The following is a 57,671-nucleotide window of genomic DNA, read 5'->3' on the forward strand; positions in this document are numbered from 1 at the left end:
TTAGCTTGAACGAAGAGAAAGCCGCGTCATTTAGGCGCAGTCGGTAACATGCCCTTATAGGGCTAGAGCAAACCACCCGCTATGCGGGTGGTTCTGATTTTAAATGATTTTTCCAAAAGTTAGATTATCTATAAAACCATATTGTTTTCCTCTATTCCCAATAAAGTTATGAGCATATTGGCGTAGAGTCTGATAACGTCGATCTAATTTATTAATGATACGTAGTTCATAGTCTGTGTCATTTATTCTTGTTAAACACGCAAGATCTTCAGGTGATGCTATTTTGGTATAACGTAGCAATCCTGTCCCTAACCGGAAATCAAGGTTATTTTCTGCTTCAAATGTGACTCTTTCTTCTCTTGAACGTCCAAGATCAATATAGTTTAGGTTAATTAAAGTAGATAAGGTTCCTTTCCATCCTCTTTCATTTTTGATAGTTAGTGGTGGGAAAAAATCAAAACAATCTTTACTTAACCAAAAGTATTGACTTCCTAAACCTGCTCTGTCTCCACTTGATGCTTGTATCCTATTAGTATCAGTTGGCTGAAGAGTAATGATCATTGTTTCAAGTTCTGAATCATCAGGTACGATGGAGCGAGCGCTTTCATCATATAGAAGATTCCAACAAGGATTTAAATGATCAAGATTGCATTTAAAATACTGCCAATCTTGCGATAATAGTTGATTTACACATGAAATCCAGTCAAAATTAGAGTTAGCTGTTAATCTTTCATCCAAAAGGACAGAAGCTTCTATATTTTGAGACATTCCCGGTCCCGTAAAATTACCGGAGCTAACAATTAAACTTTGTGCATCATTATTTTTTATATATCCATAACATTTAGCGTGTAATATTCTTTTTCTATTAATTAAAAAGACTTGTGCACCACATTCAAGCAGAGCCTCAACTACCTGTTTACTGGAAAGTTTCTTACTTGAACTACCGCCGAGAATTGCAAATATTTTTCCTCCATTTTCAGTATGCTCTTTTAATCTTTTATAGAAACGAGCACCACCATTATAATTGGAAAAACCAGAAATTATAAAAATGGTTCCATCTCCGGGGGAAAGATTCCGGATCCATGTTTCTTCTAATAATTTACGTAGACCGTTTATATGACTTGATGAATATACGTAGGGATGTATAGCAAAGTTGAACACAATCATTCCTTATGCCGTGTGAAAACCCTCATAACTATACACGTTATTCACTTTTGTATAAATAATACTAACGATTTTATTGTAACTAATTGTTTTTTTATAAAAATTATGTATTTCAATGTTAAGGTGTATTTTGAGGTTTTGCAAGGCTCTAAAAATAGAGTTTCGGTAACTCTATTTTATTGTATATAGAAAATCCCCAAGCTAGGTCTGTCTTTCATACACAAATCCCCTGAGAAAAAATCGTGGGATTTTTTTGAATCTTTTTCCACTTTGCTGATCTGAGTAATAACGATTTCATTGAGGTACGGTAAAATGTTTCAAACTCATGCAGAACAATGGGCTTATGAGACTTTTTCTCACGCAAATTTGGGCGACAGCCGGCGAACAAAAGTCTTATCAAATTCACTGACTCTTTAGCCAATCATATCGGGCAATCACTCAAAATACCCGCGGCTATTGAAGCCGTTTATCGATTTACGCGTAATCAGGCCATTGATGCAGCGGCTATTGCTGGGGTGGGATTTGTGGCAACGGCTGAACACGCTAGGTCCTATGATTGTTTGCTTGCATTGGAAGATACAACCTCACTGGAGTTTACTTATCGGACAGTCAGGGAGGAAATGGGATATACCACATCACGAAAAAGTTCCACAAGCCTGCATGCCCATTCCGTTTTGCTTTTTGCTCCCAGAGAAGAACAGGTCATTGGCCTGATTGAACAAACGCGCTGGACAAGAGAGCTGAATCATTATGGCAAGAAAGCGCAACGGGCTTGCCGTCCGTACAAAGACAAGGAAAGTTATAAGTGGGAACGCGCCTCCTAGGTAACAGAAACCCATCTTGGCAGTGAGATGAATAAAGTCATTTCGGTTTGTGATCGCGAGGCAGACATCATTGACTATCTGACCTATAAAATCACGCATCAACAGCGTCTTATTGTTCGTTCAATGCAAAACCATTGTATTGAACAAAGCCCAGATAAACTTTATCAGTTCAGTGAATCTTTGTAGCCGGCAGATAAAAGAAAAGTTCAGGTTAAACAGCGAGGCGGACGTAAGGCGTGTGAAGCTGTCTGTGAGATCCGTTATGTGCCTGTTACGCTCAAAATGGTTCATGTTACAAGCCCTCCTTGAAGGTTATTTACTGTCTAAGTCTCTTGACCTATGAAATATGATCAAGAGACAGGCCCATCTTGGGGAAATTATTGCTGAAACACTAGAAGAAATGAGTGTAAGTTTACGGCAGTTTGCTAAAGCAATGGAAATCGCACCTTCTACCGCTAGCAGGCTTCTTTCTGGACAGACTTCCGTCACTCCAGAGATGGCATTGAAGTTATCTGTGGTGATCGGTAGTACACCGGAAACGAATTCAGCCTTAAAAGTGGTTTCAAAACGGTCAGTTTTTTATAAAGTGGAAAAGCTGGCTCAAATCTTCCAATGTCTTGAGATTTTCAGCCAGCTCAGCGTCAAAAACTCACTTCCCAATTCCCACCGGATAAGATTCAAACAAATACCCATCGAAATTAGGATCATCCACATCGGATAATTCCAGCAAGCTCTGTTTCACATTTTCTAAATGTTGCCACATCGTTTGTTTCGCTGCTGCGGGATCTTTTTTGATCATCGCTGCCAAAATTGCCTGATGATCGTTCAACCAGGCTTTACGATAGTCGGTATTGGTAATTCGGCTATGTAACTTGATCCACATAGGGTTATTCTCACGCCACGCCCAGGACTGTTTAAGCAATTCAACTAACATACTGTTATGCGTTGCCTGCGCGATAGCTAAATGAAACTCCTTATCACCGGATTCACTTTCTCCCGAAATCAGATCTTTTTTCTCTTTTTCCAACGCGTTGCGCATATTGGCAATATCGACCGGCGTCACCTGGAGTGCGGCAAACTCAGCGATATTACTTTCCAACAATTGGCGCGCTTGCAATAACTCAAAAGGCCCTGCGGCATTAATGGAGGTATCGCTTGCATAAGCGCATGGCAGTTGGATGAGATAAATACCTGAGCTTTTGCGTACTTCGATGAGGTTTTCCAATTCCAGTACAATTAACGCTTCACGAATAAGAGTGCGTGAGACGCTGAATTTTTCCGCAATTTCTCGTTCTGTCGGGAGACGATCACCAGGAGAATAATCCATCTCTATAATCATCTGACGTAATGATTGGGCTACTTCGTGATAGGGACGCCTGGAGTCTGCAAAGTTCATCATTTAATGCCGCCGTAAGGTCATATACTTAAATGGATCGACTAAAAATGATGTTATTCTAAGACATCAATGCCAGAAATATAACCACCTATTCTTGTTACAATAGGTGGTTTTGAGAGAAAATTATTCTATTTTACGTACTCGATTTACCATTTCGAATAATTCCGGTTGAGTTTTAGCAATATCGTCATACATGGGTTTAACCGCGTCTTGAAAGAGGGTTTTATCCACGGCAATAAATTCAACCCCTTGTTTTTCTGCTTTAGCACGCTCTTCCTTTTCTGATTTTTCCCACAGTTGAATCATGTATTTTGAGGAGGTTAATGCCGCTTTTTTCACAATCTCTTGCTGTTCAATGGTTAATTTATTCAACGAATTGTTCGATATTAACAGCACATCAGGGATCATCGTATGTTCATCCAGCGAAAAGAATTTCGCCACTTCATTATGGCGGCTTAACGTAAAAGAAGTAATGTTGTTTTCCGCTGCATCCACAACCCCTTGTTGCAATGCGGTATAGAGTTCACCATAAGCGAGTGGTGTTGGATTTCCTCCTAACCCTTTTACCATCGCAATGGCTGTTGGACTGGGTTGTACACGAATTTTCAAACCTTTTAGGTCTTCAGGCGTTCTGATCGGTTTTTTCGCATAAAAACTGCGTGCACCCGCATCATAGTAAGTGAGACCAATAAATCCCATGTTTTGGCTTGAATCGAGGATTTCTTTACCAATATCGCTATTAATGACTTGTTGATAGTGCGCTTTATCACGGAATAAATAGGGCAGGTTAAAAATGGAATAAGCCGGAGAGAAGGCTTCTAATTCTGCCGCATTGGATTTAGCAATATCCAGAGCGCCGTTTTGCATCAATTCGATAGATTCACGTTGGTTGCCCAATTGAGAATCAGAATAGATGCGGATACGAACCTCTCCATTGGTTTTTTCTTTCACTTCGTTAGCAAACTCGGTCATGGCTTTATGGACAGCATGATCTCGGTTCTGGTTATGGCTGAGTTTCAGTGTTGTCACAGCGAAAGCCTGGGATGTCCCCAGCATAAACATTACGCCAGCCGCTATGCTTGCTATACCTAAAACTTGTCGTTTGTTGTTCTGCATGTTTGGTTCTCCAGAGGTGAGCGTAGGTTTTTGTTATTTTCTGTGGACAAACCATAATCAGATCTCACTGATTGGGCAAAGGGTAAAATCCGATTGGTCGATCTGAATCGCAAAAACCGGCAAAATTGGTTGACCTTTTGTGTTTGTGATCTATCTCACCCTTTTTCAGGGAGTTATTTCAACGTTTTTAGTACGATCAGTATAGATTCTCATTCCTGTGTGGACTTTAATTGGTAAACCAAAATGACAGGAATCGGATAAATGAAAAACCTTGTAGCGATAACCAATAAAAGTTTGGCATTTTTTACCATCTGCCTGCTGGCCTTTCTGGTTTTATGTGTGTCGTGGCAGGTCATTTCACGTTATGTCTTAGATGCACCGAGTACCGAGACCGATGAGTTAGCTCGTTATCTGTTTATGTGGGTTGCAATGATTGGCGCTGCATATACCACCGGACAGCATCGTCATCTTGCTATCGATCTACTGATGATGAAATTAACAGGCGTCAAGAAAAGTATTGTCGGCTTGATTATTCAGGCAGCCATTATTTTATTTTCTTCCATTGTGCTGCTTTATGGTGGCAGCCTGCTTGTGTCTTCGACACTGGAAAATGGTCAAATCACACCTGTATTAGGCTGGAAGATGGGATACATCTATTTATGTTTGCCTATTAGCGGATTATTGATGATTTTCTATGCGCTCGTTGATGTGATCTCGATTGTTCAGCATTTTTCTGGTCAACCACCCGTTGTGTCTGAGAATCATTAATTTGTGGAGATTAGAGTATGGATTGGTATGTCATTGCCGCACTCTTTGGTACATTTGCAATATTACTGGCATTGAGTGTTCCCGTTTCTTTTGCAATCGGCTTATCTTCGTTAGTCGCTATTACGATGACATTGCCGCTAGAATCTGCGATCACGGTTGTTGCACAACGTATGGCTGCGGGTGTAGATAATTTCTCTTTATTAGCGATCCCGTTCTTTATCCTGGCCGGAAATATTATGAACCAGGGCGGGATAGCAGCGCGTTTGATCAATCTGGCTAAAATGATTGGCGGTCGTTTGCCGGGATCATTAATGCACGTCAATATCATGGCGAACATGCTGTTTGGGGCTATTTCCGGCTCGGCAGTGGCATCTGCCGCCGCGGTCGGAGGGACAATGGCGCCGATGCAGAGAAAAGAAGGATATGACCCTGAGTTGTCTGCTGCCGTGAACATCGCTTCTTGTCCTTCTGGTTTGCTGATCCCACCCAGCAATACCTTAATTGTGTACTCTTTGGTTTCAGGGGGAACATCGATTGCTGCCTTGTTCTTAGCGGGTTATATCCCTGGTATTATTATGGGAACTTCACTCATGATTGTGTCTGCCATTATTGCCAAGAAGAAGCGTTATCCTGTTGCACCTCGGCCAACATGGCGCGAGTTTTTTGCTACAGCGTGGAAAGCCATTCCGTCATTAATGCTGATTGTAGTCATTATGGGCGGGATTATTGCGGGGATCTTTACAGCGACAGAAGCATCAGCGATTGCCGTGCTCTACAGTTTTATCCTCGCAGTGGTTATTTATCGTGAAGTGAGTTTCAAACAACTGCCCAAAATTATTCTTGATTCTGCGGTGACCACATCGATTGTTTTACTGCTGATTGGTGTATCAATGGGGATGTCCTGGGCGATGGCCAATGCTGATCTGCCGTATCTGATTGCGGATGCATTGATGACGGTTTCTGATAATCCGCTGACCATTCTGTTAGTCATTAATATCATCCTATTAATTGTGGGGATCTTTATGGATATGACACCGGCCATTTTGATCTTCACGCCAATTTTCTTACCCGTTGCAATGAGCATGGGGATTGATCCGGTTCATTTTGGCATCATCATGACGTTTAATTTAGCCATTGGGATTTGTACCCCTCCCGTCGGCAGTGCTTTATTTGTGGGGTGCTCGGTGGGGGAAGTGAGTATTGATAAGGTACTGAAACCCTTGCTCCCGATGTATGTTGCGTTGATTTTGGCGCTCGCTCTCGTGACATATCTGCCGCAATTGAGTTTGTGGTTACCTGAATTAGTTTTGAATTAGTTATAGGGGGAATTATGAAACAAACTTGGCGTTGGTATGGGCCTGGAGATCCGGTTTCATTAGCGGATATCCGTCAGGCTGGAGCAACAGGGGTTGTGACGGCGTTGCACCATATTCCCAATGGCGGAATCTGGACTCTCGAAGAGATAGCACAACGTAAGGCACTGATTGAAGCTAACCAACTTGAATGGACAGTCGTAGAGAGTGTTCCCATTCATGAAGATATCAAAACGCATACTGGGGAGTACGATCGATGGATCGCAAACTATCAACAAACCTTGCGCAACCTCGCTGCCTGCGGGATTAAAACAATATGCTACAACTTTATGCCTGTTCTGGATTGGACTCGTACTGATCTCGAATATGAATTACCTGATGGCTCAAAAGCGCTGCGTTTTGATCAAATCGAATTTGCCGTTTTTGATATCCACATTTTACAACGTCGTGGTGCAGAAAAAGCGTATTCCGATGATGAAATTGCGCAAGCACAATCACGTTTTGTTTCAATGACAGAAGAAGAAAAGCAAAAACTAATAAACACGATCATCGCTGGTCTTCCCGGTGCAGAGGAAGGCTATACTTTAGAACAATTTCGCCAACACCTAAAACGTTATACCGATATTGATAAGGCCAAATTGCGTGAGCACTTTGCTTATTTCCTGAAAAAGATCATTCCGGTTGCAGAAGAACTCGGCATCAAAATGGCCGTTCATCCTGATGATCCCCCGCGTGAGATCTTAGGCCTGCCACGCATTGTTTCTACCATAGAGGATATGCGTTGGATAGCCGAAACGGTAGACAGTAATGCCAATGGTTATACGATGTGCACCGGATCTTACGGTGTGCGGGCGGATAATGATTTGGTGAAGATGATCAAATCATTTGGTTCCCGTATCTATTTCCTCCATTTGCGCTCAACCCTACGGGAAGAAAACCCATCCACGTTCCACGAAGCGGCGCATCTTGCCGGTGATGTGGATATGTATGAAGTGATCAAAGCGGTTGCAGAAGAAGAACATCGTCGGTTGGCAGCAGGTGAAAATCACCTGATTCCAATGCGGCCTGATCATGGCCATCAAATACTTGATGATTTGAAAAAGAAAACGAATCCCGGCTATTCGGCAATCGGCCGCCTGAAAGGACTGGCTGAAATTCGTGGCCTTGAGTTGGGCATTCATCGTGCATTTTTCCGAAAATAATTTCTGACCTTGAACCCTACAGGGTAGTGAATGAATGTCACTCATTGCCGCTTATTTGTGAGTCGATTATGAAAAAAAATCTTGTCAGTGCGATAACGTCTGTCCCATACCCTCGCTGGACAACCGAACGCCTTACTGCCCGTATGGTGCATTTAGGCTGCGGTGCGTTTCATCGGGCGCATCAGGCGCTTTATACACATCATGTATTAGAACAAACAGACAGTGATTGGGGATTTTGTGAAGTTAACCTGATGCTAAATGATGCTTCACTGATTGAAAATCTGAAAAAACAGTCCATGCGCTATACCGTCGCAGAGAAAGAGCAGGAGGAAATCAGATTAAAAATTATTGGTTCGATGAAAGAGGGGATGCACCCATTAATTGATGGTGTTCAGGCGATTATCGAAAAAATGGCGCACCCTGATGTTGCAATCATCTCTTTGACAATCACTGAAAAAGGCTATTGTACAGATGCCGCGACCGGGCGTTTAGATCCAAATAATGAATTGATTATTAAAGATATTGCCAATCCCGCAGTGCCAAGATCAGCCATCGGCTATATCACTGCGGCATTAAAATTGCGTTTTGAACGAAGCCTACCTGCGGTGACAATTTTGTCGTGCGATAACATGCGGGAAAATGGACATGTTGCCCGTGAGGCCGTATTGGGTCTGGCGCGTTTACAGGACGAAAAATTGGCACAATGGATAGAAAATCAGGTGACGTTTCCCTGCACGATGGTGGATCGTATTGTGCCGGCAGCCACACCAGAAACCTTAACTGAAATTGCCCAACGACTGGGCGTTGAAGATCCTTGTGCTATTGCCTGCGAACCTTTCCGTCAATGGGTGATTGAAGATAACTTTGTCAATGGGCGTCCAGATTGGGATCTGGCGGGTGCACAATTTGTGGACGATGTGGCGCCATTTGAAATGATGAAGTTGCGCATGTTAAATGGCGCTCATTCCTTTCTGGCTTACCTGGGTTATTTGGGCGGCTATGCCCATATCTCCGATACGATGACAAATGCCGATTATCGTCGGGCAGTGTACGCACTGATGCTGAATGAACAAGCTCCAACCCTGTCGATGCCAGAAGATATCGATTTAGTGGCCTATGCGGATAAATTGATCGAACGGTTCACTAACCCAGCGTTAAAACACCAGACATGGCAAATTGCGATGGATGGCAGCCAGAAATTGCCCCAGCGCATGCTTGATTCCATTGAATGGCATCTTCTTATGCAGGGAAATGATTATCGCCATTTAGCGCTCGGTGTGGCGGGTTGGATGCGCTATATCAGTGGCGTAGATGAACAAGGCCAACCTATTGATGTGCGTGATCCATTAAAAGAGACCTTTGCGGCGATTTTTGCCAAATATGGTCATTCTGTTGCTGTGGTAGAAGCGTTACTGGCCATTGAACCGATCTTCGGCAAGGAATTAGTCAAAAACCGTGACCTTGTCGATAACGTCACCAGAGCCTACCAGAACTTACTGAATGTTGGCGCACGCCAGGCGGTTGCAGCTCTTTGATCATAGAGGAAAAAATAATGAAAACCTTTATGTGTGCAGATTTCCTGTTAAATAATGATGTCGCCCGCCGTCTTTATCATGATTACGCGGCGTTGATGCCTATCTATGACTATCACTGTCATCTCAATCCAAAAGAGATTGCGCAAAATCGCCGTTTCCACAATCTTGGTCAAATTTGGTTGGAAGGCGATCATTATAAATGGCGGGCGATGCGTGCGGCAGGGATTGAAGAGGAACTGATTACTGGTACTGAAAGCAGTGACTACGAAAAATATCTTGCATGGGCGAAAACGGTTCCTCTGACGATTGGTAATCCACTTTATCACTGGACACATCTGGAATTGCGGCGCCCATTTGGCATTAGCGGAAAATTATTTGGGCCTGACACCGCAGAGGCTATCTGGTATGAGACGAATGAAAAGCTCTCTCAAAGTGAATTTTCTGCCCGTGGCATTATGCAGCAAATGCAGGTACGAATGGCAGGAACAACGGATGATCCCATTGATTCTCTCGAATATCATCAACAGATCACCAATGATAAAGATTTCACCATCAAAGTCTTACCAAGCTGGCGTCCAGACAAAGTTTTCAAAATTGAATTACCGGGTTTTTGTGACTATCTCGAACGATTAGGAGAAGTCGCTGATGTCGCTATCGGGCGTTTTGCTGATTTATTACAGGCATTAGAGCGTCGCCTTGAACACTTTCAGGATCACGGTTGTGTGGCATCGGATCATGGTATTGAACAATTGCGTTATGCGCCGATACCTGATGAAAAAGTGTTAGATATCATTTTGCAAAAGCGCAGACAAGGGCAATCACTCAGTGAATTAGAAATCGCACAATTCACAACAGCGGTGCTGGTTTGGTTAGGTAAGCAGTATGCAAAACACGGCTGGGTAATGCAGATGCATATTGGTGCCTTACGCAATAACAACACGCGTATGTTTAATCTGTTAGGGCCAGACAGCGGTTTTGATTCCATTGGAGATAATCCTATCGCTTACCCATTATCTCGCTTGCTGGATGAGATGGATAAAACAGACGAATTACCGAAGACCATTCTCTATTGTTTAAACCCCCGCGATAATGAAGTGATCGCAACTATGACTGGCAACTTTCAGGATGGGAAAAGTATTAGGGGTAAGATCCAATTTGGATCGGGCTGGTGGTTTAACGATCAAAAAGACGGTATGCAGCGTCAATTAGAGCAACTCTCGCAATTAGGGTTGTTAAGCCAATTTGTCGGTATGCTGACAGATTCACGCAGTTTCTTATCCTACACCCGTCATGAATATTTTCGGCGCATTCTCTGCAATATGCTGGGGAAATGGGTCGAAAATGGTGAAATTCCCCATGATGAAAAAATGCTGGGGCAGATAGTCCAGGATATCTGCTTCAATAATGCTGAACGTTATTTTCAGGCTATGAAGGATTAAAGAATGCAGATGCGGAAAATTGCCCTGATTGGCGAATGTATGATCGAGCTAAATGGCATCCCATTTGGTGCTATGACACAAAGCTATGGCGGTGATGTGCTAAATAGTGCAGTTTATCTGACTCGCGCTGGCGGCGATATGCTTGATGTCCATTTTGTCACGGCGGTGGGAACGGACGCCTTGAGCGAAGGTATGATCTCACGCTGGCAGCAAGAGGGCATTAATACTGCGTTAGTGTTGCGTGATAACGTGCATCAGCCTGGTTTATACCTGATCCAACTTGATGAAAAAGGTGAGCGCACGTTTCTTTACTGGCGCAATAACTCAGCGGCGCGTTATCTCTTGCGCCATTCTGATTACCCCATAGTGCGCCAGCAATTGCAGAACATGGATGCGCTCTATCTTAGCGGGATCAGCCTGGCGGTTTTGCCCGAAGATGATCGCCAATTGCTGCTAATGGATTTGAAACAGTTATCTTCTGAAGGGAAAGTGATTTTCTTTGACAGTAATTATCGTCCGGCCTTATGGGAAAAAGATGCCCAAGCCCGTGAGTGTTATCAGCAAATGTATGCCATCACTGATATTGCGTTAGTCACTGACGATGATGAAGCGAGCCTCTGGGGAGATATGTCAATTGAGGAAAGTTTTCATCGTCTGAAAAGAATGGGGGTTAAACAAGCCATTATCAAAGCGGGTGAACGGGGTTGTTTTTATCGTGACTTAAGCGGCTGCGATGCCACACAACAGATTGAAATTCAACCTGTTAAACCTGTCGTTGATACCACTTCGGCGGGCGATGCGTTTAATGCGGGTTTTATCGCGGGGTTGTTAAATGGGAAATCTGTTCATGATTCAGCATTAATGGGGCATCAGCTCGCAGGGGTTGTGATCCAGCATAAAGGTGCGATTGTTCCGCAAGCTGCGACACAAGGGGTTATCGCCCGTTTTTTTAATTCGAACGAAATTGGAGAGGATGAAAATGCAAGAGATGATGGCACGTCTGCGTCAGATTAAAATTGTGCCTGTGATAGCCATTGAAGAAGCCAGAGATATCATTCCTCTTGGTCACGCATTAGCCGACAACGGCCTTCCCGTCGCTGAAATCACATTTCGTACCGAGAGTGCTGCCGAAGCGATTAGCCTGCTGAAGGCTGAACGGCCAGATATGCTGATCGGGGCAGGCACCGTGCTTCATCGTGAACATGTTCGTCAGGCAAAAGCGGCAGGTGCAGAGTTTGTTGTCTCACCAGGGCTTAACCCAAATACCGTACAGGCGTGCCAGCAAATTGGTATCCCTATCATTCCCGGCGTGAACAATGCCAGCACAATTGAACAGGCGCTGGAATTAGGCATCGATTTTGTCAAATTTTTCCCTGCCGAACCATCGGGTGGAATTGCGATGATTAAAGCGCTACTTGCCCCGTACCCACAGTTAAAGGTCATGCCAACAGGTGGGATCAGTGTTGAGAACATTCGCAATTATCTTGTTATCCCACAAATTGTGGCATGTGGTGGATCATGGATGGTTAGCCCACAGTTGATCAGAGATAAGGAGTGGAAAAAGGTGAGTAAATTGGCACGAGAGGCGGTGGAGTTGGTAACTATTTGCTGAAATGATCATTTTTTTATGATTTTTACTTGGGATTATGTATCCCTGATACGTTGAGTGTATCAACGTATATTGAATGTCTTGGAATCGATTTTTATGAGATAGAGCAAATTTTTAGATCATTACAGTTCAGTATTTTTAATTTAATTAGCGTATTAAAGATAATGATTTATTCTTTGAATAACAATCAAATAACATTTGAATAGAATGAATATTACTATAATACATCGATATTGGGGAAAAGCGCGGAAACTAAAAACTTCAGAGGGAGATGAATATCATCTGTTATCTTTCCACTTTCTGGATGTGGTCAGTGTCGCTGCGTATTGGTGGGATCATAGTCCGGGATTAAGGCATCTGTTTTGCATCCATCAAAATAGGAATGAACGTGAGGTGAGGGCATGGGTGCTATTTTTTGTCGCCTTACATGATCTGGGTAAATTTGATATCCGTTTTCAATATAAATCCCCACAAACATGGTTATCTTTAAACCCAGAAGATAGACAATCCAGATTACCTTCAATCGAAGAATGTCAAAGTTACGATCATGGTGCCGTAGGGCTTTACTGGTTTATTGGTGACTATCAGCCAGAATCATCTGAAGACGATGATGACTTTGGATCTACTGATACGGTACACCATTATCAGGATTGGTTCTCCTGGATAGAAGCAGTATGTGGCCACCATGGCGTTATCAGGCAGAAAAAGGATGTGATCCATTTTGCTAATTATCCTCTGCCATTTTCATTACGCCACCATGCAGCTCGTGATAAACAAGCCCGGCTCGTCTGGCTGGATATTGCCGCGGAGTTGTTTTTATCGCCAGTGGGTCTTTCGTTGCAGGATGCTCCGCCTGACTGTCCCATTTTGATGGCTGGGTTTTGTTCGATAGCGGACTGGCTAGGCTCTTGGTCAACCGGAGATACTTTTAACTACCGCGCGACTGCTGTCTCTGATGTAGCAGAGTTGCGGGCCTATTTCGAACAGCGTTATCAAGAAGACGCCATGCGTGTGGTGACGCGTAGTGGCTTAATAGGTCAGGTGAAACAAGATGCTTCAGTGCAGACGTTACTTGATACCGGCTACCAACCTCGGCAAGTACAGACTCTAGTTGATAAACTTCCTGTAGTTTCAGGATTGACACTGATCGAAGCGCCGACAGGTTCTGGTAAAACGGAAGCTGCACTGGCTTATGCCTGGAGATTATTGGAGCACAATCTGGCCGATAGCATTATCTTTGCATTGCCGACTCAGGCTACGGCTAACGCGATGCTGGATCGTATGGACAAGTTAGCAGAAAAACTCTTCACGGCTCCGAATCTGATTCTTGCTCATGGTAATGCGCGTTTTAATACCACTTTTCAGGCGATCAAACAGCGCGGGATTAATCTTCAAGAGGAAGAGGCTTGGAGCCAGTGTTGCGAATGGCTATCGCAGGGGCGGAAACGGGTTTTTTTAGGGCAAATCGGGGTTTGTACTATCGATCAGGTGCTGGTTTCTGTATTACCGATCCGTCATCGTTTTGTCCGTGGCTTTGGTGTTGGCCGTAGTGTGCTGATAATCGACGAAATACACGCTTATGATCAATATATGTACGGTTTGTTGGATGCAGTTTTACATAATCAATTGCGTGCCGGAAGCTCTGCAATCTTACTGTCGGCCACCTTACCGCAAAAACAGAAACAACAGTTATTAAACAGTTATGTTCCCTTGCCTGATAACGCTAACAGTGAACAAGCTGTGGCAGTGGAAGATACGCCTTATCCTCTGGTTAGCTGGGTTGGAAATGGTGAGACGCAGTTTTTTGACTTGCAGGATCAACCTGAGCAATATCCAGCCCCATTCTCTCTCCATCTTGAGCCTTATTACACAGAAGATGCGGTGCCTGATAATTCCTTATTGGAACGTATGGTTGATGCTGCGCGTAAAGGGGCTCAAGTATGTCTGATCTGTAATTTAGTCGATGTGGCTCAACAGGCTTGGCGGCAACTAAAAGAGCTAGCGGCGGGCAGGGTTGACGTTATGTTGTTTCATGCCCGTTTTAGCCTGGTAGATCGTCAGGTAAAAGAGAGTGCTGTACTAAGTTGCTTTGGTAAAGGCGGAAATCGTTGTGATGGGCGTATTCTGGTCGCCACCCAAGTAGTTGAACAATCCCTTGATGTCGATTTTGACTGGATTATCACCCAACATTGTCCGGTAGATCTTTTGTTCCAGCGGCTGGGCAGATTACATCGTCACTGGTGCGCGATACGTCCTGAAGATTTTGCACACCCTAAGGCTGTCGTTCTTCTCCCCATCACCGCAGGATATGGACGATTTAGCAAAATCTATAGTCATACCCGAGTTATGTGGCGTACTCAAAAATGGATTGAAACTTTGCAAGGCAAACCACTTTCTTTTCCTGATGCCTACCGCAAGTGGCTTGAGCCTATTTATCGGGAAGATATTTCAGAACCTGAGCCGCAATGGGTAACTGAAGGTATGAAAGCCTTTGAAGAGAATAATTTCACTCAGTGTATGAAAGCACAGCGAATGGTGGATTGGGCTGAAATGGTTGGATTGCGGGACGTTGAAGGTAATGAGAGAGCTGTCACTCGTGATGGTGCCATGAGTATTCCTTTGGTGCTTTTTGTTGTGACAGAAGCAGGAAGGCAGTTGTTAGATGGCAGTATTTATGAACAACTAGGGGAATTTCGGCGGCAGGAGGCATTAACCCGTAATCAGGTTAATGTTCCTTTGGGATGGAAGCAAAAATTGGGTTTAGTTCAGGATAAATGGAACAGAGTTTGGCTGGAAGGGAACAACGATATTACCGATTGGGATTGGAGTAGTAAGGATGGCAGATTGCGTTACAGCCATGAACAGGGGATGGTATTGGTATTATAACCATCCCCCTCTGATAAATCCCAAAAGGGTTTGGGAACTTGATGACAAGCATCACTCATGTACAGAATGACGGTTTATCCTCCGCATGTGCGGGGAACACAGCGAAACAGTATACGTTATGGTTTGTAATAGGCAATGAATTCGATTTTATAAGAATAGGGTAGTTGAGCACTCTTATACATAATAACTTCGCTGTACATAATGACTTGGTTTTTTATTGCTGTCCATATCACTCTTCAGTATTCTGAACATTAAGTATTCAGAATGAGATTTGGGTATGCAGAAATTTGTCAAAAATATCAGGTTATTAATCAACGCCATCAATTCCGTCACTCCGATGGGAGTTGCGATTGTATCCCTTTCGGTGGCTGTGTTGGCGTTGTTGTTGGAGATAGCAAAAGTTTTTAGTTAAAGGAGGAAAAGTTGATGGATTTATTGGTTCATAATTGGATCCCCGTTCGCCCGATGGCAGGGGGAACACCCACTACAATTTCTTTGCAAACATTATTGTGTTCGGACGAGCAATGGATTTTATGTTTACCCAGAGATGATATGGAGCTATCTGCCCTCCAGTTGCTGGTTTGCCTCACTCAGGTGATTTGGACACCGCAAGATGATCAGACTTTGCACCTGCGTATAAAACAGCCGCTGACATCTGACGACTTCGTTCAGGGAATTTCTGCCTGGAGTGATACTTTTCAGCTTGATCACCCCGATATGCCATTTATGCAGTTCAAAGGTGTGTCAGCCAATGACGTGACCAGTATGGATAAGTTGTTAGCTGGATTGACTGGTGCCACCAACTGCACCTTCATTAATGAACCGGGGCAAGGGGATGCATTGTGTGGTGGCTGTACCGCTATTGCCTTGTTTAACAAGGCTAATAATGCGCCTAGTTTTGGTGGGGGATTTAAAAGTGGTTTACGTGGAGGCGCCCCCGTTACCACTCTATTACAGGCAATAAATAGCCGTTATGCTGATCTACGCACGACGATCTGGTTGAATGTACTAACACAACCTTATCTGCAACAATTGCTTAGCGAAGACTTGCAGGCTAAACAATTGCCAGTATGGCAAGAACCGATTCAGGCAGGTGCAACCATTCCTGCGACACATATCGGTTTACTAAGAGGGTTGTTCTGGCAACCCAACCATATTGAATTATGCCCCCCAGTGGGAGTTGGTCAGTGCAGCGGTTGCGGACAACAAGCCACACAACGCTATACGGGTTTCCTGAAAGAAAAGTTTAATTTCTCGGTGGAGGGCGTGTGGCCACATCCCCACTCTCCGCGTGTATTACAGGTAAAACAAGGAGTGGTGGAAGAGAAATTCCTGGCCTTCACAACCTCTGCGCCTTCATGGACTCAAATCAGCCGTTTACTGGTCAGTCGTGAAGCGGATACAAAAGAAGGGCATCGCCCTGCTGCTGTGGTGGATCAAAGCAGAAGCGTGTTTTCCAAGGCTCGGATGCAATTGATTGTCGGTGGTTATCGTAATAATCAGGCGTCAATTTTGGAGCGACGGCATGATGTGATGGTTGTTAATCAGGGCTGGCAAACCCATCCTGAAGTGATTAACGAAGTTGTCGGAATTGGCCTGGGATATAAGACAGCTTTGCGTAAGGCACTTTACATCTTTGCGGAAGGTATCAAAGAGAATGATATCAAAGGGGCTGGAATAGCGGTGCATGAAAAGGGAGAGCGAGAATATTACCGACAGAGTGACTTGCTTATCCCTAATTTGTTGGCATCTATCGATTTTACACAGGCAGATGAGTGCTTAGAGCAATTGAAGAAAAGTCTAAATAATTTATGTATTAATCTTTTTGAACAAGTGACCGCACCTTATTGCCATCACTCCAAGCTGGTCAAAGCACTGGCTGTTGCCCGCCGTAGCCTACATAAACAACTCGCCGCTTTGCGTCAGCCTCAAGGAGAATAAAATATGTCGTTTGATTCTGATTTTGATCCACTTGCTCTCTACAAAGCTTGGAATGAACTGGATAATGGTGCCTGTGCCCAACTTAGGCGCGTGACCGAGCCTGAAAAATTAAGGGATATTCCCGCTTTTTACCGGCTGGTCAAACCTTTCGACTGGAAGGATGAAGAAAAGCAATGGCCATTGCTCCGTATGGTGTTTTGTCTGAGTGCAGGGAAAGAGGTTATCAAGCATATCGAACTGGATGAAAAAAATCCCAAAGGTATTAGTCTGGGTAAGGCGTTGGCAGATAGTGAACGTATCAGTGAACGCCGGCTGTACCAAGTGTTGCGTGCAGATTGGCCTAACGATATGGTGCAGTTGCGTCGTTTGCTTATCCATGCTGAACCTAAGCTTTACTGGCCAGCGCTGGCCAAGCAATTAATACGGTGGAATCAACATGCTCGCCGTCAGATCTTAGAAGATTTCATACTTGCTCTTCCTCCTCAAAAGAAAACCGCATAAGGACGTAACATAATGAACAATTTTATTAATTTCCATGTATTAATCTCCCATAGCCCGGCTTGCCTGAACCGTGATGATATGAACATGCAAAAAGACGCTATCTTTGGTGGCAAGCGTCGGGTGCGTATTTCCAGTCAAAGTCTTAAACGAGCAATGCGTAAAAGCGATTACTACATGCGATATCTAGGGGAGTCGAGTATTCGAACTATTCAATTGGCTGAATTTAGAAATGTTTTACATGAACGTTTAGGAACACGCTTTGAAACAGCATTGATCGATCGTTCACTGACACTACTGGCTGGAGAAAAAATTGATGATTCGGAGGAAATTCTTGGGGGTGCCATATCTCCCTGGGTCGTAGGCGAAGTCGCCTGGTTCTGTGAACAGGTTGTTCAGGCAGATGCTGAAGGAGTGGATGACAAGAAACTGACAAAACAACTGAAACCAAACATTGCGGCTATGCGCGCTAATTTACAAAATGGCGTTGATCTGGCATTAAGTGGCCGTATGGCGACTAGCGGTATGATGAAGGAATTGGGTAAAGTGGATGGGGCGATGTCTATTGCACACGCCATCACTACCCATACTGTGGCATCGGATATTGACTGGTTTTCTGCTGTTGATGATTTAAAAGATTTGGGATCTGCTCATTTGGGGACGCAGGAATTCTCTGCGGGGGTATTCTACCGTTATGCCAGCCTGAATTTTGCGCAATTACAGGAAAATCTCGGCGGTATTGAACGCAGCAAGGCGTTAGATATTGCTGCACATCTGGCGCATATGTTGGCGACGGAAACCCCGAATGCGAAACAACGTACATTCGCGGCATTTAATCCAGCAGATTTGGTCATCGTCAACTTTTCTGATGTACCCGTGTCTATGGCCAACGCTTTTGAAGCACCTGTCAAAGCAAAGCAGGATGGCTATCTCAAACCCTCTATTGACGCTTTCACAGATTATTGGAACCGTGTTGCCCAAGTTTATGGACTCACTGGACCAGCCGCACAATTTTCTTTGCTGGATACAGAGCTTCCGAAAGGTGTTGTATCCAAATCAGGGTTAGAAGAGCTGAAAAACTGGATCCGTAATAACGGTGAGGGTTAAATATGGCTTCTTATCTCATATTACGCCTTTCCGGCCCCATGCAGTTTTGGGGGCAACCCACATTTGAAGGTATACGTCCCACCGCTAATTTTCCCACTCGTAGTGGTTTACTAGGGTTGCTTGGAGCATGTCTTGGGATACGCCGAAATGATAAAGAATCACTTCAGGCCTTGTCTGACAGTGTACGTTTTGCAGTGCGCTGTGATGATCATAAATTGGACGAGGAGTTTGTGAGGTTGAGCAAAATTACGGATTATCACACCATTAAGGATGCCAGAGTTGATTACGTTAGTCTGAAAAGGCATGACATCATTCAAACTTGGCGTGAATATCTCTGTGATGCGCACTTTACCGTCGCAGTTTGGTGTTTACCTGATAGTCATTACCAGTTAGAAAGCTTAGTTGCTGCCGTTCAAAAGCCTTGGTTTACTCCTTATTTAGGGAGACGTAGTTGCCCGTTGAGTCATCCACTCTATTTGGGACAATGTGAGGCAGATAATCCCCGATTAGCATTAAATCAATTTGGTGATGGGGGAACGATTTATAGTGAAGAGGCAATCGATTCAAAAGGATATCCTTTACGCGCACGGGATGAGCCTATTGTTGCCTTGCCACGTCAGTTTTCGACGCATGATTGGTTTGTTATTCAGGGAGATTCGCCATGTTCTTAAGCAAAGTTTGGATTGACTGGCGATGGGCAAAAGATCCCTATCAACTGCATCGGGCTTTGTGGCAACTTTTTCCTCATCGTCCTAATGATGCACGTGATTTTCTTTTTCGGATTGAGGCTCAGAGCTTTGGCCGAGGTGCGGAAGCTTTATTGCAATCAGTACAGGCACCTTCGTCAGCGCAAGCGGCTCAGGTTATCGTGAGTAAACCTATTCAGTGGTCTATTCCGGATGGTGCTAAGCTACGTTTTAAGTTACGGGCTAATCCGATTAAGACTATTAAAGACGGAGAACAGCGCCGTGATCGCAACGGTAAGATCAAAAGTTGCCGAGTACCTCTCATTCATGAGGAGGAACAGTTGCAATGGTTATCACGCAAATTAGCAGGAGCGGCGCTGTTATCGACGGCTTGGGTAACACCGGAATCCTCCATCTATTTTTACAAAGATGATATTAGGGGGAAAATTCAGCCAGTATGCTTTGAAGGGCAAATCATCGTACAGGAAAATGAAGATTTTATTGCTCTTTTAAATCAAGGAATTGGACCGGCTAAAGCTATGGGTTGTGGTTTACTCTCTTTGTCTTTGAGTTAGAAATGAGCCTCGTAGCATAAATTTTTCGTATAGGGAATTTCGGTAGATCGGAATGGTTTAAGTTTTATCTTTTTTAACGTTTTGAAAAATAAATATTTTTATATTTGATAAAATGCGATTTTTAAGTAAAAAACGTGGTAGAATTTTTTCTTTCAAAGAAATTTTTTAAAAACAAATAGATATGATTAGTCTGTTCCCCGTGAGTACGGGGATAAACCGTGAATGGGCTAATTATTCTCAGTAGTTCAGAGCTGTTCCCCGTGAGTACGGGGATAAACCGTCCATTTTCCTTATCTAATCACAAATACATTACTGTTCCCCGTGAGTACGGGGATAAACCGGAGATTGCATGTACACTCCATGGAACCCCAATCCTGTTCCCCGTGAGTACGGGGATAAACCGATAGAGCTGACATTGTTTCAGGTTTTCCTGTACTGTTCCCCGTGAGTACGGGGATAAACCGATTTTTGCATCACGTAAGTATGCATTCTTCTGCTGTTCCCCGTGAGTACGGGGATAAACCGGTAGGATTGATTGTTGACGAGTTCTTTGGTGCCTGTTCCCCGTGAGTACGGGGATAAACCGTTCAATAAAAATGTGTATTTTGTCCATCTTCACTGTTCCCCGTGAGTACGGGGATAAACCGTGTCGAACTGCTGAACGGTGTCTTCACTGGCCCTGTTCCCCGTGAGTACGGGGATAAACCGCCAGTTTTTTTGCTATAGATTTTGGTATTTCACTGTTCCCCGTGAGTACGGGGATAAACCGCCAGATAAGCAGCCGCGTTTATCCCATACTCTCTGTTCCCCGTGAGTACGGGGATAAACCGAACATTTCGGAATGGGAGACCAAGTTTAACGGCTGTTCCCCGTGAGTACGGGGATAAACCGCTCTGGCAATCACGCATTGAGAACAACAAAGACTGTTCCCCGTGAGTACGGGGATAAACCGTTGAATAGCATGGGAGATGCAACCAATGACCACTGTTCCCCGTGAGTACGGGGATAAACCGCAGCGTATTGAGAAGCACAGTCACGAAATTGGCCTGTTCCCCGTGAGTACGGGGATAAACCGAAACTTGCAATCGACATAAAAACTATAAACAGCTGTTCCCCGTGAGTACGGGGATAAACCGTATTTGAAGATACTCTATTTTTTAATCCTTTGCTGTTCCCCGTGAGTACGGGGATAAACCGCCCATAGGTTGGGACAAGATCTTACATCTGGGCTGTTCCCCGTGAGTACGGGGATAAACCGCAAAAAAATTAATACGGAACAAGAGCGTTTAACTGTTCCCCGTGAGTACGGGGATAAACCTCTGTCTGTACCATAAGTACAATAATAATCCACCTGTTCCCCGTGAGTACGGGGATAAACCTCTGTCTGTACCATAAGTACAATAATAATCCACCTGTTCCCCGTGAGTACGGGGATAAACCGTAGTTTTCTAGTGCGCTATAGGCTTCTTTGTGCCTGTTCCCCGTGAGTACGGGGATAAACCGCCTATCATCAAGATTATGGTGATCCAGGCGGGCTGTTCCCCGTGAGTACGGGGATAAACCGGTCTCATGTGGCTACAACGCCGAATATCGTCACTGTTCCCCGTGAGTACGGGGATAAACCGCCTCAGCAGACGGCAAAGAGGCGGCGATCCTGCTGTTCCCCGTGAGTACGGGGATAAACCGCCCATGAATGGAAGTTTTAATGTTAGAATTGGCTGTTCCCCGTGAGTACGGGGATAAACCGTTAGTTGGGGTTTCGCACGGTGCTATTTCGCACTGTTCCCCGTGAGTACGGGGATAAACCGATCACCGCCTCCGATGCCTGAGCTGCCCAAAACTGTTCCCCGTGAGTACGGGGATAAATCGTCAGGTTCGAATCCACCGAGATCAACCCCATTCTGCTCCCCATGCATACGGAAATAAATAATAGTGTTCATCTCTATTTAATCTTTGCAACTTATTGATAATCTGTATCGCTATAAAAATATCGTTGAGTCGTTGAGGTATAAGGGAATAGCGAGTTTCCAGCATGATGGAAGGGATATGTTAGATCCTATTGAAAATAAGACAGATTAAAAATGGTTGAAAGCGTCCTATAGTAAACTATTTCCATTCGGTAAAATTCGGAGCAAAATAGGGTACATTGTTATCATTCATAAAATAGTAATAAAAAATGACATATTGTCATTGTTTCAGCTTTCAATTTGGGCTTACTGCGTTTATGATGCGCGCTTCGTATTTTCAACCGGCGCCACTGGCTTTGAGCTTTAGCGGAGAAATGATGCCTCCTGCTAGCTAACACAGTCTTTTCCCGTGGCGGTTCTATCTGCATTATTCAAAGGGATAGATGATAGCATAAATGACTGAGAACACCTCTCTGACACCACTCGTTGAATTGAAAGCCTTGAGTAAGGGCTTCGACGGTAAACAAGTTATTTCACAGCTCGATCTGACAATCAATGATGGCGAGTTCCTGACCATTCTTGGGCCATCCGGTTGTGGCAAAACCACAGTACTTCGTCTGATTGCAGGGCTAGAAGATGCAGACAGCGGCAAAATTTTATTGGAAGGGCAGGATATTACCGATATCCCCGCCGAACACCGTCATGTTAATACGGTTTTCCAAAGTTATGCCCTATTCCCTCACATGACTGTATTTGAAAATGTTGCTTTTGGGCTTCGGATGCAGAAAACACCGGAAAAAGAGATTGCTCCGCGTGTTGAGGAAGCATTGCGTATGGTTCAGCTTGAAGAGTTTGCCCAGCGTAAACCTACCCAGCTTTCCGGCGGCCAACAGCAACGTGTGGCGATTGCCCGTGCGGTTGTCAATAAACCGAAAGTTTTGTTGCTGGATGAATCTCTGTCTGCACTCGACTACAAGTTGCGTAAGCAGATGCAAAATGAGCTAAAGGCGCTCCAGCGTAAGCTCGGCATCACCTTTATCTTCGTGACCCACGATCAGGAAGAAGCTCTGGTCATGTCAGACCGCATCGTGGTTATGCGTGACGGGCGCATTGAACAGGATGGCTCTCCGCGTGAGATTTACGAAGAGCCGAAAAACCTGTTTGTTGCCCGCTTTATCGGCGAAATCAATATCTTTGATGCTGAAGTGCTCTATCGTATTGATGAGCAGCGGATACGCGCCAATGTCGAAGGCCACGAATGTGATATTTTCACGTCGTTGCCAGTGATGGTAGGGCAAACGTTGAAAGTATTGCTGCGCCCGGAAGACCTGCGCGTGGAAGAGATCAACAACGGTGAACAGGTATCGGGTCTGATTGGTTATGTTCGTGAGCGTAACTACAAGGGGATGACATTGGATTCCGTGGTCGAAATGGAAAATGGCAAGATGGTCATGGTGAGCGAATTCTTCAACGAAGACGATCCTGATGTTGACCATTCCCTGAACCAGAAGATTGCCGTTACTTGGGTAGAAAGCTGGGAGGTTGTGCTGGTCGATGAAGAAGACGCGTAAACTATTCCAGAATATCGTCATTACGGGCATCGTATCTTGGCTGATGCTGTTCGTCTTTTTGCCGAACCTGATGATCATCGGAACCAGCTTCCTGACCCGTGATGATGCCAATTTAGTGCAGATGATATTCTCGCTGGATAACTATAGCCGATTGTTCGATCCGCTATATGCCGAGGTGCTGCTGCATTCACTGAATATGGCGATTGTAGCGACGCTCTGTTGTCTGGTGATTGGCTATCCATTCGCTTTTTTCTTGGCTCGTATGTCGAAGAAACTGCGTCCTCTGATGCTATTCCTGTTAATCGTACCGTTTTGGACGAACTCGTTAATCCGTATTTATGGTTTAAAGATGTTCCTCAGTACCCGCGGATATTTGAATGATTTTTTGATGTGGGTGGGGATTATCGATAAACCGTTGCGCATCATGTATACCCCTGAGGCGGTTATACTGGGTTTGGTTTACATCTTGCTGCCGTTTATGGTGATGCCGCTCTATTCCAGTATTGAGAAGCTGGATAAATCTTGTCTGGAAGCGGCGCGCGATTTGGGGGCGGGGAAATTGCAAACCTTTATCCGCATCATTGTGCCACTGACCATGCCGGGCATTATCGCTGGTTGTTTACTGGTATTGCTGCCAGCGATGGGGCTGTTCTACGTGGCTGACTTGATGGGTGGGGCAAAGAACCTGCTGATCGGTAACGTGATTAAGAGCCAATTTCTCAACATCCGTGACTGGCCGTTTGGCGCGGCGACCAGCATCTGCTTAACGTTGGTAATGGGGCTGATGTTATTGGTTTATTATCGTGCGGCTAAGCTACTGAACAAAAAGGTGGAGCTGGAATGATCGGACGCCTGTTGCGCGGTGGCTTCATGACCATCGTTTATGCTTACCTGTATATCCCGATTATTATCCTGTTGGTAAGCTCGTTTAACCAATCACGCTTTGGCATTCGCTGGCAGGGTTTTACCACCGAATGGTATAGCCTGCTATTCACCAATGATAGCCTGCTCCAAGCGGCAGGCCATTCCCTGACGATGGCGGTAACTTCCGCCACGTTTGCCACCTTAATTGGCTCCCTGACGGCGGTCGCCTTGTATCGTTACTCATTCCGTGGCAAAAAGTTTGTTGGCGGTATGCTGTTTGTCGTGATGATGTCGCCAGATATTGTGATGGCGATTTCATTGCTGGTGCTGTTTATGCTGCTTGGTGTCTCATTGGGATTCTGGTCACTACTATTTTCGCATATCACCTTTTGTTTGCCATTTGTGGTGATAACGGTTTACTCCCGCCTGAAAGACTTCGATGTCAAAATGCTGGAAGCAGCGCGTGATTTGGGGGCTGGTGAATTAACTATCCTGCGGAAAATCATCCTGCCGCTGGCGATGCCGGCGGTTATGGCCGGTTGGTTACTGAGTTTTACCCTATCGATGGATGATGTGGTTGTTTCTTCATTCGTGACAGGGCCAAGCTATGAAATCTTGCCACTTAAGATCTATTCCATGGTAAAAGTGGGAATTTCGCCGGAAGTGAACGCATTGGCAACGATTTTATTAGTTATGTCGTTAGTTTTGGTGATGATTAGCCAATTTGTGATGCGTGATCGCACAGGTAAGTCTTAATCTTCTTTTAAGCGTGGTTGTGGGTTGGCCACGCTTTTATTTCAGAATTTCTTTCATATACACCGATTCAGCAAGAAATAAGTCGCTTTACCCCATTAAATGTCACTTTTATAATAGCCCCCTTTTCGGGGATAGGTTCACGCCGAACCTATATATGATACTAACGCACCAACTACGAGGGGAAACACGACATGAAAAACAACATGAAAAAGTGGTTCTGTCTGTTAGCCGCTGGGATGATGGCATTAAGCATTGGTTCGGTGAATGCCGCTGCCGCTGATGATGGCAAGACGCTGTATTTCTACAACTGGACTGAATACGTTCCGCCTGGTTTGCTTAACCAGTTCACTAAAGAAACTGGGATTAAGGTGATTTATTCCACCTATGAATCCAACGAGAGCATGTACACCAAGCTGAAAACCTATAAAGACGGCGCTTATGATTTAGTAGTTCCATCCACTTACTTTGTCTCAAAGATGAGTAAGGAAGGGATGTTGCAAAAAATCGATACCAGTAAATTGAACAACTTCCATAACCTTGATCCTAACCTGCTCCATAAGTCTTTTGACCCGAATAACGATTACTCTATCCCTTATATTTGGGGTGCCACGGCGATTGGCGTCAATAAAGATAATATTGATCCCAAGTCCCTCTCTTCTTGGGCTGATCTTTGGAAACCAGAGTACAAAAGTAGCTTAGTACTGACTGATGATGCACGTGAAGTCTTCCAGATGGCGTTGCTGAAATTAGGGTATTCCGGTAATACCACTGATCCGAAAGAGATTGAGGCCGCTTATCAGGAACTGAGAAAACTGATGCCCAATGTACTGGCATTTAACTCTGACAACCCAGCCAACCCATTTATGGAAGGTGAGGCGGATATCGGTATGATGTGGAACGGCTCTGCTTATGTTGCGCGTCAGGCGGGTACACCGGTTGAGATTATTTGGCCGAAAGAGGGTGGAATTTTCTGGATGGATAGCCTGGCTATACCAGCGAATGCCAAGAATGTCGATGGCGCGATGGAATTGATCGATTTCTTGTTGCGTCCCGAAATTGCGGCGCAGGTTGCCAAGAAAATTGGTTACCCAACGCCGAATATGGAAGCGAAAAAATTACTGCCAAAATCTATGACAGAGGACAAGACCCTGTACCCAGATGAAGCTGTGATCAAAAAAGGCGAATGGCAGAGCGATGTTGGCAATGCCAATATCCTGTACGAAGAGTACTTCCAAAAATTGAAAGCAAGTCAGTGATCTGAAATCCAAATTGAATTACTGGGGGAGCTTTGGCTTCCCCTTTTTTAATGATCAATAAGGTTTCGCCAAAAATATTAAAGGTTGGATTCAGTCAGAATCCGGCTAATACCAATTTTCCAACAGTGTGACCGTTTTCGAGTATCTGATGTGCTGCACGCAGATTCTCAGCATTGATTTTGCCAACGACTTGCGTGGCTGTGGATATATCGCTCCGCGACATTTTTAGACAGTTGACAGTGTCGTAGCCCTTTAATTTTTAAACTAAAACGTTTTAGTTTTAATTGAGTATATGAACGGATTTTGGTTGAGTCAATACTGACAGTATTATCTGTATATGTCCTTTGGCAATAGTAACAAAAGGTCTGGCGGTTAAGAACGATTAAATACCTCCGAACAGAGGCTCCTTATTCAGAAGAATAATCTCGGTATTTTTATTCTTCCATATGAAAGGTTGAATCTCCAGCAGGGTATTTTTTCCTCCCGTGCTATATTGCTTGGGAACTAATCCTGTTGATGCGGCAAGATCACGACTTTTGGCATATTATCGGCCATCTCCCAATTGTGAAGAAAGTAAAATACAGTGGCGCTTTGGCGTATGCGGATACGAGAACGGTTCAGGTTAGGTAAAAAGCGGGACGAAAAGCGCGTGATGCACACTGCGAAGTTCGTTATGCGGCTGTGACCGTAAAAATCCCTGCAAATAAAATCGGTGACTCTGTCCCGTTGTACTCTGTCGGTTGTCAAGAAACGGGAAATCATGACGGCTTGAGCTGGCACATTCTGACCTCAGAGCCAGTGAAAACAAAAGAAGATGCCAAGTGTATTCTCGATTACTACGAAAAACGTTGGCTGATTGAAGAATTTCACAAAGCGCCTCCTTGAGGGTTACTTGCTTGCACAGTCTCTTGAGCTATAGATGTGATCAAGAGACAGCGACATTAGCGCCCTCAGAAATCATGAGAAGATTGAAGGGAAGGACAGCGAGTAAATTGTTTGAAGAGTTTTCGCATCGTTCAGCCGATGCGTATCCGGACTTTCAATCCGTTAATCACCCACCGACTTGAGTCGGTGGGTGTTGAGTTGAGCCTATCACTATAAAGAAGGAACAGTCATCATGACATAATATGGGGTACGGCTGTAGTATACTAATGACCAATATCGCCTCACAAAGCGAGCAATCATAACGGCATACCTATCAGACGTTATATTGTTCGCTTTTTACTCAGTTATGTTGTTAGAAAAAGTCTATTAGAGAATGTAGTTAAAGGGTTTTAATATATAATTTTTTTTTATATTAATGTATTGACACCTATTTGTTTGAATGTAATCTGGTTTAAAAATATCAGTAAGATATGCATGTATTGAATAGTTAGTTGTTATAATATGCTTCTGTCTTTTTTATTGTAAAAAAACGATTGGCTATTCCAAACCGGAAGAAATATATGACAAAGTGATGAATGTATTTATTGATGCGTGAAAACTACGTTTATAACCATTCAATACATGACCCGATTCCTCTTGATAAATATTTCACTAACAATATAAAAAGGTAATAATATGAGTACTACTTCTGAAAGCTTAACTATTGATTTTAAAGGCACTGATGTTTTTCAAGGTTCCAGTATTATTATAATACCCACTTATACTGGAGATAAAAAACATAAGGTAGTTACAGGTAGTAATATTACTCTTACAAACATATCAAATAATCCTAATGTGGAAATAGAGGTTTATGAAGATAATCATAGAAAAAAAGATGTTGATGTTACGAACAATAAAATAAAAATACCGTATATTGTTAAAGTAAAAAACAGTACGGATAAATCAGATATCAAGTTAGAAGTTACAACTAATGTTGCTAACTCTAATATTAAACAGACTATTACTTGTAAGCAACATCAACATAAAGAAGAAGACCTTAACCTATCATCCTTAAACCCGATAGTTATAGGTAGTAGTTTTATCGAAGATTTGACCCCGGTAGCTGATGGAGCAACACCTAATGACAATACTAATGCACACTTGAATGTGGTAATATATCCGAGAAAAAAAGATAACACTGTGATGAAAAATTGCCAGATTGCATTACATGTAGATAATATAAACTATATACGTTTGTATGATGGCAACACAGAGATTTTCCCTTTTAATAACAATATGTATTACATTAATACGGGTGATGATGGTAATCTTAAGATAAAATTCTTTCCCAAAAAAATGACTGAACCATATGTAAGAGAAATAAATATTTCTACAATTATTGGCGATGAAACAGCTAAATCCACACAAAAGGCCTTGTTTATTACAAAAGATATTCTTCCTTCTGACAATATGGATGCACCTATAATTGAGAATATGAGTGGAGATAAGATATATCCTCCATCAAATATAAGCGATAACAAATTTAATGTTAGAATACCTAGATCCGATATGATTCAACCAAACGACACTGTGTATATTATGAGCGATGTCGGTAGTCAGAGTGCAGCTACACTATGCACGTCAGAAATATATGGTAACAGATTTCTTAACGACCAACCTTTTAAGGTCCTTTATAATATTTTTACCGCACTTGAAACTAATACTCTGTATTACTATATTGTGACGTCAGGGACGGATGCCTACAGATCAAAAGATTTACTTTTTAAATTGGCTGATAGCATAGATTATCGGCCACCGAGAGGAAAATTAGAACGGGTTACAATTTCGGATGGCATGGGAGGTGAAATTGAAGAATATACTGTCTTTGGTATAGAGTCGGTTAATCAAGGGGTGGTATGTGTTGTTCCCGTTGGTGGTGATAATCAAGTAAAATCAGGAGATACTATTACACTCTATTTAGCCATAAATGCATATAATCCTAATACAGGTAGTTTATTTTTTGAAAATCCACAGTTAAATACAATAACTATAGCGGATAAGGATGTCCACGCAGGCCATGTTCAGATCAATATTGATAAAAATAAGTTATTAAACGTTCATACAGATCTTGATGGTAACCCTTCGCCTATGTATATATATTATATTAGTGGTCAACAAGAATATTCAAAGAGTTGGATGGGATTTCTTGATACCGTTCCTTTGGATTCTGATTAAGTACTAGTAATTATCTAATAACTTGTAGTGTGGATAATACCTCTACAGGGTTCCACTTCACTTTCCGAGGTGGGAGGTACAATACATTGTTAAATGACTATCCTAAATAATATGTGAATGCAAGAAGATCTATTTTCATGCTTATATTTAACTGAAGTTTTATTTTAAATTTTAATGGAAAAAATGATGAATATAATTCAAAAAAACAACCCTCTTAAAAAACCCACGCTGCCACAAAAAGACGAAAACGGGGTTATTGATGTTAGTAAAATGGAAAATGATTTTATGCTGGTTGTTATTGATCATTTTGATACTGAAAAACCAAAAGAAAAACTAAATATATTATTGAATGGTGTCCAAGCTGAGTATTATTTTATAGAGAATCCCGTTCCCTTTACTATACATATAAAAATACCTTTTTCTAGTCTATCTTATGAGGATTACACTGTTACTTATACAGTAACTGATGTCGCTAATATCGGTTATTCTGAGCCAGATTATGTTAAAATAATTAATTCTGAACTTACGTCAACCCCTTCTCTTTCTTTGAAAGAGATAACAGATAATCGTGTAATTGCGACCTTAAGTAACGATCAAGAAAATATCGGTGTCAAATTTTATATCGCTACGCGTATCCCTAGCAATCCTGAGCTTTACACATATATAAATACGAGTGATGGAAATTGGTCACCACTTATCATACTGCCAGCCACAGCCAAAGATGGTTCTTATATTATTATCCAATCTAACGCTGGCTATTATACATATATTTCTACAACCAGTAAACCTTCTCCTGATTTTCTTATGTATACAAATAATAAATTCGTATTTAAATATTCACTTAACAATAGAAAATGGACTCATTGCTCTGGAAATAATGAATTTCCTACCAGCGGCGATAATGTAAAGTATATGACTCCAAATGATGTAATTACTTCAGCTAATTTCATGAGTGGTGGCCAATATGCTGACGCATCTACTGACCCACGAGGTCAGGCAATAATGAAAGTCATAGATAATGAAACAGAGTCTGTAACTGTTTTTGCTATGCTAGAGAGTGATAGCAGTATATATGATAGTGTGGAACTTAATTTCATGTCTGATACAAATTAAAATTTCACACATCTAATTTGGCTAAATAGCTTTTCAAAATAGTAGGCAAATCAAAGAAACTCAGTCCTATTTTTGTGAACTTTTTAATCGCAAAACCAAAAAAACACAAAAAGGAAGGACTGAGTTATGCCTATCGTCCCACCAATTCCTCGAAATAAACGGCGACAGATGAGAAAACTCGTCCAAAAAACGCCGGATAATCCCCCTCTAAAAAAGCATAGTAATATCAAATTAACGCTTTGAAGTCATGACCAAATATATAAGGTTAATTATTTATAGCAGAGTAAAATAAATAAACTATCCTTACGTGATGAGCTTAATGAACTTAATGGATAAGCTTGTGTATATTCAGGGGTGTTTGCTCCAACATAGTCAATTCCATCGATATCACCAATTAATCCTGCGGCTTTTAAATCTGCGCCCTGATTCACAAGCTTTGTGATGCTATCGGCTATATCAGTCATTTTCACTGGTGTCCCCGTCGTACAACGCATAGCAGGACTGAATCGATAATCAGGTGGCCACACATAGGTTACAGCATTACCACTACTCCCTCCAGTATCAGCAAATACCATCTTATTAATGGCTATATTTGTTTGATATACAAGGTAACGGCCTGAAGAAAATGTGTAGCGGCTTTCTACTGTTGTACTACCCGCTGCTTTCACTTCGAAATATCCATTACCTGTATCGTTTTTAACAGCAGCAATTATATTTTCATTGTTTGAACTGTAGACTGGATAACCTCTAGCACCAACAGTTTCAGAATCATCACGTTTGTGGTTAGGTATAAACGTCAATTTATCCCAGCCAAAGGTTAAGTCATGGGCAAGTACTCCATCTCGGTTTGTGGCTATGCCATTCTTTCTGCTGTACTTATTAAGTAAAATACGATTATCGTCATTTTTAGGTTTCGCAGTGATTTTTACCGTTTCATCTTTAGAAGCTGGAAAACTGTTATCAGTCGCAGCAGTGACTGTAATTTTATCAAATCCTCCATTATTACTGTACATCGTGAAAGTTGCTTGCCCCTGCGAATTGGTTATATTTTCCTGTGTAGTAATCAGATGGGGTTCCTGCGCTAAAGGAACAGGTAATGATGTGCTCCAGTTTATCGGTACACCTGGTTGCAGCCCATTATCTTTTTTACGTTTTATCGTTGCGATGAATGTGTATTGATTCGCCTTACCTTCAAGTGTTGATGTAGGGCGAACAACGGTAAGCGTTAGAGTATAAGGTTCGGTAAAAGAAACTTTGTCTGCACATTGTTGCCCATTTTCAGGGGCACGATTACCGGCAATAGCAACACAAACTACAGCATCTTTTATCGGTGGGTTATGGGAACTAACCAAATTATTTGTGAGTTCTCCTTTGGGTGAGGTGGTAACTGCTCCTGGCGTTTTCAGATAAGTTGTTTTGTCCCCTGTTGGTTGCTGAAGACGCCATTCAAATTTTATTTTTTGTCCGGTATAAATGGTAGTGCCATCCGGTTCATAGACCATTGCCGTATAGGTATAAGCATCACTTCCATCATTGCTCACATCGCCACTCTTCTGTGTGACTATCGGTTTGTGAATGATTGGCCATGCAAAGTTTGCAGTCTGCTGTGCTTTCCCGGTATTTCCACCGGATGAAGCAGTCACAATAATATTTGATGCAGCAACAGAACTCGTGAGTTTGGCCGTGACTTTTCCGTCACCATCAGTGATTGTTGTAACAGGCTCCAAAGTGACACCCTGAACGCTTTCTAACAAGCCCCATTGCACGGTCTTACCTTTTTCTGCTTTACCCTCAGTATTTGTAATAATTGCCGTATAGGTATAAGTATCATGAACTGATTTAGGTTTAAAGCTATCAGGTTGCACACTGATATTTTCTTTGGTAAAAGAAACTTTGTCTGCACATTGTTGCCCATTTTCAGGGGCACGATTACCGGCAATAGCAACACAAACTACAGCATCTTTTATCGGTGGGTTATGGGAACTGACCAAATTATTTGTGAGTTCTCCTTTGGGTGAGGTGGTAACTGCTCCTGACGTTTTCAGATAAGTTGTTTTGTCCCCTGTTGGTTGCTGAAGACGCCATTCAAATTTTATTTTTTGTCCGGTATAAATGGTAGTGCCATCCGGTTCATAGACCATTGCCGTATAGGTATAAGCATCACTTCCATCATTGCTCACATCGCCACTCTTCTGTGTAACTATCGGTTTGTGAATGATTGGCCATGCAAAGTTTGCAGGCTGCTGTGCTTTCCCGGTGTTTCCACCGGATGAAGCAGTCACAATAATATTTGATGCAGCAACAGAACTCGTGAGTTTGGCCGTGACTTTTCCATCACCATCAGTGACTGTTGTAACAGGCTCCAAAGTGACACCCTGAACGCTTTCTAACAAGCCCCATTGCACGGTCTTACCTTTTTCTGCTTTACCCTCAGTATTTGTAATAATTGCCGTATAGGTATAAGTATCATGAACTGATTTAGGTTTAGCGCTATCAGGTTGCACACTGATGTTTTCCAACTTAAAAGATACTGCCCGTGGTGCCTTTACCGGGGGTTGTTTTTCAATGGCAAGTGAAATCCATATTCCATCCGCTTTTTTATTACTGGTCAGCGTTGCTTTTAATTTCCCTTCGCTGTCTGTTTGTATCTCGCCTTTTGGCACGTGCAAAGTTAGTCCATCAACAGGGTTATCTATATTCCAGTTTACTTCAGAGAGTTTTTTGTTTATTGCAGGATTCTTTTCATTATCAATAATAAGCGCCTTATAGGTGTAAGTTTGCTCACCATCAGCGGTTAAATCACCGTCAGGAGTGACTTCAATTTCTTTAATTTGATAACTCTGGGTATTGTCAGTAAAACTTACCGTTCCCACTAATTTATTAGGTTGACCATCCATGACTAAATAAACCTTTACATCTTTAATTGATTTTGTGCTGGTTAATATAACGCGATCATCTTTGAGAAAAGATCCATTCTTATCTGTTTTTACTTGTTCGAATTTATATTGAGGATGAAATTCAAGCCCTGAATTTTTATTTGCAGGAGGTTCGGTTACCCATTGAACATTATCAATTGTTATTTCTGATGGTACTTTATCAGATGTATCAAAAGTAATAACAGGATTAAACGTATATCCATCCTTTGTATCTCCTGACGCAGGTAATGGACCTGATGGGGTGAAGTTAGCCTCATTTCCGTGATAAATTTCAAAAGGTTTGACAATTAATTTTATATGCTGTGGTTCTGTTTTTTGGTTATTGCTTAATTCAGCAACAGTATAAAATGTATAGATATTTGTTTCATTTTTGCCGGATGAAAATTCAGGCAGTACTACCTGAACCTCATTGGAATTAACAAGAATTTTTCCTTTATTTTTTTCAAAATTTTCTTTTTCTTTTCCATCAGAAATATGAATTTTTCTGATTGATGCATCAGCAGATAATTTTATTGGGATATTAACCTGTTGACGACTATAACCCACCACTGTTGTTTTCTGTAAAGAAAATTGGGCAATCGGAATACTTCTGTAATCAAGGACAATATTATTATTTCTCTCCACTAAATCATAACGACTACCCACTAATGTTCGCATTGAAGCGACATTATCTGGTGATAATTGTTCACTCAATGAAGAGCCTAATTTGATATTTAAATTTGCCAGAAATTGTATTTCAGTACGGCTTCCTGTTCCCTGTTTATAATCCGTACCGATGGTTATTAATGGAATTGGAGTATACGTTAAACCAATTTTTGCTAGTGCGGGGTTTTTCTGTTTAGTTTTCCGATCGAATAACGTCACATTGTCGCCAAAATATTGCTCATAACTCAGCTTAGTACCTAAATTAGGATAGAAAGGCAGGTAAAACTCCCCATTAATGTCATAACCATTTGCAGGGCGCTCATGATAATATTGGAAATTTCGAGATTGTTGCCAGTCGCTTAAACGATAATAAGCATTAGCAGAAAGTTTAATGTAATCACCCCAAATTTCACTTCCTAACCCTACTCGTCTATTTTTACCAGTGATGTCATAGTCATAAAATGTATTCAAACCATACATCCAATTCTGATAAAAATAACGTCCGCCTAAACCAAAATTCACAGTATCCCGACTATCTTTATTACGATAGCCAAATTGAGAAAAGAATAACCAATTGGTTTTATTATCATAGAGAGGTAATAATAGATCGAATGAGCTATTTTTTAGTGTCCATTTTCTGTCTAATCCGAAATTAATTTTTACTGTACCAAATTGAGATAGCCATTTTTTCACTTCGGATGAAACAGTGTTGTTAAATCTACCCAGCGCATAAGAAGTTGCTTTTTCCTTGAGTTCTGAAGGCGAAGAAGATAATATATTCCTAGCGATTTGCATATTGTTATGAATAATCTTATAAGTATCAGATTCATAAGTATTATTTAAATAGGTTTCCTGCTTTTTTGGTTGCACACTATGTTCAACCGAAGCGCTAGTCATTGCTGAAAGCATAAGTAATGTATAGAAGAGAATAATCAGAAAAATTATTTTTTTTACACATGATGACATATATCAGCACTCCTTAGATAGCCATCCATACTGACATTTTAATTTGGTTTCTTTTTCTTTAATACATTAACTTAGTAATCTTAGTACCTGTACAGAATATTTTCAAAAGTTCTTTCACATTAGGTATGTGTCCCTTAATTATATAATCGTCTGTAAAAGAATCGAATGCAGCCTAATTTCACCATAGACAGATAGTTTCGGGCTGTTTTTTCGTAACGGGCTGCGATACGTCGATTTCCTTTGAGAAAATCGGAACAACGTTCAATAACATTACGGTTACGATAAGCGTGTTTATCAAATTGAGTACGACCATCACTCTTTCCTCTTTCATTGACTTTGATAAGGAATGATGCTCTTTATTTTCAATGTTCTCAGGTAACTGCGGAATTTTCCTCCAGAATAACCTTTATCAGCCAAGACGGCTTTACCCCGCCGTTTCATAGAACCATTTTTGCGTTGTATGCCAATACCATCAAGCAAAGGGATCGCAGCTCAAGTCAATGTCATTCGTGGTTTATTGAGCGAGTTTGGGGAAGTCAACCTTGCGGGGGATCAGCAAACGGGGTGACAATTATTTGCGGACACTGTTTGTTCATGGGGCAAGAGCGGTGGTACGGTACGTAAAAGAGAAAATCGGCCGAACAGAAAACTGGCTGAATAGCCTGTTGTCGAGACGCAATACTAATATTGCTGTGGTGGAGCTGACGAATAAAAATGCCAGGATTATCTGGGCGTTGCTGGTTCATGGCAGGGAGTTTGAGGTGGATTATGGGAACCCGGAAACACAGACGACTAAAATCATCAAGTGCAAATAAAGGAGTCCATATAAAAGTAATTTCCAAAGATTGCACAGGTAATCGAAAAGTGATGGCAAGGCAGGTCGGACCGTGATCAGAAAACTCTGGTGCCGTGCAAGCGCTTATAGCGCGCCGAAATGATAAGAGCTTGGTCAGCGAATTCCATCAGAGACAGAGGAGACGGCCTCAACTAAAATCTGAGTGCATGGCTGCAATCTTAACCTGGTTCTAGTCATGACAAACGATTGTTTGGCAAACAAGGGGAGTCCATGTATGCACGATAAAGTGATTGGTACTTTCATTGAGCGTGAGAACTATTTTTAATAATACATCTAACTATTTAATACATAACCCCTTATTCAGAAGAATAATCTCGGTATTTTTATTTTTTAAATATATATATGTTGAAAATTTGATGTTTTCCTTTTATTTAAAAAATAAAAATATTGAATTAATTTTGATTAAAAATTTTAGGGTAATTGTATTTATTTGATTAATTGATGAAACAAAAACTAAAAATGACTATTTTCCATTAATTATATTAAGTGGGTTTATTTGTCAATTAACATTGACCTTTATTTTACATATGGACAACAAACGCCATGATTAAATCTCATAATATATTTTATTCATTAAAAAAATTTTATGATGTTGAAATGATGAATAGAGAAAACTTTTTATTTTTCATATAACTACATTGAATATTTCAAATTAATAATATGATGTATCATAAATATATACTTCCTGTTTAATCGGCTATCTGATAAATAATCATTTATTCTCACCCTATTCAGAATCCATTTCATATTCTGACAACGAATTTAAACAAAAAATTAACACTTGGAAGTTATAAAAAATGAAAAATATAAATGAATTGATCCCATTAAAGATCATTGCGTCTGGTATTGCTTTACCAGAAAATAAAGTGTATTCATCCGATTTAGATTTGAAACTCAATAAACCGAAGGGTTTTGTGGAAAAACATTCTGGAATAAAGTATCGCTATCATTCAAGTTATGAAGCATCTCCAGCTAAATTAGCCGTAGATGCATTGCATAATACTTTAGAAACACATCAAATTTCGCCAGATTCAATTGATCTGCTGATTTCAGCTTCTGCTATCCCGATTCAAGCCTTACCTTATTCCGCAGCACATATTTTAAACGAGAGTCGATTAAAGGCCGGAACTGCCTGTTTTGATATTAATTCAAGTTGTGTGAGTTTTATTTCTGCCCTGGATGTTGCCAGTGGATTGTTAGCAACCCGACAGTATCGGCGGATTGCCATCGTCTCCTCTGAAATGGCTTCCCGTGGTATTGACTGGTCACATCAAGAATCATCACTGATTTTTGGTGATGGGGCGGCTTGTATGATCGTTGAAAGGGGGGATGGAAAAAGCGGGATTGTTACCTACAAACATGAAACCTATCCAGAAGGTCTCGAATTATGTGAGATTCGGGCTGGCGGAACCCGCAAAAATCTGCGTACTGGCATGGAAGATAGTGACTTTCTGTTCCAGATGCAAGGTAAGCCGCTGTTTAAATTGACTGCTTCATTGATTGAAGAATTTACAGCGCGTGTATTGGATAGTGCCAATCTTGCAATGTCCGATATCGATACAGTGATACCTCATCAGGCAAGTCATTTGGGATTGAAACATATTCTTAAGCGATTGAATATCAAGGATGAGAGGTTTGTGAATATCTATCGTTATCGTGGTAATCAGGTTGCAGCATCAATTCCCAGTGCGCTGCATGAAGCTATCATTACAGATCGCTATCATGGCCGTGATTATGTCATGTTGCTTGGTACAGCGGCTGGGCTTTCATTAAGTGAGATGATTCTAAGACCATGAAAATTCTTGTAACCGGAGCGACAAGTGGTTTAGGTCGTAATGCCGTTGATTACCTGTTATCCCATGAAGAGACGGTGGTGGCAACCGGACGTGACCCGCAGGCAGGAGAGCTATTGACTCAATTGGGTGTAGAGTTTCGTCGCGCTGAACTGGCGACGTTAACGGAGGGTGAAGCCATCGAATTGATGTCAGATTGTGATGCAGTCTGGCATTGTGCAGCCAAATCCTCTCCCTGGGGCGATCCTGATGAGTTTGAACGTATCAATGTCGCTGCGACACATACGTTGGCACAGGCAGCAGGAGTATGTGGTATTCAGCGATTTGTCCATATTTCTACCCCAGCCGTGTATTTTAATTTTTCACACCAACAGCATGTTACCGAAAATCAGCGTAGCCAGCATTTCGCCAATGATTACGCCCGAACCAAGTTTCTGGCTGAGGAGAGCATACGCCAACAGGTTCTCCGCTATCCTGATACGACTTACATTATCTTGCGTCCCCGTGGGTTATTTGGCCCGCATGACAGGGTGTTGTTGCCGCGTTTGATGGCCCAGGTTAAAGCCAGCAAAGGCGTTATGGCCTTGCCTGCGGGGGGAAGGAATGCTCTGGATCTCACTTACGTAATGAATGTTGTTCATGCCATGTCGTTGGCAACTCATCGCGAAGGATTGCAAAGTGGGGCGATATATAACATTACCAATCAACATCCACAGCCATTGGCGAAGATCTTAGGGCAGCTATTTAACGAGATGCAGTTTGATTACCGGATCAAATCATTGCCTTACCCACTTCTATATGGCGTTGCGGCAATACTGGAAGGTGTTGCCATGCTAACCCGAAAAGAGCCGTTGCTGACGCGTTATAGTATTGGGGCGGCTTATTTTTCCATGACACTGGATAACTCAAAAGCGCAAAAAGAGCTGGGTTATTCACCGATTTATACCATCGAAGAAGGCATTCATTTAACGGCCAACTGGCTAAAACAGACAGATCAGCAAACGGGTGCACATGGTTAAGATACGTGTTTTTGAAGTGGGATATTGCACTCATTCCGGTTGCATGGCACTGAAAGGCGCTAGTCTTCGCGTATGCAAATTTCCAGCTCATGCGTGGTTGTTGGAGTGTAATGATAAGCGTTGGCTGCTTGATACCGGATACGCCAGCCATTTTTACGATCATACCCGCAGTGGAATTATTCGATTATATCGCATGGTTACACCGGTCTACTTTGACACCAAAGACTCATTAGTGATGCAACTAAAAGAGGAAGGGATTCAGGCACGTGATATCGATGGCATCATAATTTCTCACTTTCATGGTGATCATATTGCCGGATTACGAGATTTCCCGCAGACCAAATTTATCTGTTCGGGGGAAGGTTGGCGGAAAACCCGTAACTTACGCGGTATTGCTGCGCTGCAAAAAGCATTTGTGCGCGGGTTAATACCGGAAGATTTCGAATCCAGAGCCAGTTTTTATGAAGGGTTTGAAACCAGTCCGTTGCCAGAGGAATTAGCGGTATTGGGGGAAGGTTATGTAGTGCCAGAAAGCCAGAAACAGATAATGATTGTTCCTCTGCCTGGCCATGCGGCAGGGCACCTTGGCCTTTGTGTATTGACTGAACAGGGTTGGGTATTGTTGGCGGGGGATGCCGCCTGGTCTCCGACCAATTACCGTGAACTGCGTGGGCCTGCAAAATTGGCGAATCTTATTATGGATGACAGCCGTGCCTATTACGAAACACTGAATAAACTGCATCAAATTGATCAAAAGCAGATCCCTATCCAGCTATGCCATGAGGGAGATTTGGAATGATATTTAAGACGCTTTGGTACTATTGGCGAGCCAGGAAACGGTGGAAATTTGCTAACAGACAGCAGCTTGAACAACATCAATGGCGAGAATTGGCGAGATTTAGGCATAGGGTTCTGACGAAAAGCCCTTATTTCTCCTCATTCGGTAATTTATCGTTGGCGGAATACCCGCTTATGAATAAAGCCATCATGATGGAAAATTTCGACCAGATGAATACGGTAGGTCTCAAACGCGATGAGTTGTTGGCATGTGCGCGGCTGGGCGAACAGTCACGGGACTTCAAACCGACAGTCGGCAAATTCAGTGTTGGCATGTCATCGGGCACATCAGGGCAGCGAGGTATTTTTGTTGCCAGCCCGAAAGAGCGGAGCATTTGGGCTGGAACCATGCTTGCCAAGATGCTGCCAAATGGCTTATTTCATGGTGAGCGAGTTGCACTGTTCTTACGGGCGGGGAACAATCTCTACGATAGTGTCCAGAACCGTTGGATATCCTTCCGTTTTTTTGACTTGTTAGCTGATTTTAATCAGCAAGTACAAGCGTTAGTAGAATATCAACCAACGATTATCGTAGCGCCGGCTCAAGTATTGCGTGCGCTGGCATTGAAGCTTCAACAAGGCGAAGTATCATTGCCGCCGGTTAAAGTGATCTCGGTGGCAGAAGTGCTGGAGCCGCAAGATCGACAATTATTAAAAGCCGTATTCAGGGAAGTGGGAGAAATTTATCAGGCAACGGAAGGGTTTCTGGCATGTACCTGCTCACATGGAACGCTGCATCTTAATGAAGAGTTTCTGCATATTGAGCCAAAATGGATCGATGAATTGCGTTTTAACCCGATCATTACCGATTTTACGCGGGAAACCCAGCCCATTGTGCGTTACAAGCTTGATGATATTTTGGTGGTGAAGAAAACCCCGTGTGATTGTGGCAATCCTGCATTGGCGATAGAGCGCATAGAAGGGCGCAATGATGATCAGCTAATTTTACCTGCGCTGGCAGGAGGAACAGTAAATCTTTTCGCTGATCCTTGTTCTCGGATCATTGCCAATACCTTGCCGCTAACAAGTGATTATCGGCTAACCCAGACTGAGTGTTTTCTGAAATTGGAAGGAGATTGTGTCGTTGAAGTTCTCCAACAGTGCCAGTCGGCGCTATCAGACTACTTTGCCAAACAGGGAGTTGATATCGATAAAATTGAATGGCAATGCGTATCGCAGACGATATTACCGGATCTGTTTAATAAGCGCCGCCGGATAATCAGGAAGTGAAACTACGTAATCGCACTGGATGAAAACGGATTACTCAACCGTCAACAAATGCCGTGCTAGCTTGTGGAGGAACGGTGCAGTCAGGCCGTCCGTTGAAGCAGGAACCTACCGAAGTGAGTCAGACTGCCGTCTGAACACCGTAGGAATCCGCGTCCTTCAGGGCAAGGAGGATGTCAAGTGGTGTGTGTAGTTAATAGTGATAACGACATTGCACAATAATTGTTGCTGTATCGGTTACCTTGTAAACTAAACGGTGTTGACGATCAATCCGTCTGGACCAGTATCCTGACCAGTTATGTTTTAAGGGTTCTGGATCACCCAGACCATCAAAGGGCTGTCGTTTGATGGCCTTAATGAGAGTATTAATCCGTTTTAGAATGCTTTTATCGGTTTGTCGCCAATAAAGATAATCTTCCCATGCTGTTTCTGCCCAAGATAAAATCATTCTTCCAACAAGTCCTTTTCAACGGTTTTACCACCTTCCACTTCTGCGATTGCTTGGTTTAAGCGAGCTGCATTTTTGGGGCTTGCCATCAAATAGGCTGTTTCTTCATAAGCCCGAAAATCTTCTAAACTGAGTACAACCGCTGGCTTACCGTTTTGACGAGTGATCATGATTGGTTGATGATCATCATTGACTTTATCCAAAGTGCTGGCTAATTGGGCACGAAATGCGGAATAGCTCATAACATTCATAGTTATTACCTCACAAAATACATAGGTACTTATTATTGTACTTGTACAATAATAAGTACGCAATTCAGGTTGGGTGATTATTTAATGAGTAGTTGTCTCTTATCTTCCCGTTGGGCATTTTCCGCCAGTATTTTAAAATCTTTTACTGTCCAATATTGCTTTGGAACAGGCAGGTTTTTCATCTCATTGGTTGGCCATAGTTGAAATTCAGCCAGTTTATCCAACGAAAAATGCTGATAGTGCTCAGGCAGAGACAGGCGCAGGGCAAAGTTCTCTTTACCGAAAGGCATTAATGGATAGCGGTTGTCTTGGATATCATAATTCCGGTGCAGTACTAAAAACTTTTCTGGAATGCGTTGATAACTGTTCCACCATAAACCATCTACGCTATCAAACATCTCCTTTGTGCCTGATTTAGGATAATCCCCAAGTTCATGCAAAGCTATCGGCAAGATCTTAGCCATTGAGTCCGAGAACTGTGTTACAGAAGAAGCATGGCCTTCCAGAATCAGTGTCAGAGCCAACCGTGCACCCAACAGGTTGGAATAGAGATCTTCCGGAGAAAAAGCCGAAATGCCTTCTGAAAATCCAGGGACTGATTGATAGCCATACCATTGCGCTATTTCATGCCAGGCAGCAAGCTGAAAAGCGAGTTTAACCGCCAAATAGGCACTTAGTGTATAGCGTTCAGCAGGTTCTTCCGGTGGTGTAAAAGCAAAAAAATGAATTTTACGTGCGGCAAGTTCATTATTCAGGGTTAATTTCCACTCTTGACCAAGATGCGCGTAAATCTGGCTAAACAGATAAAGCGTATAATCTGCGGTATCCCTTACATGGGAAATATCAATAAACCCTCCCTGATGAGTATAGAGCAGACCAACTTTTTCATTGCTTACTCCCAACAAGGCGGCACTGGCACCAATAACACTGTCATTGTAGTGATGCTCACCCAGTTTCTTAGCTTCTACGATATTGTCGATGTCGTAGAAGGGAATGGGGATATTCCAGAGTTGGGTTTTAAGGTTATAGCCGAAAGCACAGCAGGCTCTTAAACCTTCTGGTGGGGCAATGGGGGACAATGCATCCCAATTTTGCTGTGATTGTTCATGGGTATCACTGATAAGGACAGGTTTTACCGGATTAACAGATTGTGGTTGATTTTGGCATGCCATCAGTAAAAAACAGAGGCAGAGTGTAACTAATAATCTCAAAACGCTTCCCCAACCTGAAAATAGAACCCAGTGCTGCCCTTGCCGACACCAAAATCTAATCTGACATTCATGCGTGGCTTAAACTCAAAACGATAGCCAACACCAACAGAAGGAAGCCAATGTTTGCTTCCCAACTGTGAAGGGGAATCTCCCAACGTGCCGGTGCCGATCCAACCGACCACACCGTGGCGCCAGTCAAGTTTGTGCCGTAACTCTAATTGTGTTGTGAAGATATTGTTGTCACGGTAGCGTCCTTCATAATATCCGCGCATCCGCTGGCCGTTACCAAGCAGTGATAGCTGGTTCCACGGTACATCACCTGCGCTGAAACGGGCATAGTTATCAAAGGCCAAAACTGTCTTTTCAGATAGCTGGTAATAGGTCGAGAACTGAAGTTGGGTGGTATGGAAACGGTGATCACTGCCCAATTCAGGGGAAAAATAGGTATAAATGATCTCAAATGTCTGTCCGTGCCTCGCATTGGGCAAAAAATCCCGCGTGTCATAACTGAAATGGGCACTGACACCAGAACTTATCACGGAACGACCACCGATAGACTGTGCAAAATACCGTTTGGCGCCGCTATCTGGATCACTGGCATTGACAGATGAAAAATTCCAGCCTAATCCTATATAGGTAGCGTTAGTGATGCGATAGAGTAGGCGTGGGTGAATAGCAAATTCCTGAGAACGGTACTTCTCTTTGTTGCTGTCATTCTTACCGGCACGATAACCTTTACCCCAATAGTAAGTTGGCGTGTTATTCAGTGTGCCGGAAACGAAGAACCGCCATTGGTCATTGGCAAGAAAATTGTAATTAGTAAAATTCAGGCCAAACGCGCCGGTAGATGAACTAAAACCACTGAGTCCTAATGAAGAGTTTTGGCTAATGTAGTCTAAATGGTCAGGGCGGTACAGGCCGACCACGGCAACACCAATCCCCATGCCCATTTCAGGGGTGTAGAAAGGACCGGGTAATACGCCCCAGTCAATTTTTTTGCGCTCATCAAAATGGTTGCTGCCACCTAATTGGTTTAACCAACCATCAATTTTTTGCTGATCAGGCAGGATATCAGCGTGTGCCGATGAAATGGTAAAAATAAACAGGCTGGAAATGACCAGCCTTTTGAATATTGTAAGGTTAAACATTAAAAGCGGAACTCACCGGAGATAAAGAAGCTGTTACGGTTGCCGAAACCGACTTCTGACAGAATATTGAAATTACGGGTGATTTCGACACGTGCTCCAACAGTATTGTTCCACTTATGGGCAAGGTGTTGTTTGACGTCGAATTTGATGTCAGTAGGTGAAATCATATTCATTAATTCAATCCAATTAGAGATTTCAGTAGGCATGTTTTTGAGGCTGCTAACATTGCCTTTAAAACGCTGGGTAATATCTTGATACATACCTCCAGCCCATATTTGGACTTTTGTATTTCCGTGACCATCAAATAATGGGGTAAATATGAACTCATAACCAATTCTAGGACTTATAACTAGTGCATTGAGAGCACCATCTAAAATGTCTAGATTGGTACGTGTATAATTAGTATCTAAGGCAGCAAAGAACTGGTTATAGCCACCTGCTAAAGTAAAACCCGCACCATAAGTATTTCCTTTAAAATTGAGCTCAAAAGGAACAGAACCATCTTCTAGCATGTTTGGATTATCGTCTAAATAAATGCCATCTAAAATGGTTTTTGATGTGCCTCTAGTTTTCCCATATAGACCATAAACGTTTAAGAAAGGAAAAACCCAAGTATCTAATTTAAGCATATGTGATTCGCTTTTTTCTCGGGTTTTACCAGTGTTAATAATAGTTTTTGATTCAAAAGGTTTAAACATTGGGTTGGAAAAAACAAATTTAATGCTATCTACAACAACATCCTGCCGCAGATTCATATAACCATAACTAGCGCCAAACGGTTCAGGCAGGTCGTAGCCTTTTGCTCGTGCGGCATCACCCCAAATTGGCAGAATACGAGATCCCGATTTGGTCGTTTGAGATAAGCTACCGTCATTATTCGTTTGTTGAACGCCTGATTCGGATACGGTCAATGAAAAAAGTGGACTCTCACTGTCTGCATAGCTATATGAGGCAGTGAGACATAAAGTAGCAGCTAACAATTTGCTGGTGTTAGTGAAGTTCATAAGTGAATACGCTTCCTCATTATTTTTGATTGCATGCAAAATGAACTGAAGGCGGAAGATTATCATAGCTCTTTTTGGCAATCATTACCGAATTATGCCTATAGATGAAAGATCGTAAGATCTGGAGTATTTGTTTGTTTTATCGTCAAATAGAACGAGTTTTACCTCCCCAATATGTAGTAAGAATAATTAAAAACTAATCTTCAGAAAGTGGTTTAAATTTCACTAAACGCAGTCCATCAAAATCTAGCGGCTCCCTTCGGTTTTCACCAAAGGTTTGAAAATCAAATCCAGATTCGGTGTTGGTCTGCCATGCCATAACGGCATTTCCATCTTCGGTTAGTTCTGTGATTTGTTGCCAAATCATCTCCCTGATTTTATGAGAGATATTACCCACATAAACCCCTGCTCGTATTTCCAGTAACCAAATAGCCAGACGTCCCCGTAATCGAGGAGGAACGGCTTCTGTTACGACCACCGTCATACTCATCTTTACTGGCTCCTGTGCCCAATGTCACCGATAGATACTGGTTCAGGAATGGCGGGAGGTTGTGCATCAGCAGGAGGAGGTGGCGGGGAAATTTCGCCTGCCGCAAGTACTTCTTCAATTAAGGGAATAAGACGTTTCAGAATTTTGTCTGTCCTGAATTTCTCGCGACAAGCAATTCTGACTTGCCTGTCAGGAGCAATGCTATTGGTGGCCGCGACTTTAAACGCAATAGGCACGACAGTATCAAACTTCAAGATATCCGCAATATCATAGACAAATGACAAGGGTTTGCCGGTATGCAGAAAACCAATGGCAGGTGCATAGCCAGCAGCCAGAATGGCTGCCTCAGTCACTCCATATAAGCAAGAGGTTGCTGCACTAATACAGCGATTGATCAGGTCACCTTTATCCCAATCCGTATGATCGTAATTGCGCCCATGCCATTTTACCCCATACTGTTTTGCCAATATTTGATAGGTTTTCCTGACACGAGCGCCCTCAATGCCCCTAAGTTGTTCAACATTGCGTTTTTGGGGAGCAGGCTCACCAAAGCGCAATTCAAACATTTTGCGGACAACTTTGAGCCTTAAATCTTCATCCAGTGCCAGCTTGGACTGGTAAAGCAGTCGGTCTGAACGCGCACCTCCTGGTTGTCCTACGGAATAGAGCCTGACACCCGCTTCCCCCACCCAAATAAGCAATGTTCCGGTAGTAGCAGCCAGTTTTACCGCAGCATGGCTAATGCGGGTGCCCGGCTCCAGCATAATGCAGGCGAGAGAACCAACGGGAATATGCATACGTTCACCATTGACTTCATCAATCACAACAAACGCATTATCTTTAACATCAATACGCCCCATGCCGATAAAGATCATCGAATTTCTGTCCTTGATGGGAATGGGCTTTAATGGAATAAATGCCATTACAGTGCCCTTATCAGCATTAGTCCACAACCAAAGGATTTTGCCCTGCCAAACCCTTTCTGGTATTGCTCAAAGAAAAGTTTGCTATCTGACAAAGTGAGCACGCCCTGAAAATCCACGCTGGAAAATGCCACCTTCTGGCCAGAAGCTTTGAAGCTGCGATGTTGGGTATAACGTTCAATATCTGGGGCGAAGTCAAAGCGAATCCCCCAATTAGCCAGTCGTTTTTCATCTTGTATCCAGGCTTGGGCGGCTTGCGTCATTACTGATTCGATTTCATCTGAGCTACCAGAATGTCTTGCCTGGAGCTTGGCATGCATCAATACGTCGTGGCGAAGCTGTTTGCCTGAATCTTTATTTGTGATGCAAACAGTGGGGTTCGCGCGGAGTTTGAATGCCAGTTTTTGGCCATTATATAATTGAGGAATAAAAGGTTTGGTCTGAATCTGGAACCGCGGGGAATTGGCTATCGGTGTAGTTGTGGACAACACAAAAAATTCAGGTCTGCCACTTAAGCTCATCTCTTGCCTGAACAGGAAATTGCGCTCTTCTTGTTCTGTAAACAGTTGCCACAAGAGTTGGTGGGAAGCATAGACATCATTTTTCGTCTGTTTTCGTAACGGTGCTTGCATATGATAAACCGAAGGGTGCAAGGTAACTTTAGACAGATACATGTGTTCCCTCCACAGTCGATAACTGGTGCATCGTGCGTTGCGTAAACTGCCAGCGGCTGCGTGATAGTGGCTCATCCCAACGTTGATGAGTCAGTATTGTCGTATCAGGGATTGTGATCTCGCCTTCATCTCCTTCCCAGAAATAGCTCACGACATCATGATTACGCTGCCAGTAGTGATTGGACTTTTCTGACTGATGAGGTAAGGGAGGAAAAGACGTATCGAGAGCTGCTTTTAATGACGAATATTCTGCCAATTGCGGCATCATTGGAAGCGCAAGAGGGCAGGATTTTCGTCCAAGGCTCAGCGTAAAAACGGGTTTTAGCAGCGCATCACGCAAAGCCGAAAGTGTGAAATTGGCCTGTTCGGTCAATGAAATTGCGATAATCCACACGCCATCAGCAAGGTAATCGCGTGAAGACAATATCGTGTTTAATTTGGATTTATCACGTAACTCACTTTTACGGGTCAGATGAGCCTGTTTTTTCTCTTGCGAGGGGACTTGGGCGGTATGGTAATCCCGCATCAATAAACCGGAAACGATCTGTTTGATGGCGATTTTGATACCCTGCTGCAATGCCACAAGTTGTGTTTCATCGTCACGCCGGATACCCAATGTTGCACCTAATAGCCCTAAGATAGCCGAGCGGCTTGGATAAGTGTCGGTCGGACGGCTTTCACCGACTGCTTCCACCCCCCAACTGGCTAGTGCCCCGTATAAGCGAAAGACCAAGTAAGTCTGCATATTGGCCCCTTATTTACTTAGTGATGAATTGAAGTAGTTCAGTAAAACTACCTTCACCTGTGACGGCATTGATTTCATAGAGCGTGTCAGCGCAAGCGCCATAAACGTTATCGAAGTTTTTCCTCTGATTTTCTAACGCCTTGATGGCATCGGTTGCCTGATCTTCGCTATCAATGGGTTTTAAAAACGCAACAGACAGAGAACGAGGCTGATATTCTCCCTTTTCCGCCAACACATAGCTGGCATAGGCGCGTGAGCCGAAACTGTTTTGTTTGCCGGATGGGGCGATTTTAATAGCGGCTTCTGTCAGGGCAGCGATGGCTTTGTTCGCCAGTGCTTCATTGCCAGACAGATTTTCGATTAACAAAGATTTGTTAATGCAGATATAGCTGTAGAACAGGGCAGCCGCAAAGCCGGTTTCGCCAATATGAGCTGAACCGGAATCACTTTTGCCGGCGTTGAGATCGTCTACAGCGGTAAAATAGTCATCTTCCACGGCGACACTGTGAACACTGATAGCATGAGCAACCTGACAGGCTGCTTCTATATTATAAGCGGGGCTGGATGCCAGCATACGGCCAAATAGTGCAATATCTACTGCCGTTTTTTCTTTGCTCAGTAGGTTCAATTCTTCTTTGGTTGGTGCGCGATTTTCGGCGATGAGTTTATCGACCAATGAAAAGGTAGCCTCTTTTTCTGCCGGGCTAATATGAGCCAGTTGTTCGATTTCCAGAGGCTCATCTTTTTTATTTTTGCCAAATACTTCAGCAATAACAGTAGCCCATTCAGTAGCTTGTTTTTCTTTAACTCCTCCATTAAGTAAGTGTTGATAAACCTGGAATCCAAAACGTTTGGTACGAAAACCAAGGTGCTCTGTGAGAGCATCCTGAAACAGATCAGAGATTCGCCAATGGCGCTTCAAACTTTGAGAGCTGATTCTTAATCTCTCAGCTCCGCCCATTCTGGCGGTTTTAGGACGTCCGAGATCGTCACGGTTCAGGTTAGCAGGAGGGTAGGAAGTTAACAGATGTAGCTGAATGAATTGGCTCATTTAAAATTCCTTATAGATTAAAAATGATTAATTGTTAGGGTTATTTAGCGGCTTTGTAATAATCCATTGCCCATTGCACACAAAGGCGTTTATTGGCTTGATATGCTCTTGGATGGTGGTATTCCCACATCCACTGTTCAATATCTTTGGCGAGAGACAAGACGGAAACCTGGCCTTTCAGTTGTTGCAGGATGCGCCGCAAACGCATAATAAATTCATCGGGAGTTTTAGCTGCCTGTAATTGAGCAAAGCGATGAGTACTGACAATGGGCTTGTCATTTTCTGTTTTAGTGCCTGCTGAGGTAGCCAGATTGGTAGTGGTATTAGTTTTGACATACACCAGAGTGACGGCAATCATCTTCCATAGCGTAACGGTTTTTTGTTCAGCTTCTTTGGTGATATCTTCAGGCAAACTGAACCATAATGCCCGAAAACCTTCGGTGAAAGTTACCGCATCAATATCCTGGCAACGTTTTAATTGAGCCTTGTAGAGCGTTGGTGCAGGAGGAATCTCTTTTTCCTTCAATTCTTCGGGAGATAAAAATATGCTTTCCCACCAGCGCAGTAAACGACCTTCGCTTAGATTAGTCATTGATAACCTCCTTCTTCGTGTTCTTGGATGATTTGGTTTCTATATTGTGCTCTGCCATAAATGACTTGATATCTTTAGAACCCATCAGCCACTTGGTAAGAATTTGCCGTGCCTCGATTTTTTCTAGTAATTTTTTGGGATCGGTATCTTCTGACAGTACAAATTCATCAAAGAGATCAAAGCAGGTATTTCTGAGTTGGTAGAGCCAGGTTTTAGCGTCTTCAGTGGATAGGGAAGACGCTTTATGCTGGCTGCTGACAATTTGTTGTACAGCTTTAAAGAAGGCAGCTCGGGTTCGTTGGTAGAAGGTAGCATCAATAAATGATATATCGCCTTTTATCTCATTCGGGCGATGGAACCATGCGCTTTTGATCTGGGTACGACACTGAGCCAACGCATTGACAGAGAGGTTTTGTAGTGTTTTGACGCGCCGGAAAATAGCATCTTTCTTTTCAATCGGCATGGAGAATAGAGGCAGGCTGGTGGAGTACCAACCGCGGGCTTTCATATTATCCATATCATAACCAAAAACCCACAACCGTGGAGTGGAACTTTGTTCGTCCACAAAATAATCATTGAGCTGGTTAAAATGGTCGATAACCTGAGCTACTTGTTGACCATGTTTATCATCGGAAAAAGTCAGGCTATCCCAGATCTTGTAGGTAATGCCACCGGGCTGCCCTTTGACGGAAAGGTGCTCTTCATCCGGTTTTTTAGGGTTCCATCGATAAGGAGTTAAGGGATGTTGCCAAGTACCAGAATAGTTGTTGCCATAGTTTTGGGTACGATAGCCAGAAACGGATTGGTGAGTTGCTTGCCCCGTTAATTGGCAAATAGCTGGCTTATCGTCTATCTCCAGACGAATTCGCCGTGGCATTGCCCAATACATATGCAGCTCATGGACATTATGTGCGTAAATTTCTGTCCCTGCTTTTTGGCTGATATGAGTTTTACCCAGCCATGGAAAAACGTCTGGACTATTGAGATCAGGATCTGGGTAAGACCAAAGTTCCCGATTGATGACATTAAGCCAAAGTTTTTGCCATAGTGAAGCATCCAATTCTTGTGGCTGAATCAAGGTTGTTAGTGGGCCGCCTCCCCGTAACCCCACTCGATGTCCAACACCGCCAGCAGGGGCATTAATCTGTAATGTGAATAGCGCAATAGCGGCCATTTCAGGGGAAATGACTTCACATTGGCTGCGTTTTATAAAGTGGTCAGTATTATCCTTCAACGTTTTTTCACCAGGCGATTCAATCAATAATCCTGAAATGCTGGTGGACTTTCTTTCAGCTAACGGATCAAAATCCTGCATAAACAGAGAACCAGCTCCTGACAAATTAAAAGCATGTTCTGCTCGGTTAAATGCAGTCTGTAAGTCAGCTTGTGTAGGAGCTTGTTGATAAAATTCCTGCCATTCGTCTTCATCTTCAGGGGCAAAAACCGTTTGCAGCAAGCCAATTGCTAACTGATAAGCAGCTCCCTGAAAATCAGCCCTCGGCAGGGCAAAATCGACAACGGCAGGATCACCGATTGCTGTCAGTGGCAGTTTTTTCTCGCTGCCATTTCTCATGCTAAAAGTCAGCCATGCATCTTTAACGAGGTTCATTACGCCTCCTGCTTAGGATAAAAACCAATGTTGGGATCATAAGTAAAATGAGGGTCTCTCTCTGGTAGCCAGATTTGCAGGTATTTGACGGATTTGAATTTATCCTGTAACTGTTCTACTGCTTGAGAAAGAGACTCTGGTACGGGTTGTAGCTTATCGGCAAATTTGTTTTTTGAAATTTTGACGATACTTAATTGGACAGGAAATTTTTCATCCTCTACCCACGGTATCAATTCGCCGTTTTCGGTCAGTTTGACGAGCAGCACACTTACCGTTTCGATATCACTAAATCGGGTGCTGATATCGCAGTCATCGTCATACCAGCCGCGGGCACTGCGTTTACTATATTCATAGCGTTGCCATTGCAGGGCTTGTGATCGTGCTACGGCGTCTTTGCTCCTCCCTTCCGCGATTGTTTCATCATCTTTGTATTTGAGTGCATCAGGGATTTGTTCATCAGTGTCTTCACCGTAAACGGCTTCGATCAAGGTTCGAGCCTCAGCAGGCATACGAATAGCACCTAGGCGTAGTAGTTCGCGCAAGCCAAGCCATAAACGTCCGGCTGAACGATAAACATATTGAGTATTGCGGAAATCTTTACTCAGCCAATCAGCGTTAGGTTGGTCATCCCATTCTGGTGCGTGGAGGTATAATTTAGGCGCAGATCGGCTATCGATAATGCCTGGCTTATATTCGCCATTTGTGTTGCGGGTATGGCGGTGCAGGCGACCGACCCGCTGAATCAAGTCATCAATCGGGCAGATATCGGAGAGCATCACATCAGTATCAGCATCAAGACTTTCTTGAAAGACCTGCGTTGTAATCAGGATCTTTCCTTGTCGGTCTTTCTGCTTACTCTCTTTACCAAATATTGCCAGCACACGATCTTCGAGCATTTTTCGGTCATACAAAATAAAGCGGCTGTGGAATAACAGGCAATTTTCCGGTTGTTCCATTTGTGACTGAATCAGTCGGAAAGCATGGAGTGCATCATCCACTGAGTTACGAACCCAAACCACACATTGCCCATTTTGAGCGGCGTCCAGAGCGATTTGTACACATTCATTCAGATGATTCACGGTTTTTACCGTGACGGTACGGCTAACATCTGGGCGACTGCGCAAGGGAGTTTCAATAAGCGGATTTTCTGGGTTTAACGTGACATGGGTTGCCAATGGAAAGGCCGTTTTCTGCAATTTTTGTGGCGGGATTCCGCCGGCAGATAGCCAGATATCCACTAGCCGTTGGCGCTGTTTTAAGGAGAGCGTGGCAGTCAGTAATACCACAGAGCCACCCTGGTGCAGGTGCAGACTTAATAAGCTTTCCAGTAATGCAAACATGTATTCATCTGCGGCGTGTATCTCGTCAAAGATCAAAACCTTGCGATTTAATCCAATCAATCGAAGTGACTGGTATTTTCTCGGTAAAACTGCAAGCAATGCCTGATCGATAGTACCTATGCCCACCGATGCCAACAGCGCCTTTTTGTTAGAATCTGCTAGCCATCGGTGGCACTGTGCTGTCGCGGTGCTATCGTCTCTGGTGTAATCACTATCGTTATGTTCAGAGGTCAGGATAATGTCACGGAAATTGTCATTCATTTCACGTGCACCGTGAGCGAGAATGATACTGGGCAGGTTGCCGTTTTCCGTATCAAACATACGATGGTAGTGTTTAGCGATTCGGCCAAACATAGCGTTGGAAGTTGCCATTGTTGGCAGACCAAAATAGAAACCGTTTGCAGTACCGGTTTGCATTAAGCGATGGGTCAAAGCAAGGGCAGCTTCTGTTTTGCCTGCTCCTGTAACATCTTCCAGAATAAAAAGTTGTGGGGAGTCATCAATCGGGACTTTCTCCGCCCATTTTTGTAATGGGGTTGGCGAAAATTGGTAATACTCCTGAATAGAAGTGTAAGGCGATATTACGGGGGTGTTATGGAAATCAATGCCATTCAAGGCAACTTGGGCTTGCTTTTGGGTAAGCTGCCAATATTCCGCTAACGGAAGCGCTTTGGTTTGATAACGAAAATGATAACAGTCAGAGCCTATCCAGTCAGCCAGTACTACAATACCGGCAAGTTGCCAACTCACCTGTTTCAGGTTGTGTTGCCACTCTTTTGAAAGTAATTTTGCCAGTGGCAGACGAGGTTGAAAAAGCATCAGTAGATCATAGGTAAATGCCGTTGCATCGACAACATTTTGGGGCTCAGTAAAATCGTTAATTGCGTTCCAATCAGCATCATCAATGGGTTTACCATGATGACCGAGCATACACTGCATCAAAATCATTAACGTTTTCAGTGCTTGTTTCTTTTGTTTATCTTCACTGAATTGCAGGCCATCATCTTCCACTAAAGCAAACAATACGTCGCCCTGAATTTTTTTCCAGAAAAATAGCCCTAACCGATCATGCCTGAAAAATTTGGAATCATAGGGAGAATATTGTTCAGGGTTAATCAGATCAGTATTTTCTTGGGAATATAATTGTTGAAATGCAGAGGAAAATTTACCAATATCATGCAGTACCAGAAAAAATGCAAACAGGTTTTGTAATGATTCTGGTGATAATTTCAAAAAGTTTGCAAGGTCTTGTGTTAATTTTTTGTGTGGTGCCAATAATAATCGACCTACTGCGGCAACATCTAGGCAATGATAGATCAGAAGATGATAGTTTTCTTCGGAATAGGGGTTTCTTTTGGCTTTGCCCCAATATCGTGTGAGGTAACTAAAGTTATTTATTAAATTAGGCATGTTTTTACGTGGAAATAAAATTATAACCGAATCACATTAATGAGTTGTTAGTGTTATTCTTTGTGTTCTATATATTGGCTAAATCGAAGTAAATAACCATCTGGATCTTGAACGAGGAATTCTCTCTGACAGATAGTAGTATCGCCTATACAGTAATAATTATCTTCCAGCGGACGATAAAGTTCTATTTTGTTAATTACAATGTTTTCCAGAATTGGTGAGACATCATCTACTTCAATTTGCAAATTAATACCACGTCCTAACGGTTTATTGAGTTCTCCGGTATTCCAACCATTTTCATGAAAAGCTTCCAACATTAATTGTGCCTCACCTAAGCACAAATAAACAAAACTGGGTTCTTCTCGTTGGATTAATATTTCGAAACCCAATATTTTCTGATAGAAATTGAGTGAAGCATAAAAATCGCTTACAGTAAGTTCTGGCACCATACGATTCCAGTAAGTTTTTTCTGTTGTAATGCTTATGCTCAAGATGTTTTCCTATGTGATTATATTATTTTAAAATATAGAGTAAGGTAAAAAGTTAGTTAAATAATTTATGTTAACAACAGATTTGGAGAATTTACCCTATTTTATACTGTGTTATCACTAATATTTTGTCTTATATGGAATATTGATCACATTCATAATAATGCGAACAGTCCTATAGCATCATAATGATTTAAATTTTGATGGTTCTATTTATAGTGACTTGTAACAATTTCTGAGTGGTTTTATCTAATAATATTTTATTTTTATGGGTTGTTTTTCTTTTCATGTATCTAATTTCTTATTGAAGTTGAATTTCAAAAGTTAACTGGGTTTGAAACTAGCAGTGCTTTTTGCACCAATTATACAATGTACTTTTAAATATTTCCTTTATCTTATCCAGGAAAGAAACACTGATGTTGTGAGGTGGTGGCATTTTTTCTTGGATAGCTAAATTTTGTTCAGGTGAATAACGTTTCATAGTTTATCTATCATGAGTGTTTTTGTATGTGTGATATCTTGAAAAGTATAGTTGATATTTACAGAAAGCCAAATTTTTTCTCAATTTCAGACAAAAAAGAAAAAAATAACTTAAAAGAATTAGGGAAGATTATTATTTATTCAAGTATGTTGGTGTATAGAATTAGATATCTGAATCGATATTTATCCCCCGTATTTACGGGGAACATAGATTGATACTCAGATAGAAACGAAAATAATAACGGTTTATCCCCGTACTCACGGGGAACACGGGCAAAACAATACAACTATAATTAAAGCTGCCGGTTTATCCCCGTACTCACGGGGAACACATATGAATTGAGCATTTGTAGAGGATATTATTCGGTTTATCCCCGTACTCACGGGGAACACGAACTAGAGAAGGATTCGATTTTTGAGCAAGCCGGTTTATCCCCGTACTCACGGGGAACACCAAGGCAAACCCCTTGCCCGATTTCCTCGGTGCGGTTTATCCCCGTACTCACGGGGAACACCCTGTGTCGCGGCTGTCGGATGGCATAGGACGCGGTTTATCCCCGTACTCACGGGGAACACGACTATCCCTACCTCAAGGGCAATATCAAGATCGGTTTATCCCCGTACTCACGGGGAACACGCGCTTGAAATCCCAGACGCCGCATAAAAGGAAGGTTTATCCCCGTACTCACGGGGAACACTCTGAAAGGTAGTTTTAATGCGATGAAAGATTACGGTTTATCCCCGTACTCACGGGGAACACGATTATTTTGATAGCTGTCTGGGTAACGTTCCCGGTTTATCCCCGTACTCACGGGGAACACATATTACAAAAGACAAGAAAGAAAAGATCCCCCGGTTTATCCCCGTACTCACGGGGAACACGTATGGGGAATGATATTTTATTCCCCGGACAGGAGGTTTATCCCCGTACTCACGGGGAACACACATAATAAGCCAGCACTGATTTAGCGCTGAACGGTTTATCCCCGTACTCACGGGGAACACATTTTTTCAGCGCTGGAATGTTGCAGAAGTGCCGGTTTATCCCCGTACTCACGGGGAACACTCGTTCCCCACTGGCTCGCTTTCCAGTATGATCGGTTTATCCCCGTACTCACGGGGAACACGACTGGCTCATGGTCGCTGAGGTTTTATCAAATGGTTTATCCCCGTACTCACGGGGAACACCGTAATGATACATCTTTCATGCACTCTTTTAACGGTTTATCCCCGTACTCACGGGGAACACCGTCGTGAACATTCTGTTTAGACTATCCCGCTCGGTTTATCCCCGTACTCACGGGGAACACCTCCCATTCCGAAATGTTCTTGTTCATGCCGACGGTTTATCCCCGTACTCACGGGGAACACGGAACCGCGTTCGTAACGCCCACCAGCCCTGAGCGGTTTATCCCCGTACTCACGGGGAACACGCATAAGCAATCTTGTCGCGGCTAATTCTGAGGCGGTTTATCCCCGTACTCACGGGGAACACTTCCTGTTTGTCGGTGAGTGCCATTTTATTTCCGGTTTATCCCCGTACTCACGGGGAACACATAACCTCCCTGTGTAAATATCATCCATGTAACGGTTTATCCCCGTACTCACGGGGAACACTCTAATTCTACCCATCTGTTTTATAAAATCTTTTTAGGGCAGAAAAATCCTACCATTTTTTAGCCTATAAAATCAGTCAAATTTTCCCTTTCATTCTTCTGATTTACCATCTGTGATGCAGATCTCCTTTAATTCGTATTTTTAACTCTTATTTATCAATTAATGAGATTCCCATCGCAGCAATAATAAAAAAAACAGTTGGCCTTAACTTAACAACAAAGAGAATAAAACCATTAAAATTATTCAGTCACATTGAACAGTGGGGATATCTACCAGTATGTTGGTTGTAGTATATGCATATGCAGTCGGAAACTAAAAAGCGGGAGCTGGATATGGTTTTCAAAGTAGTATGATTCATTGAGTTATGCCTTAAGCTTGATGGAATATTCATTCAAGAGCGTATAAGTCATCACAATTTTAGCAATTGCTTATAAACGAGATGCGAGTGTATTAGCATTTTTCACTAGAAAGCGTGTTGTAATGATGTATAAATATGTTAAAACCGCGAGTTATTCCTCTCTACCTATCAATAACTGATTACATTACGTTGAAAATAATGAAAAAGAAACGCCCAGCTTTACAAGATGTTGCCGACCTCGTTGGGGTCACAAAAATGACGGTTAGCCGTTTTTTACGTAATCCCGATCAGGTTTCTGAAGCGTTGGGAAAACGAATAGCGGAAGCTGTGGAGAAACTAGGTTATATCCCCAACCGAGTACCCGATATTCTTTCCAATTCCACCAGTCGTGCGATAGGTGTTTTGCTTCCCTCATTGACTAATCAGGTCTTTGCTGAGGTTATTCGTGGCATCGAGCATGTGACTGATCGCAATGGGTATCAGACTATGTTCGCCCACTATAGTTATTCTGCCCAGAAAGAAGAAGAACGTTTGCTTTCCTTGCTTTCCTACAATATTGATGGCTTGATTCTGGCAGAACGCACACACACACCCAAGACTTTGAAAGTGTTACAGACAGTTGGAATACCCGTTGTCGAATTGATGGACAGCGTATCGCCTTGCCTTGATATTGCAGTCGGAATCGATAATTTCGCAGCGGCTTGTCAGATGACGATGGCGATGATAGAACGCGGCTGCAAAAACATTATTTATCTTGGTGCACGGCAAGACGAGCGAACAATGATCCGTTTACAAGGGTTTGAAAAAGCGATGTACAGTGCTGGGCTTCAACCGAGAAAAATGATGACACCAATCAGCTCTTCCTATTCATTAGGCGCGCAGCTTTTGCAGGAATCCTGCCAGAAATATCCTGAAATTGATGGCCTGT

Annotated in this window: 44 protein-coding genes, 7 pseudogenes and 2 CRISPR repeat arrays (1 of these 53 running past the window's edge); of the genes and pseudogenes, 31 read left to right on the forward strand and 20 right to left on the reverse strand. The window is 42.7% G+C overall.

From position 1 onward, the window contains the following. Positions 1-99: 99 nt before the first annotated feature. Positions 100-1,161 (reverse strand): phospholipase D-like domain-containing protein, encoded by a 1,062-nt coding sequence (locus Xentx_RS09180; RefSeq protein WP_208607565.1) that lies wholly within the window; start codon positions 1,159-1,161, stop codon positions 100-102. Between the two features lie 315 nt (positions 1,162-1,476). Here Xentx_RS09180 and Xentx_RS19535 point away from each other — a divergent pair. Beyond that, positions 1,477-2,273, forward strand: a pseudogene (locus tag Xentx_RS19535) (IS4 family transposase); the annotation flags it as partial. A gap of 61 nt (positions 2,274-2,334) precedes the next feature. Continuing rightward, a pseudogene (locus Xentx_RS18790) lies at positions 2,335-2,526 on the forward strand (HigA family addiction module antitoxin); the annotation flags it as partial. Positions 2,527-2,637: 111 nt separating this feature from the next. On the opposite strand, the gene Xentx_RS09195 reads toward Xentx_RS18790, so the two are convergent. Then, complete coding sequence (locus Xentx_RS09195; RefSeq protein ID WP_074019954.1) at positions 2,638-3,387, reverse strand: FCD domain-containing protein; 750 nt, start codon at positions 3,385-3,387, stop codon at positions 2,638-2,640. A 120-nt stretch (positions 3,388-3,507) separates the two neighbouring features. After that, a complete protein-coding gene (locus tag Xentx_RS09200; RefSeq protein WP_074019955.1) occupies positions 3,508-4,500 on the reverse strand; it encodes a TRAP transporter substrate-binding protein in 993 nt (330 codons plus the stop codon). Between the two features lie 261 nt (positions 4,501-4,761). Between Xentx_RS09200 and Xentx_RS09205 the strand changes: the two genes are divergently transcribed. From Xentx_RS09205 to potD, 18 genes are all read left to right on the forward strand, one after another. Then, a complete protein-coding gene (locus Xentx_RS09205) occupies positions 4,762-5,268 on the forward strand; it encodes a TRAP transporter small permease (RefSeq protein WP_074019956.1) in 507 nt (168 codons plus the stop codon). 17 nt (positions 5,269-5,285) lie between these two features. Continuing rightward, positions 5,286-6,584: a TRAP transporter large permease gene (locus Xentx_RS09210; RefSeq protein WP_074019957.1), complete on the forward strand. Its 1,299-nt coding sequence runs from the start codon at positions 5,286-5,288 to the stop codon at positions 6,582-6,584. 14 nt (positions 6,585-6,598) lie between these two features. Next, positions 6,599-7,783 carry a mannonate dehydratase gene (gene uxuA, locus Xentx_RS09215; protein WP_074019958.1) on the forward strand — a complete coding sequence of 395 codons (1,185 nt, stop codon included), beginning with the start codon at positions 6,599-6,601 and terminating at the stop codon, positions 7,781-7,783. 68 nt (positions 7,784-7,851) lie between these two features. After that, positions 7,852-9,318 carry a fructuronate reductase gene (locus Xentx_RS09220; RefSeq protein WP_074019959.1) on the forward strand — a complete coding sequence of 489 codons (1,467 nt, stop codon included), beginning with the start codon at positions 7,852-7,854 and terminating at the stop codon, positions 9,316-9,318. A 17-nt stretch (positions 9,319-9,335) separates the two neighbouring features. Beyond that, a complete protein-coding gene (gene uxaC / locus Xentx_RS09225) occupies positions 9,336-10,757 on the forward strand; it encodes a glucuronate isomerase (RefSeq protein WP_074019960.1) in 1,422 nt (473 codons plus the stop codon). A gap of 3 nt (positions 10,758-10,760) precedes the next feature. Further along, positions 10,761-11,771 carry a sugar kinase gene (locus Xentx_RS09230; RefSeq protein WP_083600928.1) on the forward strand — a complete coding sequence of 337 codons (1,011 nt, stop codon included), beginning with the start codon at positions 10,761-10,763 and terminating at the stop codon, positions 11,769-11,771. Beyond that, positions 11,737-12,369, forward strand: coding sequence for a bifunctional 4-hydroxy-2-oxoglutarate aldolase/2-dehydro-3-deoxy-phosphogluconate aldolase (locus Xentx_RS09235; RefSeq protein ID WP_074019961.1), 633 nt, complete (start codon positions 11,737-11,739; stop codon positions 12,367-12,369). The genes Xentx_RS09230 and Xentx_RS09235 overlap by 35 nt, the downstream gene beginning before the upstream one ends. 204 nt (positions 12,370-12,573) lie before the next feature. Continuing rightward, positions 12,574-15,252: a CRISPR-associated helicase/endonuclease Cas3 gene (gene cas3 / locus Xentx_RS09240; RefSeq protein ID WP_074019962.1), complete on the forward strand. Its 2,679-nt coding sequence runs from the start codon at positions 12,574-12,576 to the stop codon at positions 15,250-15,252. Between the two features lie 277 nt (positions 15,253-15,529). Next, complete coding sequence (locus tag Xentx_RS19785; protein ID WP_279625085.1) at positions 15,530-15,664, forward strand: hypothetical protein; 135 nt, start codon at positions 15,530-15,532, stop codon at positions 15,662-15,664. A 14-nt stretch (positions 15,665-15,678) separates the two neighbouring features. After that, on the forward strand, positions 15,679-17,193 hold the full coding sequence (gene casA, locus Xentx_RS09245; RefSeq protein ID WP_074019963.1) for a type I-E CRISPR-associated protein Cse1/CasA: 1,515 nt from the start codon (positions 15,679-15,681) through the stop codon (positions 17,191-17,193). A gap of 3 nt (positions 17,194-17,196) precedes the next feature. Further along, positions 17,197-17,694: a type I-E CRISPR-associated protein Cse2/CasB gene (casB, locus tag Xentx_RS09250; RefSeq protein WP_074019964.1), complete on the forward strand. Its 498-nt coding sequence runs from the start codon at positions 17,197-17,199 to the stop codon at positions 17,692-17,694. Between the two features lie 12 nt (positions 17,695-17,706). Next, a complete protein-coding gene (gene cas7e / locus Xentx_RS09255; RefSeq protein ID WP_074019965.1) occupies positions 17,707-18,798 on the forward strand; it encodes a type I-E CRISPR-associated protein Cas7/Cse4/CasC in 1,092 nt (363 codons plus the stop codon). Between the two features lie 2 nt (positions 18,799-18,800). Continuing rightward, the gene (cas5e, locus tag Xentx_RS09260; RefSeq protein WP_074019966.1) at positions 18,801-19,469 is read left to right on the forward strand and encodes a type I-E CRISPR-associated protein Cas5/CasD; all 669 of its coding nucleotides are present in this window, start codon (positions 18,801-18,803) and stop codon (positions 19,467-19,469) included. Next, positions 19,460-20,059 (forward strand): type I-E CRISPR-associated protein Cas6/Cse3/CasE, encoded by a 600-nt coding sequence (gene cas6e / locus Xentx_RS09265; RefSeq protein WP_074019967.1) that lies wholly within the window; start codon positions 19,460-19,462, stop codon positions 20,057-20,059. The genes cas5e (Xentx_RS09260) and cas6e (Xentx_RS09265) overlap by 10 nt, the downstream gene beginning before the upstream one ends. 190 nt (positions 20,060-20,249) lie before the next feature. Continuing rightward, positions 20,250-21,928: a CRISPR direct-repeat array (repeat unit 29 nt; unit sequence CTGTTCCCCGTGAGTACGGGGATAAACCG). 493 nt (positions 21,929-22,421) lie between these two features. Next, on the forward strand, positions 22,422-23,537 hold the full coding sequence (gene potA / locus Xentx_RS09270) for a spermidine/putrescine ABC transporter ATP-binding protein PotA (RefSeq protein WP_074019968.1): 1,116 nt from the start codon (positions 22,422-22,424) through the stop codon (positions 23,535-23,537). Then, positions 23,521-24,381 (forward strand): spermidine/putrescine ABC transporter permease PotB, encoded by an 861-nt coding sequence (potB, locus tag Xentx_RS09275; protein WP_074019969.1) that lies wholly within the window; start codon positions 23,521-23,523, stop codon positions 24,379-24,381. Before potA ends, potB begins: the two co-directional genes overlap by 17 nt. Continuing rightward, entirely contained in the window at positions 24,378-25,157 is a 780-nt protein-coding gene (gene potC, locus Xentx_RS09280) for a spermidine/putrescine ABC transporter permease PotC (protein WP_074019970.1), read from the forward strand. Before potB ends, potC begins: the two co-directional genes overlap by 4 nt. A 203-nt stretch (positions 25,158-25,360) precedes the next feature. Continuing rightward, complete coding sequence (gene potD, locus Xentx_RS09290) at positions 25,361-26,413, forward strand: spermidine/putrescine ABC transporter substrate-binding protein PotD (protein WP_074019972.1); 1,053 nt, start codon at positions 25,361-25,363, stop codon at positions 26,411-26,413. 457 nt (positions 26,414-26,870) lie between these two features. Here the strand turns inward: potD and Xentx_RS18795 are convergent. Continuing rightward, positions 26,871-26,990: pseudogene (locus tag Xentx_RS18795) on the reverse strand (transposase); the annotation flags it as partial. 104 nt (positions 26,991-27,094) lie between these two features. Here Xentx_RS18795 and Xentx_RS09300 point away from each other — a divergent pair. From Xentx_RS09300 to Xentx_RS09315, 4 genes and pseudogenes are all read left to right on the forward strand, one after another. Then, positions 27,095-27,298: a hypothetical protein gene (locus Xentx_RS09300; RefSeq protein WP_074019973.1), complete on the forward strand. Its 204-nt coding sequence runs from the start codon at positions 27,095-27,097 to the stop codon at positions 27,296-27,298. Between the two features lie 53 nt (positions 27,299-27,351). After that, positions 27,352-27,426, forward strand: a pseudogene (locus Xentx_RS09305) (IS200/IS605 family transposase); the annotation flags it as partial. 547 nt (positions 27,427-27,973) lie between these two features. Beyond that, a complete protein-coding gene (locus Xentx_RS09310) occupies positions 27,974-29,512 on the forward strand; it encodes a hypothetical protein (RefSeq protein WP_074019974.1) in 1,539 nt (512 codons plus the stop codon). Between the two features lie 183 nt (positions 29,513-29,695). Continuing rightward, on the forward strand, positions 29,696-30,625 hold the full coding sequence (locus Xentx_RS09315; RefSeq protein WP_139292465.1) for a hypothetical protein: 930 nt from the start codon (positions 29,696-29,698) through the stop codon (positions 30,623-30,625). A gap of 269 nt (positions 30,626-30,894) precedes the next feature. Here Xentx_RS09315 and Xentx_RS09320 read toward each other — a convergent pair whose 3' ends face one another. Beyond that, positions 30,895-35,172 carry an inverse autotransporter beta domain-containing protein gene (locus Xentx_RS09320; protein WP_074019976.1) on the reverse strand — a complete coding sequence of 1,426 codons (4,278 nt, stop codon included), beginning with the start codon at positions 35,170-35,172 and terminating at the stop codon, positions 30,895-30,897. A gap of 134 nt (positions 35,173-35,306) precedes the next feature. After that, a pseudogene (locus Xentx_RS19540) lies at positions 35,307-35,652 on the reverse strand (transposase); the annotation flags it as partial. Positions 35,653-35,693: 41 nt separating this feature from the next. Between Xentx_RS19540 and Xentx_RS09330 the strand changes: the two are divergent. The 6 genes and pseudogenes from Xentx_RS09330 to Xentx_RS19545 form a co-directional block, all read left to right on the forward strand. Further along, positions 35,694-35,987 (forward strand): annotated as a pseudogene (locus Xentx_RS09330) (hypothetical protein); the annotation flags it as partial. Between the two features lie 838 nt (positions 35,988-36,825). After that, positions 36,826-37,824 carry a 3-oxoacyl-[acyl-carrier-protein] synthase III C-terminal domain-containing protein gene (locus tag Xentx_RS09335; protein ID WP_074019978.1) on the forward strand — a complete coding sequence of 333 codons (999 nt, stop codon included), beginning with the start codon at positions 36,826-36,828 and terminating at the stop codon, positions 37,822-37,824. Then, positions 37,821-38,840, forward strand: coding sequence for an NAD-dependent epimerase/dehydratase family protein (locus tag Xentx_RS09340; RefSeq protein WP_074019979.1), 1,020 nt, complete (start codon positions 37,821-37,823; stop codon positions 38,838-38,840). The genes Xentx_RS09335 and Xentx_RS09340 overlap by 4 nt, the downstream gene beginning before the upstream one ends. After that, positions 38,833-39,639 (forward strand): MBL fold metallo-hydrolase, encoded by an 807-nt coding sequence (locus tag Xentx_RS09345; protein ID WP_074019980.1) that lies wholly within the window; start codon positions 38,833-38,835, stop codon positions 39,637-39,639. The genes Xentx_RS09340 and Xentx_RS09345 overlap by 8 nt, the downstream gene beginning before the upstream one ends. Beyond that, positions 39,636-40,907 (forward strand): F390 synthetase-related protein, encoded by a 1,272-nt coding sequence (locus tag Xentx_RS09350; RefSeq protein ID WP_074019981.1) that lies wholly within the window; start codon positions 39,636-39,638, stop codon positions 40,905-40,907. Before Xentx_RS09345 ends, Xentx_RS09350 begins: the two co-directional genes overlap by 4 nt. A gap of 47 nt (positions 40,908-40,954) precedes the next feature. Next, positions 40,955-41,041: pseudogene (locus tag Xentx_RS19545) on the forward strand (hypothetical protein); the annotation flags it as partial. 56 nt (positions 41,042-41,097) lie between these two features. Here the strand turns inward: Xentx_RS19545 and Xentx_RS09355 are convergent. The 14 genes from Xentx_RS09355 to Xentx_RS09420 all read right to left on the reverse strand — a co-directional run bounded on the left by Xentx_RS09355 (position 41,098) and on the right by Xentx_RS09420 (position 54,249). Then, the gene (locus Xentx_RS09355) at positions 41,098-41,352 is read right to left on the reverse strand and encodes a Txe/YoeB family addiction module toxin (RefSeq protein ID WP_074019982.1); all 255 of its coding nucleotides are present in this window, start codon (positions 41,350-41,352) and stop codon (positions 41,098-41,100) included. Next, complete coding sequence (locus Xentx_RS09360) at positions 41,349-41,603, reverse strand: type II toxin-antitoxin system Phd/YefM family antitoxin (protein ID WP_074019983.1); 255 nt, start codon at positions 41,601-41,603, stop codon at positions 41,349-41,351. Before Xentx_RS09360 ends, Xentx_RS09355 begins: the two co-directional genes overlap by 4 nt. A 77-nt stretch (positions 41,604-41,680) precedes the next feature. Continuing rightward, complete coding sequence (locus tag Xentx_RS09365; protein ID WP_074020036.1) at positions 41,681-42,775, reverse strand: DUF4056 domain-containing protein; 1,095 nt, start codon at positions 42,773-42,775, stop codon at positions 41,681-41,683. A 35-nt stretch (positions 42,776-42,810) separates the two neighbouring features. Further along, a complete protein-coding gene (locus Xentx_RS09370) occupies positions 42,811-43,962 on the reverse strand; it encodes a BamA/TamA family outer membrane protein (protein WP_074019984.1) in 1,152 nt (383 codons plus the stop codon). Further along, positions 43,962-44,966: a hypothetical protein gene (locus Xentx_RS09375; RefSeq protein ID WP_074020037.1), complete on the reverse strand. Its 1,005-nt coding sequence runs from the start codon at positions 44,964-44,966 to the stop codon at positions 43,962-43,964. The genes Xentx_RS09370 and Xentx_RS09375 overlap by 1 nt, the downstream gene beginning before the upstream one ends. 196 nt (positions 44,967-45,162) lie before the next feature. After that, positions 45,163-45,456 carry a type I-E CRISPR-associated endoribonuclease Cas2e gene (gene cas2e / locus Xentx_RS09380; RefSeq protein WP_074019985.1) on the reverse strand — a complete coding sequence of 98 codons (294 nt, stop codon included), beginning with the start codon at positions 45,454-45,456 and terminating at the stop codon, positions 45,163-45,165. 2 nt (positions 45,457-45,458) lie between these two features. Beyond that, positions 45,459-46,379: a type I-E CRISPR-associated endonuclease Cas1e gene (cas1e, locus tag Xentx_RS09385; protein WP_074019986.1), complete on the reverse strand. Its 921-nt coding sequence runs from the start codon at positions 46,377-46,379 to the stop codon at positions 45,459-45,461. Further along, a complete protein-coding gene (gene cas6e / locus Xentx_RS09390; RefSeq protein WP_074019987.1) occupies positions 46,379-47,053 on the reverse strand; it encodes a type I-E CRISPR-associated protein Cas6/Cse3/CasE in 675 nt (224 codons plus the stop codon). The genes cas1e and cas6e (Xentx_RS09390) overlap by 1 nt, the downstream gene beginning before the upstream one ends. Beyond that, a complete protein-coding gene (gene cas5e, locus Xentx_RS09395; RefSeq protein ID WP_074019988.1) occupies positions 47,040-47,798 on the reverse strand; it encodes a type I-E CRISPR-associated protein Cas5/CasD in 759 nt (252 codons plus the stop codon). Before cas5e (Xentx_RS09395) ends, cas6e (Xentx_RS09390) begins: the two co-directional genes overlap by 14 nt. Before the next feature lie 13 nt (positions 47,799-47,811). Next, positions 47,812-48,849 carry a type I-E CRISPR-associated protein Cas7/Cse4/CasC gene (cas7e, locus tag Xentx_RS09400; RefSeq protein WP_074019989.1) on the reverse strand — a complete coding sequence of 346 codons (1,038 nt, stop codon included), beginning with the start codon at positions 48,847-48,849 and terminating at the stop codon, positions 47,812-47,814. Between the two features lie 40 nt (positions 48,850-48,889). Continuing rightward, positions 48,890-49,441 (reverse strand): type I-E CRISPR-associated protein Cse2/CasB, encoded by a 552-nt coding sequence (gene casB / locus Xentx_RS09405; RefSeq protein ID WP_074019990.1) that lies wholly within the window; start codon positions 49,439-49,441, stop codon positions 48,890-48,892. Further along, positions 49,434-51,050: a type I-E CRISPR-associated protein Cse1/CasA gene (gene casA / locus Xentx_RS09410; protein ID WP_074019991.1), complete on the reverse strand. Its 1,617-nt coding sequence runs from the start codon at positions 51,048-51,050 to the stop codon at positions 49,434-49,436. The genes casB (Xentx_RS09405) and casA (Xentx_RS09410) overlap by 8 nt, the downstream gene beginning before the upstream one ends. Further along, complete coding sequence (locus Xentx_RS09415; protein WP_074019992.1) at positions 51,050-53,800, reverse strand: CRISPR-associated helicase/endonuclease Cas3; 2,751 nt, start codon at positions 53,798-53,800, stop codon at positions 51,050-51,052. Before Xentx_RS09415 ends, casA (Xentx_RS09410) begins: the two co-directional genes overlap by 1 nt. Before the next feature lie 53 nt (positions 53,801-53,853). Then, positions 53,854-54,249, reverse strand: a complete 396-nt coding sequence (locus tag Xentx_RS09420; RefSeq protein WP_074019993.1) for a bleomycin resistance protein — start codon at positions 54,247-54,249, stop codon at positions 53,854-53,856. A 761-nt stretch (positions 54,250-55,010) separates the two neighbouring features. Next, a CRISPR array of direct repeats spans positions 55,011-56,385; the repeat unit is 29 nt; unit sequence CGGTTTATCCCCGTACTCACGGGGAACAC. A 556-nt stretch (positions 56,386-56,941) separates the two neighbouring features. Between Xentx_RS09420 and gntR the strand changes: the two genes are divergently transcribed. Beyond that, on the forward strand, positions 56,942-57,671 hold the 5' portion of the coding sequence (gene gntR, locus Xentx_RS09425; protein ID WP_074019994.1) for a gluconate operon transcriptional repressor GntR. It continues 266 nt past the right edge of the window; only the first 730 of its 996 coding nucleotides appear in the window; it begins with the start codon at positions 56,942-56,944; its stop codon lies beyond the right edge, outside the window.

This window comes from Xenorhabdus thuongxuanensis (genome assembly GCF_001908095.1).
Lineage (GTDB): Bacteria > Pseudomonadota > Gammaproteobacteria > Enterobacterales > Enterobacteriaceae > Xenorhabdus > Xenorhabdus thuongxuanensis.

Coding starts and splice junctions, on each gene's coding strand:
- Xentx_RS09335 (WP_074019978.1), top strand. CDS start 36,826: ATGAAAAATATAAATGAATTGATCCCATTAAAGATCATTGCGTCTGGT.
- cas6e (WP_074019987.1), bottom strand. CDS start 47,053: ATGTATCTGTCTAAAGTTACCTTGCACCCTTCGGTTTATCATATGCAA.
- Xentx_RS09310 (WP_074019974.1), top strand. CDS start 27,974: ATGAGTACTACTTCTGAAAGCTTAACTATTGATTTTAAAGGCACTGAT.
- Xentx_RS09420 (WP_074019993.1), bottom strand. CDS start 54,249: ATGGTGCCAGAACTTACTGTAAGCGATTTTTATGCTTCACTCAATTTC.
- cas5e (WP_074019988.1), bottom strand. CDS start 47,798: ATGCAGACTTACTTGGTCTTTCGCTTATACGGGGCACTAGCCAGTTGG.
- Xentx_RS09355 (WP_074019982.1), bottom strand. CDS start 41,352: ATGATTTTATCTTGGGCAGAAACAGCATGGGAAGATTATCTTTATTGG.
- cas5e (WP_074019966.1), top strand. CDS start 18,801: ATGGCTTCTTATCTCATATTACGCCTTTCCGGCCCCATGCAGTTTTGG.
- Xentx_RS09350 (WP_074019981.1), top strand. CDS start 39,636: ATGATATTTAAGACGCTTTGGTACTATTGGCGAGCCAGGAAACGGTGG.
- potB (WP_074019969.1), top strand. CDS start 23,521: ATGAAGAAGACGCGTAAACTATTCCAGAATATCGTCATTACGGGCATC.
- Xentx_RS09220 (WP_074019959.1), top strand. CDS start 7,852: ATGAAAAAAAATCTTGTCAGTGCGATAACGTCTGTCCCATACCCTCGC.
- potC (WP_074019970.1), top strand. CDS start 24,378: ATGATCGGACGCCTGTTGCGCGGTGGCTTCATGACCATCGTTTATGCT.
- casB (WP_074019964.1), top strand. CDS start 17,197: ATGTCGTTTGATTCTGATTTTGATCCACTTGCTCTCTACAAAGCTTGG.
- Xentx_RS19785 (WP_279625085.1), top strand. CDS start 15,530: ATGCAGAAATTTGTCAAAAATATCAGGTTATTAATCAACGCCATCAAT.
- cas7e (WP_074019965.1), top strand. CDS start 17,707: ATGAACAATTTTATTAATTTCCATGTATTAATCTCCCATAGCCCGGCT.
- uxaC (WP_074019960.1), top strand. CDS start 9,336: ATGAAAACCTTTATGTGTGCAGATTTCCTGTTAAATAATGATGTCGCC.
- casA (WP_074019963.1), top strand. CDS start 15,679: ATGGATTTATTGGTTCATAATTGGATCCCCGTTCGCCCGATGGCAGGG.
- cas2e (WP_074019985.1), bottom strand. CDS start 45,456: ATGAGTATGACGGTGGTCGTAACAGAAGCCGTTCCTCCTCGATTACGG.
- uxuA (WP_074019958.1), top strand. CDS start 6,599: ATGAAACAAACTTGGCGTTGGTATGGGCCTGGAGATCCGGTTTCATTA.
- casB (WP_074019990.1), bottom strand. CDS start 49,441: ATGACTAATCTAAGCGAAGGTCGTTTACTGCGCTGGTGGGAAAGCATA.
- cas7e (WP_074019989.1), bottom strand. CDS start 48,849: ATGAGCCAATTCATTCAGCTACATCTGTTAACTTCCTACCCTCCTGCT.
- Xentx_RS09200 (WP_074019955.1), bottom strand. CDS start 4,500: ATGCAGAACAACAAACGACAAGTTTTAGGTATAGCAAGCATAGCGGCT.
- Xentx_RS09375 (WP_074020037.1), bottom strand. CDS start 44,966: ATGAACTTCACTAACACCAGCAAATTGTTAGCTGCTACTTTATGTCTC.
- Xentx_RS09195 (WP_074019954.1), bottom strand. CDS start 3,387: ATGATGAACTTTGCAGACTCCAGGCGTCCCTATCACGAAGTAGCCCAA.
- Xentx_RS09365 (WP_074020036.1), bottom strand. CDS start 42,775: ATGGCATGCCAAAATCAACCACAATCTGTTAATCCGGTAAAACCTGTC.
- Xentx_RS09340 (WP_074019979.1), top strand. CDS start 37,821: ATGAAAATTCTTGTAACCGGAGCGACAAGTGGTTTAGGTCGTAATGCC.
- Xentx_RS09235 (WP_074019961.1), top strand. CDS start 11,737: ATGCAAGAGATGATGGCACGTCTGCGTCAGATTAAAATTGTGCCTGTG.
- Xentx_RS09210 (WP_074019957.1), top strand. CDS start 5,286: ATGGATTGGTATGTCATTGCCGCACTCTTTGGTACATTTGCAATATTA.
- Xentx_RS09360 (WP_074019983.1), bottom strand. CDS start 41,603: ATGAATGTTATGAGCTATTCCGCATTTCGTGCCCAATTAGCCAGCACT.
- Xentx_RS09320 (WP_074019976.1), bottom strand. CDS start 35,172: ATGTCATCATGTGTAAAAAAAATAATTTTTCTGATTATTCTCTTCTAT.
- Xentx_RS09315 (WP_139292465.1), top strand. CDS start 29,696: ATGATGAATATAATTCAAAAAAACAACCCTCTTAAAAAACCCACGCTG.
- cas1e (WP_074019986.1), bottom strand. CDS start 46,379: ATGGCATTTATTCCATTAAAGCCCATTCCCATCAAGGACAGAAATTCG.
- casA (WP_074019991.1), bottom strand. CDS start 51,050: ATGAACCTCGTTAAAGATGCATGGCTGACTTTTAGCATGAGAAATGGC.
- Xentx_RS09205 (WP_074019956.1), top strand. CDS start 4,762: ATGAAAAACCTTGTAGCGATAACCAATAAAAGTTTGGCATTTTTTACC.
- cas3 (WP_074019962.1), top strand. CDS start 12,574: ATGAATATTACTATAATACATCGATATTGGGGAAAAGCGCGGAAACTA.
- Xentx_RS09230 (WP_083600928.1), top strand. CDS start 10,761: ATGCAGATGCGGAAAATTGCCCTGATTGGCGAATGTATGATCGAGCTA.
- potD (WP_074019972.1), top strand. CDS start 25,361: ATGAAAAAGTGGTTCTGTCTGTTAGCCGCTGGGATGATGGCATTAAGC.
- Xentx_RS09415 (WP_074019992.1), bottom strand. CDS start 53,800: ATGCCTAATTTAATAAATAACTTTAGTTACCTCACACGATATTGGGGC.
- cas6e (WP_074019967.1), top strand. CDS start 19,460: ATGTTCTTAAGCAAAGTTTGGATTGACTGGCGATGGGCAAAAGATCCC.
- Xentx_RS09370 (WP_074019984.1), bottom strand. CDS start 43,962: ATGTTTAACCTTACAATATTCAAAAGGCTGGTCATTTCCAGCCTGTTT.
- Xentx_RS09345 (WP_074019980.1), top strand. CDS start 38,833: ATGGTTAAGATACGTGTTTTTGAAGTGGGATATTGCACTCATTCCGGT.
- potA (WP_074019968.1), top strand. CDS start 22,422: ATGACTGAGAACACCTCTCTGACACCACTCGTTGAATTGAAAGCCTTG.